The sequence below is a fragment of the Paenibacillus sp. FSL E2-8871 genome (assembly GCF_038000345.1).
In the GTDB taxonomy this organism is placed as follows: Bacteria; Bacillota; Bacilli; order Paenibacillales; family Paenibacillaceae; genus Paenibacillus_AQ.
Genome location: NZ_JBBOBV010000001.1, coordinates 6,343,438 through 6,401,108, shown reverse-complemented (window position 1 = coordinate 6,401,108; position 57,671 = coordinate 6,343,438). Strand labels below are relative to the sequence as shown.

General features: G+C 44.6%; 46 protein-coding genes (1 of these 46 running past the window's edge). 14 read left to right on the top strand and 32 right to left on the bottom strand.

Features of this window, described 5'->3' with window-relative positions:
* A protein-coding gene (locus NYE25_RS28715; RefSeq protein ID WP_076300052.1) for an MDR family MFS transporter crosses the window boundary here: on the top strand, positions 1-394 show its 3' portion. The gene continues 1,238 nt to the left of window position 1, outside the view; only the last 394 of its 1,632 coding nucleotides appear in the window; the start codon falls outside the window, past its left edge; its stop codon occupies positions 392-394.
* Between the two features lie 74 nt (positions 395-468).
* Here NYE25_RS28715 and NYE25_RS28710 read toward each other — a convergent pair whose 3' ends face one another.
* On the bottom strand, positions 469-936 hold the full coding sequence (locus tag NYE25_RS28710; protein ID WP_042186061.1) for a MarR family winged helix-turn-helix transcriptional regulator: 468 nt from the start codon (positions 934-936) through the stop codon (positions 469-471).
* Between the two features lie 216 nt (positions 937-1,152).
* Here NYE25_RS28710 and NYE25_RS28705 point away from each other — a divergent pair, with 216 nt between their 5' ends.
* Positions 1,153-2,649: an amidase gene (locus NYE25_RS28705; protein ID WP_076284279.1), complete on the top strand. Its 1,497-nt coding sequence runs from the start codon at positions 1,153-1,155 to the stop codon at positions 2,647-2,649.
* A 32-nt stretch (positions 2,650-2,681) separates the two neighbouring features.
* On the opposite strand, the gene NYE25_RS28700 is transcribed toward NYE25_RS28705, so the two are convergent.
* A complete protein-coding gene (locus tag NYE25_RS28700; RefSeq protein WP_341147471.1) occupies positions 2,682-3,281 on the bottom strand; it encodes a TetR/AcrR family transcriptional regulator in 600 nt (199 codons plus the stop codon).
* A gap of 166 nt (positions 3,282-3,447) precedes the next feature.
* Between NYE25_RS28700 and NYE25_RS28695 the strand changes: the two genes are divergently transcribed.
* A complete protein-coding gene (locus NYE25_RS28695; protein ID WP_341147801.1) occupies positions 3,448-4,335 on the top strand; it encodes an ABC transporter ATP-binding protein in 888 nt (295 codons plus the stop codon).
* Positions 4,332-5,144, top strand: coding sequence for an ABC transporter permease subunit (locus NYE25_RS28690; RefSeq protein ID WP_341147470.1), 813 nt, complete (start codon positions 4,332-4,334; stop codon positions 5,142-5,144). Before NYE25_RS28695 ends, NYE25_RS28690 begins: the two co-directional genes overlap by 4 nt.
* A gap of 95 nt (positions 5,145-5,239) precedes the next feature.
* On the opposite strand, the gene NYE25_RS28685 is transcribed toward NYE25_RS28690, so the two are convergent.
* The 4 genes from NYE25_RS28685 to NYE25_RS28670 form a co-directional block, all read right to left on the bottom strand.
* Positions 5,240-6,202: a glycoside hydrolase family 43 protein gene (locus NYE25_RS28685; protein ID WP_341147469.1), complete on the bottom strand. Its 963-nt coding sequence runs from the start codon at positions 6,200-6,202 to the stop codon at positions 5,240-5,242.
* A 103-nt stretch (positions 6,203-6,305) separates the two neighbouring features.
* Positions 6,306-7,217: a carbohydrate ABC transporter permease gene (locus NYE25_RS28680; protein WP_341147468.1), complete on the bottom strand. Its 912-nt coding sequence runs from the start codon at positions 7,215-7,217 to the stop codon at positions 6,306-6,308.
* A gap of 54 nt (positions 7,218-7,271) precedes the next feature.
* Positions 7,272-8,150, bottom strand: a complete 879-nt coding sequence (locus NYE25_RS28675; protein ID WP_341049422.1) for a carbohydrate ABC transporter permease — start codon at positions 8,148-8,150, stop codon at positions 7,272-7,274.
* Between the two features lie 79 nt (positions 8,151-8,229).
* Positions 8,230-9,474 (bottom strand): extracellular solute-binding protein, encoded by a 1,245-nt coding sequence (locus NYE25_RS28670; protein ID WP_341049423.1) that lies wholly within the window; start codon positions 9,472-9,474, stop codon positions 8,230-8,232.
* Between the two features lie 275 nt (positions 9,475-9,749).
* Here NYE25_RS28670 and NYE25_RS28665 point away from each other — a divergent pair, with 275 nt between their 5' ends.
* The 3 genes from NYE25_RS28665 to NYE25_RS28655 all read left to right on the top strand — a co-directional run bounded on the left by NYE25_RS28665 (position 9,750) and on the right by NYE25_RS28655 (position 16,953).
* Positions 9,750-10,655: an ArsR/SmtB family transcription factor gene (locus tag NYE25_RS28665; RefSeq protein ID WP_042186035.1), complete on the top strand. Its 906-nt coding sequence runs from the start codon at positions 9,750-9,752 to the stop codon at positions 10,653-10,655.
* Positions 10,656-11,117: 462 nt separating this feature from the next.
* Positions 11,118-15,866 carry a LamG-like jellyroll fold domain-containing protein gene (locus NYE25_RS28660; RefSeq protein WP_341147467.1) on the top strand — a complete coding sequence of 1,583 codons (4,749 nt, stop codon included), beginning with the start codon at positions 11,118-11,120 and terminating at the stop codon, positions 15,864-15,866.
* 172 nt (positions 15,867-16,038) lie between these two features.
* Complete coding sequence (locus NYE25_RS28655; RefSeq protein ID WP_042186033.1) at positions 16,039-16,953, top strand: ArsR/SmtB family transcription factor; 915 nt, start codon at positions 16,039-16,041, stop codon at positions 16,951-16,953.
* A 44-nt stretch (positions 16,954-16,997) separates the two neighbouring features.
* Here NYE25_RS28655 and NYE25_RS28650 read toward each other — a convergent pair whose 3' ends face one another.
* The 16 genes from NYE25_RS28650 to NYE25_RS28575 form a co-directional block, all read right to left on the bottom strand.
* Positions 16,998-17,285, bottom strand: coding sequence for a hypothetical protein (locus NYE25_RS28650; protein ID WP_341147466.1), 288 nt, complete (start codon positions 17,283-17,285; stop codon positions 16,998-17,000).
* Between the two features lie 12 nt (positions 17,286-17,297).
* Entirely contained in the window at positions 17,298-18,794 is a 1,497-nt protein-coding gene (locus NYE25_RS28645) for an alpha-N-arabinofuranosidase (protein WP_341147465.1), read from the bottom strand.
* 107 nt (positions 18,795-18,901) lie between these two features.
* Positions 18,902-19,609, bottom strand: a complete 708-nt coding sequence (locus NYE25_RS28640) for a DUF421 domain-containing protein (protein WP_341147464.1) — start codon at positions 19,607-19,609, stop codon at positions 18,902-18,904.
* Positions 19,610-20,134: 525 nt separating this feature from the next.
* Positions 20,135-21,652 carry a sensor histidine kinase gene (locus NYE25_RS28635; protein ID WP_341147463.1) on the bottom strand — a complete coding sequence of 506 codons (1,518 nt, stop codon included), beginning with the start codon at positions 21,650-21,652 and terminating at the stop codon, positions 20,135-20,137.
* Complete coding sequence (locus NYE25_RS28630) at positions 21,583-22,269, bottom strand: response regulator transcription factor (RefSeq protein WP_076284294.1); 687 nt, start codon at positions 22,267-22,269, stop codon at positions 21,583-21,585. The genes NYE25_RS28635 and NYE25_RS28630 overlap by 70 nt, the downstream gene beginning before the upstream one ends.
* A gap of 138 nt (positions 22,270-22,407) precedes the next feature.
* Complete coding sequence (locus NYE25_RS28625) at positions 22,408-23,763, bottom strand: erythromycin esterase family protein (RefSeq protein ID WP_341147462.1); 1,356 nt, start codon at positions 23,761-23,763, stop codon at positions 22,408-22,410.
* Between the two features lie 108 nt (positions 23,764-23,871).
* Positions 23,872-24,315 carry a signal peptidase II gene (lspA, locus tag NYE25_RS28620; protein ID WP_341147461.1) on the bottom strand — a complete coding sequence of 148 codons (444 nt, stop codon included), beginning with the start codon at positions 24,313-24,315 and terminating at the stop codon, positions 23,872-23,874.
* 253 nt (positions 24,316-24,568) lie between these two features.
* Positions 24,569-26,401, bottom strand: a complete 1,833-nt coding sequence (locus NYE25_RS28615) for a glycoside hydrolase family 35 protein (protein ID WP_341147460.1) — start codon at positions 26,399-26,401, stop codon at positions 24,569-24,571.
* Positions 26,402-26,426: 25 nt separating this feature from the next.
* Positions 26,427-27,701, bottom strand: coding sequence for an alpha-L-fucosidase (locus NYE25_RS28610; protein WP_341147459.1), 1,275 nt, complete (start codon positions 27,699-27,701; stop codon positions 26,427-26,429).
* Between the two features lie 116 nt (positions 27,702-27,817).
* Positions 27,818-29,215 (bottom strand): ABC transporter substrate-binding protein, encoded by a 1,398-nt coding sequence (locus NYE25_RS28605; protein ID WP_341049438.1) that lies wholly within the window; start codon positions 29,213-29,215, stop codon positions 27,818-27,820.
* A 141-nt stretch (positions 29,216-29,356) separates the two neighbouring features.
* Positions 29,357-30,193 carry a carbohydrate ABC transporter permease gene (locus tag NYE25_RS28600; protein ID WP_042186014.1) on the bottom strand — a complete coding sequence of 279 codons (837 nt, stop codon included), beginning with the start codon at positions 30,191-30,193 and terminating at the stop codon, positions 29,357-29,359.
* 15 nt (positions 30,194-30,208) lie between these two features.
* A complete protein-coding gene (locus NYE25_RS28595) occupies positions 30,209-31,138 on the bottom strand; it encodes a carbohydrate ABC transporter permease (protein WP_042125419.1) in 930 nt (309 codons plus the stop codon).
* A 170-nt stretch (positions 31,139-31,308) separates the two neighbouring features.
* A complete protein-coding gene (locus NYE25_RS28590) occupies positions 31,309-32,892 on the bottom strand; it encodes a response regulator transcription factor (RefSeq protein WP_341061505.1) in 1,584 nt (527 codons plus the stop codon).
* A complete protein-coding gene (locus NYE25_RS28585; protein ID WP_341147458.1) occupies positions 32,885-34,615 on the bottom strand; it encodes a sensor histidine kinase in 1,731 nt (576 codons plus the stop codon). Before NYE25_RS28585 ends, NYE25_RS28590 begins: the two co-directional genes overlap by 8 nt.
* 67 nt (positions 34,616-34,682) lie before the next feature.
* Positions 34,683-36,845 (bottom strand): alginate lyase family protein, encoded by a 2,163-nt coding sequence (locus NYE25_RS28580; RefSeq protein WP_341147457.1) that lies wholly within the window; start codon positions 36,843-36,845, stop codon positions 34,683-34,685.
* Complete coding sequence (locus NYE25_RS28575; protein WP_076300069.1) at positions 36,835-37,956, bottom strand: glycoside hydrolase family 88 protein; 1,122 nt, start codon at positions 37,954-37,956, stop codon at positions 36,835-36,837. The genes NYE25_RS28580 and NYE25_RS28575 overlap by 11 nt, the downstream gene beginning before the upstream one ends.
* 208 nt (positions 37,957-38,164) lie before the next feature.
* On the opposite strand from NYE25_RS28575, the gene NYE25_RS28570 reads away from it, so the two are divergent.
* Positions 38,165-39,427: a TraB/GumN family protein gene (locus NYE25_RS28570; RefSeq protein ID WP_341147456.1), complete on the top strand. Its 1,263-nt coding sequence runs from the start codon at positions 38,165-38,167 to the stop codon at positions 39,425-39,427.
* 317 nt (positions 39,428-39,744) lie between these two features.
* Here the strand turns inward: NYE25_RS28570 and NYE25_RS28565 are convergent, their stop codons facing one another.
* Positions 39,745-41,031, bottom strand: coding sequence for a Gfo/Idh/MocA family protein (locus NYE25_RS28565; RefSeq protein ID WP_341147455.1), 1,287 nt, complete (start codon positions 41,029-41,031; stop codon positions 39,745-39,747).
* A 146-nt stretch (positions 41,032-41,177) separates the two neighbouring features.
* Between NYE25_RS28565 and NYE25_RS28560 the strand changes: the two genes are divergently transcribed.
* On the top strand, positions 41,178-42,005 hold the full coding sequence (locus NYE25_RS28560; protein ID WP_341147454.1) for a helix-turn-helix transcriptional regulator: 828 nt from the start codon (positions 41,178-41,180) through the stop codon (positions 42,003-42,005).
* A gap of 3 nt (positions 42,006-42,008) precedes the next feature.
* Here NYE25_RS28560 and fucU read toward each other — a convergent pair whose 3' ends face one another.
* Genes fucU through NYE25_RS28540 form a run of 4 tightly spaced genes read right to left on the bottom strand, consistent with a single transcriptional unit; the run spans position 42,009 to position 46,361 of the window.
* Positions 42,009-42,437, bottom strand: coding sequence for an L-fucose mutarotase (gene fucU, locus NYE25_RS28555; protein ID WP_341147453.1), 429 nt, complete (start codon positions 42,435-42,437; stop codon positions 42,009-42,011).
* A gap of 12 nt (positions 42,438-42,449) precedes the next feature.
* Positions 42,450-43,100: a class II aldolase/adducin family protein gene (locus NYE25_RS28550; protein WP_076298138.1), complete on the bottom strand. Its 651-nt coding sequence runs from the start codon at positions 43,098-43,100 to the stop codon at positions 42,450-42,452.
* 18 nt (positions 43,101-43,118) lie between these two features.
* Complete coding sequence (locus tag NYE25_RS28545; RefSeq protein WP_341147452.1) at positions 43,119-44,564, bottom strand: rhamnulokinase; 1,446 nt, start codon at positions 44,562-44,564, stop codon at positions 43,119-43,121.
* A 30-nt stretch (positions 44,565-44,594) separates the two neighbouring features.
* Positions 44,595-46,361, bottom strand: coding sequence for an L-fucose isomerase (locus NYE25_RS28540; RefSeq protein ID WP_341147451.1), 1,767 nt, complete (start codon positions 46,359-46,361; stop codon positions 44,595-44,597).
* A gap of 238 nt (positions 46,362-46,599) precedes the next feature.
* Between NYE25_RS28540 and NYE25_RS28535 the strand changes: the two genes are divergently transcribed.
* A complete protein-coding gene (locus NYE25_RS28535) occupies positions 46,600-47,370 on the top strand; it encodes a DeoR/GlpR family DNA-binding transcription regulator (RefSeq protein WP_341147450.1) in 771 nt (256 codons plus the stop codon).
* Positions 47,371-47,413: 43 nt separating this feature from the next.
* Here the strand turns inward: NYE25_RS28535 and NYE25_RS28530 are convergent, their stop codons facing one another.
* A complete protein-coding gene (locus NYE25_RS28530; protein ID WP_341147449.1) occupies positions 47,414-48,082 on the bottom strand; it encodes an SGNH/GDSL hydrolase family protein in 669 nt (222 codons plus the stop codon).
* 109 nt (positions 48,083-48,191) lie between these two features.
* Here NYE25_RS28530 and NYE25_RS28525 point away from each other — a divergent pair, with 109 nt between their 5' ends.
* Positions 48,192-49,166, top strand: coding sequence for an aldo/keto reductase family protein (locus NYE25_RS28525; protein ID WP_341147448.1), 975 nt, complete (start codon positions 48,192-48,194; stop codon positions 49,164-49,166).
* 59 nt (positions 49,167-49,225) lie between these two features.
* On the opposite strand, the gene NYE25_RS28520 is transcribed toward NYE25_RS28525, so the two are convergent.
* A complete protein-coding gene (locus NYE25_RS28520) occupies positions 49,226-51,901 on the bottom strand; it encodes a YhgE/Pip domain-containing protein (protein WP_341147447.1) in 2,676 nt (891 codons plus the stop codon).
* Positions 51,902-52,136: 235 nt separating this feature from the next.
* Here NYE25_RS28520 and NYE25_RS28515 point away from each other — a divergent pair, with 235 nt between their 5' ends.
* Positions 52,137-52,664, top strand: coding sequence for a hypothetical protein (locus NYE25_RS28515; RefSeq protein WP_341147446.1), 528 nt, complete (start codon positions 52,137-52,139; stop codon positions 52,662-52,664).
* A 92-nt stretch (positions 52,665-52,756) separates the two neighbouring features.
* Here the strand turns inward: NYE25_RS28515 and NYE25_RS28510 are convergent, their stop codons facing one another.
* Together NYE25_RS28510 and NYE25_RS28505 are read right to left on the bottom strand one after the other, a co-directional pair.
* Positions 52,757-53,716 carry a glycoside hydrolase family 43 protein gene (locus NYE25_RS28510; RefSeq protein ID WP_341147445.1) on the bottom strand — a complete coding sequence of 320 codons (960 nt, stop codon included), beginning with the start codon at positions 53,714-53,716 and terminating at the stop codon, positions 52,757-52,759.
* A 12-nt stretch (positions 53,717-53,728) separates the two neighbouring features.
* Positions 53,729-54,994, bottom strand: a complete 1,266-nt coding sequence (locus tag NYE25_RS28505) for a glycoside hydrolase family 27 protein (RefSeq protein ID WP_445667161.1) — start codon at positions 54,992-54,994, stop codon at positions 53,729-53,731.
* Positions 54,995-55,320: 326 nt separating this feature from the next.
* Here NYE25_RS28505 and NYE25_RS28500 point away from each other — a divergent pair, with 326 nt between their 5' ends.
* Both NYE25_RS28500 and NYE25_RS28495 read left to right on the top strand, forming a co-directional pair.
* The gene (locus NYE25_RS28500; protein WP_042131966.1) at positions 55,321-56,277 is read left to right on the top strand and encodes an ArsR/SmtB family transcription factor; all 957 of its coding nucleotides are present in this window, start codon (positions 55,321-55,323) and stop codon (positions 56,275-56,277) included.
* Between the two features lie 130 nt (positions 56,278-56,407).
* A complete protein-coding gene (locus NYE25_RS28495; protein WP_036675694.1) occupies positions 56,408-56,566 on the top strand; it encodes a hypothetical protein in 159 nt (52 codons plus the stop codon).
* A gap of 263 nt (positions 56,567-56,829) precedes the next feature.
* On the opposite strand, the gene NYE25_RS28490 is transcribed toward NYE25_RS28495, so the two are convergent.
* Positions 56,830-57,600 (bottom strand): class I SAM-dependent DNA methyltransferase, encoded by a 771-nt coding sequence (locus tag NYE25_RS28490; RefSeq protein ID WP_042185976.1) that lies wholly within the window; start codon positions 57,598-57,600, stop codon positions 56,830-56,832.
* Between the last annotated feature and the right edge of the window lie 71 nt (positions 57,601-57,671).

Genomic DNA, 57,671 nt, shown 5'->3' with positions numbered 1-57,671 from the left:
GAACACTTCATTAACGAATAAACTAGAGGCAGCAGTGTCCTCTGGCAAGGGTCCAGATTTAACCAAACTTGACCCTGAATCCGCTAAACAGCTTTCCGCATTTATGAATCCGCAAATGCTGCTAGATCAACCTAAGCTGAAGGAACTGCACGCAACGCTGCCAGAGCAGATCCAGCCACTCTTCAATCAATTGATTGAGATGCTGCGAAACGCACTAAGCGATTCCCTGACGGTTGTATTCTTAAGCGGCACGGCACTGTTAGTCATTGCAGCATTGCTTGTCCTGTTCCTTAAAGAGATTCCGTTACGAAGTGGTGAGAAAAAAACAGAGGTAACTGCAGAGGGAAAAAGCGAAGGCAAAAACCTTGAAAAGTCAGTACCTGCCGCACATTAATCACAAATAATATACATTAGAGATGTCCGTAAACAGCTTTGGCTGTGCGGCATCTCTTTTTTATGTGAAGGAGATTAGGATTCGGTTGGTTGATCGTTCAATTCTTCGAAATAATCGTAGACTTCGTTTAACAGCTCCATTAACGAATCTGTCTTTTCTCTACCCATATAATCAATCATGCCTTTAAAGGTATTTCGGGATTTCGTCACGGCCATTTCGGCCAAATGCTCTCCTTTTTCCGTAAGCGTGATCTCACTGATTCGGCGATCCTGGGCATCGGCAGAACGCACTACATATCCCTGTGCAATCAGACTATTGACCATCTGTGTAACCGTAGGAGAAGTGACTTTAAGAAACTTGCTGATATCTGATACGGTCTGGCCCTTCTTCCCTTCCCGTTCCTTGCCGAGCTTTAAAGAAACCAACATCCGAACCTCACTTGGCTTCAATCCCCAGACTGTAGTTTTACGCCAATTCATCCTGGCAAATTGCTGGAAGGCTTCCATTAGTCCATCAACATTCTGATATTTATCTTCGTTCATCAGTACACCCCATAAGATCCATTTAACACTAAGTATAGCCTAATCGAGCTTAAAAAAGAATTGATAGATGTCAGATATCCATTTTCAAATCATTACTATCGAGATGTATAATGGGATCAGAAGAAAGGGCTTGGTCGTCCTTTACTGACGATAAATGATACATTGTTATATATAAAATACAGGCAATTCACGCCTATTCGAAAGAGGTTATCTATCATGTCCTTTTCTTATTCTACATATGATGCTCTAGGGCTTGCTTCGCTTGTCAAAGCACGTGAAGTCTCCCCTCGTGAGCTTGTCGAAGCCGCTTTCGCTCGGCTCGATGAAGTTAATCCAGTTCTTAATGCGGTTGTACGTACTCGTAGAGAAGCTGCTCTTAAGGAAGCTGACGATATGCCTGTTCATGATAGCACTCGCCCGTTTGCTGGCGTTCCTTTTCTGCTCAAGGATATCTCCCAAGCTATCGCTGGAGAACCTCTTACTTCGGGTGCTTTGCTTATGAAAGACAATATTGCCAGACGTGACTCAAACTACGTAGCACGAATCAGAAACGGCGGATTCATTCCGCTTGGACATACGAATACACCAGAATTCGGACTCAAAAACATTACCGAAAACGTCCTTCATGGCCCGGCACGTAATCCGTGGAATCCCGAATATTCCCCCGGCGGTTCAAGTGGTGGTGCAGCTGCAGCGGTAGCTTCTGGTATTGTTCCGGCAGCGGGTGCTAGTGATGGTGGCGGCTCGATCCGTATCCCTGCCTCGTTCACCGGCTTGTTCGGACTGAAGCCCACCCGTGGACGTACTCCAGTAGGACCAGGTGTCGGTCGTCAATGGCAAGGCGCTTCTATTGACTTTGCATTGACAAGGTCCGTACGCGATAGTGCTGCGATGCTGGATCTACTACAGGTTGTGCAGCCAGAGGCTGCTTTTCAAACACCTCTATATCCGGGCGTCTACTTAGACGATCTATTCAAGCCAACACAGCGAAAACTACGCATAGCGTTCACAACAGCTTCTCCAGTAGGCACTCCTGTAACGAATGAAGCAGTCATTGCTGTGCTCAAAACTGTAAAATGGCTCGAAGCTGAGGGGTATGAAGTTGAAGAAAAGCTAAGTCCAGTAAATGGTGTTAGGCTGATGGAGAATTACTATACGATGAATACTGGCGAAGTGGCAGCGATGTTCGTATCGCTGGAAAAAATGATGGGACGTTCCATTACTTCCAGTGAAGTCGATATCGTTACTTGGGTCCTTGGGGAAGCCGGAAGAAAAGTCTCTGCGGCAGAATTTGTGCATAGTCTGGATGAATGGGATATTGCAGCCGCTCAAATGGCAGGTCTGCTTAACCGCTACGATCTGTATATCACACCAACAAATGCGGATTCAGCTCCTAAGATTGGCGAGTTAACGCATAGCTCTGCTGAAATAGAAAAACTGCTGCATGTACATGAGTTGCCGAAAGAGGAACAAGAGCGAATGATTTACGCTATGTTTAAACCAAGCCTAACCTACACACCGTTCACCCAGCTCGCCAATTTGACGGGTCAGCCAGCTATGAGCGTTCCCGTCCATATGTCGCAAGAGGGTCTACCGTTGGGGGTACAGGTAATGGCTGCTAAAGGCCGGGAAGATTTACTGCTTCAGCTTGCAGCCCATCTTGAACAATCCGAGCTGTGGGTAGGGATGACAGGGAATCCGCTCTTTCCATGATGAATTAGAGGGAACAGGTTGCAAACCTCAACCTACTCCTGCTCACGCCCGCAAATGCCATAGAAGAAGAGATGGATAGCTTCCTCCAGGAAGGCATCTATATCTTCTTGTTTGCTGGCTTCATCTAGCATTTCTCCCGAACTTCGCATATACATTCCTATAAATGAAAGTATCCCTTTGGTGGACACTTTATTTGAAATTTCTCCTCGTACTTTGCCGTCCTCCACCATCTTGACCATCAATGGTAAAACGTCATTTGTATACCGTTCTTCAATATAATGAAACATTTCCTGGTCCTCAATCATAAGTTCCTTCACAGTCGTAGGAGACAATGAACTGTAGGTTTCTCTCTCCATCGTCATAATATATTCAATAATCTCTTTTAGAGAATGCTCTCCATGAATGTAATCTTCAAATTCGCGAATGGCCTTCTCTATAAAATCCTTAAAGGCCTCACCAAGCAGTGCTTCCTTGCTGCCAAAATAATTATAAATCGTCACCTGTGAGACGCCTGCCTCTTTCGCAATGTCTGCGATCCGGAGACGTTTGGGCTCACTGCTCTTGAGCATCTCCATCGTAGTCTTCATAATTTTGAGTTTTATTTGAGCGGCTCTTTTCTCAAATCCATTCATGCTATCCACCCTTAACTTCATTATATAGTGCGCTTATTTAAATTTAATGAAATATTTATTATCAATTATTTCATAATTCCATTGACTTCACTATTCACTAGGAATAATATAACATATGAAATATCCAATTAGTAATAGTTCATTATTTTGCAGCGGGGGTGGCGGCATGCTTGTAGTTGAAGGCTTAACCAAACGTTTTTCGAATGGCAAAGGAATCGAAGATGTTACGTTTACCGTTAATAAAGGTGAGGTATTTGGGTTTCTGGGGCCTAATGGCGCGGGTAAATCTACGACCATAAGACATATCATGGGATTTATGAAGCCGGACAAAGGTAATGCGAGCATCCATGGACTTGATGTATGGAAAGCACAGGGTACAGTCCAGAAGCATATCGGCTATCTACCCGGTGAAATCAACTTTTTTGACGGGATGACAGGCATTTCTTTCCTTAAATTCATGTCTGGCATGCAAGGGATGAAGAACACTACTAAACGTGACCGCCTCATTGAACGACTGCAATTTGATGCCTCAACTCCGATCCGCAAAATGTCAAAGGGAATGAAGCAAAAAGTCGGTATTGTCGCAGCTTTCATGCACAATCCTGAAGTTATTATTCTGGATGAACCAACCTCGGGACTCGACCCGCTTATGCAAAAGGTATTTATAGATCTCGTATTGGAGGAAAAAGCAGCCGGAACCACATTTCTAATGTCCTCTCACAGCTTTCAAGAAATTGAGCGCACCTGTGACCGAGCTGCGATCATTAAAGACGGACGTATCATCACTATAAAAAATATCCACGAATTACAATCGATGCAGCGGAAGCTGTTTGAGGTTGTTTTCGCGAGTCGCGAAGATGCAGAGCAATTCGCCGCCTCCGGCCTGCAAGTGGAAGCTCGTGAAGGGAATATGGTCCGCATTGCCGTTCAGGGTAATTACGATCGATTCATTCAGGAGACCGGGAAATATAATATCCGCAGTATGGATGTGTTCACGCAGAATCTAGAGGACATTTTCATGGACTATTATGACCGTGAGGGGGCCGTGCAATGAATCTTCCACTCTATAAAGAAATGATGAGGGTAAACCTCAAAGGCATTATGAATTACGCCTTCGGTTCTGCCTTCTATATTCTGTTTATGATCTGGCTATATCCGGGGATCGCCGGAAGCACAAAAGCCATTGATGACCTCATTAAAGCTATGCCGGAAGGTGTAGGTAAAGCCTTTGGATTAAACAGCGGATTTACCAGTGCTGAGGCTTTTATCTCAGGAGAATATTATGGACTTATTCTGGTACTGATTCTATCCATTGTGTGTGTACAAATGTCGACGCAGCTCATGGCTCGACTTGTGGATCGTGGCTCTATGGCTTATCTTCTGATAGCACCAACTACGCGGAGAAAAGTAGCTACCACGCAGGCGCTTGTACTCACAACAGCGTTGCTCCTGATTATGGGTGTAACCACACTCGCCGGATTATTAGGTAAAGCATGGTTCCTCGGCAGTGAATATGAATTTAATAGCGGCCGATTCACTCAGCTGAATAGCGTAGCGTTTTTATTGTTTTTTGCCGTGGGGGGACTCACTTTCCTCGTATCCTCGGTTTGTAATGATGAGAAAAAAGCGCTTGGAATTTCCGGCGCTATCACCTTCGGATTCTTCACTCTGGATCTGCTAGGCAAAATAAGCGATAAACTGGAGGGATTACGTTACATGACCTTGTTCTCCTTCTATCAGCCTGGTAAAATCGTTCAAGGAAACGTGGAGATTATTCAGGTTTCTAGTTGGTTACTGTTGATCGGTATTCTCGCTTTTACCATAGGGATCGAACTGTTCAGACGACGGGATCTTCCATTATAAGATTAAGGGACGCTCCAATAGCATGTGGCTACTGGAGCGTCCCTCTTTCATATAGAAGAATATAATAAGCTTCTTCACACTAGAGAAGCATTATTTTAAGATTTCGTATCCGGTCTAGGGACACCAAAGTTTGGCGTTCCATCCTCATTCCACTGGATCACTTGCACACGCGCGTGCCGATTAGGATCATATAACGGGTCTCCCACAATTTCCTTATAGCTTCTAGCATGGAACACTAGGATATCCTGTGTGCCATCTTCTGAGACTGTAAAGCTATTATGTCCCGGTCCATATTGACCGTTTTCTTCAGAAGTTGTAAACACAGGTTCTGGTGTTTTGACCCATGATTTCGGATCCATTAAATCACTATCCTCATCAGCGGTTAACAACCCCATACAGTAGTTATGATCTGTTGCACTTGCCGAGAAAGTCATGAAAATACGTCCATTTCGCTTAAGAACTGCCGCACCCTCATTCACCAGGAAGCCGATTTTTTCCCAATCATATTCAGGCGTGGTGATGCACACCTGCTCTCCTTTTAACGTCCAAGGGTTTTCCATTTCAGAGATATACATATTAGAATTACCAGGGATATCGGGATCCTTTTGTGCCCATACGTAGTATCTAACCCCTTTGTGTTCAAAGGTGGTTGCATCCAGGGCAAAGGATTCCCATTTCGTTTTGATTTGACCCTTTTCCACCCACTCACCTTCTAATGGATTTATGGATGAATTTTCTATGGCAAACATGCGATGATCAAATAAGCCATCTTTCGTATCGGAAGTATGTGCTGCTGCAAAATACACGTACCATTTTCCATCAATATAATGAATCTCCGGCGCCCAAATATTGGCACTCATTAAGCCTGTTTCATGCTTAACCCAAATGGTCTTACCCTCAGCCTCAGCTAATCCCTGAATGGATTCAGAACGACGAAGCTCGATTCTATCAAACTCCGGAACCGAAGCTATGAAATAATAATAACCGTCAGTATGTTTATAGATCCATGGATCTGCCCTTTGCTCAATAAGCGGATTTTTCGCATTGAATTCTCTCATGATGACAACTCCTATATCTCTCTTTATTTTTAATTTTATGGGTCACCAAAACACACCCTTCCTTATAAGAAGGCAAGGTGTATTTAAGCTATGTTCATTTGATCTACCCTTTAATACCTGAATTCAAGTTAATAGATTGAACGAAGTATTTTTGAGCAAATATAAATAACAGTAGGGTTGGTACGATCGCCAAGATTGCTGACCCCATTAATTGCCCGATCATACGATAGTTTCCGTAGATATCTTGTAGCAAGAGCAACCCAGCTGTGACTGGCATTTTGTCTACATCTGTGTACACGATAACCGGCCAGAGGAAGTCATTCCAAGATCCCGTAAAGGAGAACAATCCGCAAACAATCAGAATCGGCTTAACTAACGGCAATATAATTTGCGCGAAAATTCTAAAGTCACTAGCACCATCAACTTTTGCAGACTCATCTAATTCTTTTGGGATACCGTTCATAAACTGTCTGACCAAGAAGATATTCCCCATACCCGCAAGACCGGGAATGATCATTGCCCAAGAAGTGTTTACCCAGCCCAAGGAATCGATAATTTTATAAGAAGGAATTAAGTTAACTACACCCGGGAAAAAGGAGATCCCTAGCAAAGTAAAGAACAGTGTGTCTCTTCCTTTAAAGTTAATACGGGTATAACCAAAGCCTGTAATCGAAATCACAATAACCACCAGGATTGTGTGGGTTGTAGCAATAAACAATGAATTGCCTAGCCAACGTAGAATTGGGGCTGTAGAAGTATTGTTTAGAATCGTAACATAGTTCTCAAAGACCCATGTTTCAGGAAATAGTCTAAAGCCTGAAGAAACCACTTCCGTTTGTGATCTAAAAGACGTGGAAATCCCGAATATTACTGGAATAATCCAAATCACACAAAGGATAAGCAAAAAAGCATATGATACATATTTTGAAATGCTAACATTGGATGATCCTTTTACTTTGCCTGTTCTATTTACAACTGAACGATTATCTAGGCCATTTACCGCCTGATTTGACATTATAGTACACCTACCTTTTCCATTTCCTTGTTAATCAGTTAGTTCCCGAGAACCTTATGTAGCATTTCGGTTCATTACATAATATTGCAGCGCTGAGATTACCAAGATTACTAATCCTAATAACACTGCCATCGCCGATGCCATCCCTGCAATGGATTCACCGTTACCGAAAGCTAATTGACGAATATACATCATGAGTACGTGTGTACTTTGTCGAGGCCCGCCATCAGTCATCATTAACGGTTGGCCGAATACATTGAAGGCTCCGGCAGTTGTCATAACAAAGGTATAGATTAATGGAAAACGAATAGATGGCAAGGTGATACTTGTGAATCTTTTAATTGAACCCGCACCATCGAGCTCGGCTGATTCATATAATTCTTGCGCAACGCCACTTAAGGAAGCACGATAAATAATCATATTGCCCCCAATACCGCCCCATAGTGTGATTACAATGATGATAATCCACGCATACGGCTGATTTGCAGGCCAAGCAATTTGTGATCCGAATAGATTACCAGTAATCCCCAATTGCTTATTAAAGATCAAAAGCCAGATTAGTGCAGCCGCAGAAATCGAAATCAAGCCCGGAATATAGAGAATAGATTGAATTAAGCTCTTCATTTTAACTTTTTTATGTTCTAGTGCAACAGCAACCATTAATGGGATAACTATTAATAATGGAACAGAGAGACCCACAAAGATCAATGTATTTTTCAGACCTCTGAAAAATTGAGTATGAAACGTTGATTTGCCATCAAAAAGAATGGCCTTATAGTTATCAAAGCCTACCCATACCGGGTCACTCATTAAATTCCACTTTGTAAATGAAGCATAAATCCCATAAATCGTTGGCAATAAAATGAAGATAGCAAACAAAATGACGTGCGGACCTACAAAGAAGGCAGGTGCCCAGTTTATTTTCTTTTTCATAGGATTTCATTTCTCCTTTTGCACAAAGTAATGCACCACAGTACGGCACATTACTTCGTACAATCTATTCTATTTCGCTTTATTTCGCTGCACTGCTGCTTTCTGCGATCTTATCTTCTACAAACTTCTGCATGGTTGCCAAGGTCTCATCTAGATCAACGTTACCGCGAACGATATCTGCGCAATAAGTATCTACTGCTTCTGCAATGTATGGGTAGTACTCATATGTGTAAATGTAAAGGGATTCAATTTCCTTTTCATTAGAAGTAAAGAAGGATTGCATGTAGTTTTGGTATTCCGGGCTTTGGTTAACTACGTTACTTGCGACGTTTTGACCAGCTTTTGCCCATTCCATTGAGTTTGTACGCACATATTCTAAGAAGTTAGCAATCCCTACTTCTTTTTCATCTGTTCTCTTATCGTTCTTAAGCATAGCGAACAAGTGAGAAGAAGATCTATTCGTGAATTTATCAGCGGTTGGAGAATAAATGTTAGTCACACCAAAGTTCAAGCCTTCAACTCCAGCATGTGCGGTAGAACTCCAAGTTCCGTCTGTGGAGAAGAGTACGTTTTGGGATTGGAACATCAAGTAACCGTCTTCACCAAATGGAGTCATCAAACCAGCATCAGCAATTTTCTTAACGTCTTCAAAGGCTTGTTTAAATACTGGGGAGTTAACAGCAGGTTTGCCATCCACCTGAATATCTCCGCCCAAGTTTTGAATTTGAGCCAGGATAACCCATCCGAGCAAAGCATCATTAACTACATAGTCGCCTTCATCCAATTTACCTTGTAAGGAAAGCATTTCATCAATCGTAACAACGTTATCATCCAAGAAAGATTCAGCATTATATTTCTTGAGCAAATCTTTATTGTAATACATTACGTTACTGTGGATATCAAGAGGTACTGTGTATTGCGTTCCGTCGATGTTACCAGTGTTCCAAGCTTGTGGTAAGTAATTCTCAGCTTTTAGTTCAGGTTGTGCTGGCAATACAGTATCTTGCATGGATTCTAAGACACCTTGCTTAACAAACCCAGGTACACGGTCAGCGTGGATAATTGCTAAATCAGGGACACCTTTGCTGGAAGCCAAAACGGTAGAAATTTTTGTGTACATATCAGCTGTAATAACGTGCTTCACTTTAACTTCTGGATTCGTTGCATTGTAGTCTTTAACGATTTGATCCATATAAGCACCATCATCACCAGTCAGCGGTGTCCAGAACGTAATCGTCTTACTATCATCTTTACCACCACATCCTGCTAACACTGTCGTTAACATTAGAACCGTTGCTAATACTACTCCAAATCTCTTTTTCATTACTCTCTCCCCCTGCAGCTGTAATGTTAAGATAATCATTCACATTAACTTCGTTGGAAACGATTAACTTAAACTTAGTATACAGTTGCTTTGAAAGCGTAGTCAATAACTTTTAAATAAACTTAATAGATTTTTTTAAAACTTAGTTAACCTTTTAGTTCATTAAGACGAGGTGAAAGCGATATATTATTTACTTCAGTTACCTTTCGTGTTACTTTATATAGAGATTAATAAACTTTACAGTATATGAAATTACTTTGAAAGAAGTGGATAAAATGCAATTGGAAATAGACAAGTCCTCTCTCGTTGTTTATGAAGCCTTGGCAAGTGAAGTACGAATAAAAATCATTCAGTTACTCTCCAAAAATAAGATGAACATCAAAGATTTGGCAGAAGAACTTAAAATAAGCAGTCCCATCGTAACAAAACACATTAAAAAGTTAGAAGATGCAGGAATCATAAAAACAGAAAAAGTTCCTGGTAAATCCGGAATGCAAAAAATCTCAATTCTTAGAGTCGACCATATTGAGATTAACTTCCCTAAAAAAATCTTTCATTCCTTTGCCTCCTATGAGACATCGGTACCGATTGGTCATTATACGGATTATGATCTGAAGCCTACATGCGGACTTGCCACAGAGAAAGAGTTTATCGGCAGAGTAGACGAACCTAAGTATTTCATGGATTCTAAAAGAGTCGATGCAGAGATTCTATGGTTTACCCAAGGTTATGTTCAATACAACATTGCCAATTTTCTGAAAAAAGATGAAACCTTGCAGCAATTTGAAATTAGCCTAGAGCTTTCTTCCGAATTTCCATTTGCCAATGACGTATGGCCTTCAGACATCACCTTTTCATTGAACGGCTTGGAATTAGGTACTTGGACAAGCCCTGGGGATTTTGCTGATGCAAGAGGTAAATTCACACCTGAATGGTGGCCGCACAATATTAACCAGTATGGATTACTAAAAACGATTAGAATTACTAATCACAATGGAACATACATTGACGGTGACCCCATGTCTTCCGTTTCGATTGAGGATTTAGATACGACCTGTGACCGATGGACTTTCCGGATCGAAGTGAAGGAAGATGCAAAACACGTCGGAGGCGCGACAATTTTCGGAAAAAAATTCGGAAATCATGATCAAGATATCATGTTCAAAATGTATTACCTTTAAACTCTTCTAGTACGCACATGTATCAAGGTTGGTTCTTTCATGGGGGCGAACAACTAATTAGTATTTATTCTTCCTTAGCCCCCCCTATCTGTACTGTGATATGAACCAGCTATCACTTTCCCCTATCCATCTCTTTATCGCCCACTTCTCCCACCTTCTTTCACTTTCCACAACTCCAGTAGTAATCTGCAGTACTTTTCATACGCTATCCAAACCCAACTACCCTTTTATCAATAAAAATATAAATAGATTCATCGTTTCATAAATTTCTATTTGACTATATGCTAATATCATGCTTAAAATGAGATCAATATAAAACGTTTTCCACGATATGGTTTGTATAAACATAAAACAAATCCATTTTGATTTGTGAAAAACGTTTTTTTAGTAGTTCTATTGTAAGCGTTTTACATTTTTCGTACCGCCGCAAGCTCTAATCAATAGAATCGGAGGATCATGAATTTGAGGAAAACAACTCGTAAGCTAACCGCTTCACTTCTTGCACTCACGCTGCTAGTACCTGCACCATTCATTTCAGCAGCTTCTCCAAGCGATTCCAAAACAATCGCACCATCCACGCAACAACAGGCTGTCGATTATTCGGGCCACTGGGCACAGAAAGATTTTCAATCCTGGGTGGATAAGGGCTTGATTTCAGGCTATGGAAATGGAATTTACAAACCGAATCAAGAGATCACCCGCGCGGAATGGGTCACATTGATCAATCGGGTCTTTAATTTGCAGGAAAAATCAGAAATTGCCTTCACGGATGTACTAGTGTCAGGTGCTTATTACAGCGATATCCAGAAAGCTTCGGCTGCAGGATATGTATCAGGATATAGCGATGGCACCTTCCGACCAACACAGGTAGTAAGTCGTCAAGAAGCCGCGGTTATGCTGCACAGACTATTCCAGCTCAATTCTTCTGCAAATACCTCTGCACCAAAAGATGTTGAAGATTTACCCTCATGGAGCCAAGAAGCTGTATTATCTTTATTTGGCGAAGGTTATTTGAATGGTTATAGTGACGGCAGCTTTAAAGGCGCAAAAGCCGTAACAAGAGCGGAAGCACTGCGTATGATTGAGAAGTTGGCCGGGGAAATCACTTCTAAGAGCGGGAGTTATACGGGGATTACCACTCAGAATATGGTAATTAGTAGCCCGGGTGTTGAGTTGAACAACTCCACCATCTCCGGAAACCTGTACCTTACCGAAGGTATTGCAGAAGGCGATATCACGCTGAATAACGTCACTGTTAAAGGAACAATATTCGTATCCGGCGGCGGCGAAAATAGTATCGTACTTAGTAACTCTAATGCAGGTGACATGGTTGTAGATAAGCGTAATGGGAAACTCCGCGTCGTTACTAAAGGAACGAGTGCCGTACCAAGTGTACGTGTACATACCGGTGTAATGCTTGAGGAAGATACTACTTTGACGGGTGCAGGCTTCGGCCGGGTCGTTATAGAGAATACGCTCCCGAACGATTCAATCATCAGGCTGAGAGGAAACTTTGATTCTGCTGAGGTACAAGCGTTAGGAGTGCCTACACTACATCTAGCTGCAGGCAATATTACTGAAGTTACATTGAACCAATTAGCCAAGCTACGTGTAGATGCTGGTGCAGCAATCAAGAATCTTATCCTTGGTATAAACGATATGATTACTATCCAAGGCACCGGGAAGGTTGGCTTTGACAGTAAATACAGTAACCTAATCAAATTTGAAACACCTACTCCGACAGCTACGGCAACGTCTGGTTCTGGTAGTTCAGGTTCTGGTGGATCGGACGGCGGCGCTGTTGCTACACCTACTACTACTCCGGTTCCAACAGCTACAGTGACTCCTACTGCTACGCCGGGTCCGTCAGCAACGGCACCAGCACTCACCAATGTTTCTGTACATGATCCTTCGGTGGCTGTAGACAAAGGAACGTATTATGTGTTCGGGTCTCATATCGATGCGGCCAAATCGGATGATCTGCTGAACTGGACTCGTTTCACAAATGGTTATACAACACCAGGCAACGTACTCTTTGGTGATCTTTCCGCGAATCTGGCAGAATCCTTTAAATGGGCTGGAGAGAACGATTCTGACAGTAAAGGCGGATTCTCCATATGGGCTCCAGACGTTTTCTGGAATGAGAATTATAAGAATGCGGACGGGACCACTGGCGCTTATATGATGTATTATAGTGCTTCTTCCACTTACATCCGCTCAGCGATTGGCTTTGCCACTTCGCAAAATATTGAAGGTCCTTATACCTATGGAAATACCGTAATTTATTCCGGCTTCACCAAGGAAGAAGATTACGATACTAACAGCAAAATTAATAAAAAATGGACAAACACAAATATTCAAAAGCTTATTGATAACGGAACACTAGAAGATGCCAACCCAGATTGGTTTGACGCAGGCGGTTCATATAAGAACAAAACGTATACAAACGCAATTGACCCGACGTTATTCTACGATAAAGACGGCAAGCTGTGGATGACTTATGGATCATGGTCAGGCGGTATATTTATTCTAGAAATCGATCCAGCTACCGGCGAGCCTAAATATCCGGGTAAAGACGGAACGACCGCTGATGGACGTCTAATCGATCGGTATTTCGGTACCCATATTTCTGGCGGTATGACCAAATCGGGCGAAGGTCCGTATATCGTTTACGACAAGAATACAGATTACTACTTCTTATATGTAACTTATGGAGGACTAGCGTCCGACGGTGGTTACAATATGCGTCAGTTCCGTTCAACGAATCCGGATGGTCCTTATGTGGATGCTGCCGGACAAAGTGCAGTGCTGGCAACGAGCAATGACCATTCGGCCATTGGCAACAAAGTTCTTGGTAACTTCATGTTCACGAACGTGAATAGTGAACCAGACTTCCAAACTTACGGCTATGTTGCATCAGGCCATAATTCAGTCAATTATGATGAAGAGACGGGTAAAATATTCAACTTCTTCCACACTCGCTTCCCGCAGCGTGGTGAAACACATGAGCTTCGTGTGCATCAAATGTTCACCAACGAAGATGGATGGCCGCTCACTTCTCCTCATCGTTACACTGGTGAAACTATCGCAGCTGTTATGCAGGAAGATGTTATTGGAGCTTACCAGTTCGTGAATCACGGGAAAGATACTTCTGCTAAAATTAAATCCACAACAGCTATCGAACTGCGAGGTGATGGAACCATTACAGGGTCCGTAACCGGTTCTTGGGAGCTAAAAGGAGAGTATTACGCCGACCTTCTCATCAATGAAATAGAAAACGGAGCTACTGTACAAAATCTCTACAAAGGTGTATTCGTAAAACAATGGGATTCCACTCGTCAGAGCAATGTTATGACTTTCACAGCCATGTCCAATAAGGGTGTTACCGTCTGGGGCAGTCAAATTGAACTGCTGAGTACAGATCAAATTGTATCCAATGTTAAAGATAGTTTAAGCTTGGGCAACACAAGTAAAGTATACAAAGATCTTACGCTCCCAACTGAGGCCGTAAGAGGAACAGTCATTACGTGGTCGTCTTCCAATGAAGCCGTAGTAGGAAACGATGGTTCAGTTGTTCGTCCTGAAAAAGGACTCGGAAACGCAACGATTGAACTTACTGCTACGATTGCGCTGGGTGAGTCTACTGCAACTAAGACCTTTACTATCATTGTAATGGAACTGACTGGAAATATACTGGAAGACGGTTTGGTGGCAGCGTATGATTTTGAAGGAGATCTTTCAGAGAACGGAGATCGTACTGATAAGGGTACAATTACCGGCAATCGGATTAACAATACTGGTGGGAACATCACTTATGAGACAGGTGAAGTTGGTCTTGCAGCTAAATTCGACGGTAGCTCCGGTATTCGCCTACCAAATGGTTTGATTAAAGGCAACACCTACACAATAGGCATGTGGCTTAACCCACAAGAACTGACTCAATTCACTACAGCCTTCTTTGGTGCTACAACAGATATGAATTGGATTAGTCTCTTGCCTTATGGAAACGGTGGAGCTACTACCCGGATGTGGTTTGGTAGCCAAACCTTCCACGATGCAGAAGCAGGCATGCAGATTCCAGTTAACCAATGGTCGCATATAGCTTTCACTTACGATACCGGGACTGTGAAGCTGTATGTGAACGGAGTATTGAAGTACACTGGAAAAGGATTTACGGATGTATTTAACAGTGCAGATGCAGTATTCGCCCTGGGTGTAAACTACTGGGATATCCCATACAAAGGTTTGATTGATAACCTGCGTATCTACGAAAGTGCACTTTCCGCTGAAGCTGTAGACTTGCTGGTAAACGGTGAGCCTGACAGTAATGTAAAAGTAAGTACGATAACCATCCATGATGCTGAAATGGATGTGGCTGTGGGTAATACCTTTACCCCTCAAGTAAAAGTACTGCCTACCAATGCAGGAAATAAGAAACTTACTTGGAGTTCTAGTGATCCTAGCGCCATTTCAGTTGATGCTACAACCGGAACTGTAACAGCGCTAACGGTAGGTGGCGAAGCAGTGATTACAGCCACTGCGGCTGATGGTAGTGGTGTCTCAGCAGACTATAAGGTAAACGTTACGGATGGAAAAGTAGCCTATTATGCTTTTGATGGAAACCTTGATGACTCCCTCCAATTGGTCGGTACTGGACAGGTTACGGGAATAAAAATCGAGGCTCCAACTGTAGGTAACATCACTTACGGTAACGGTATCACTAATCAAGCAGCAGTATTTGACGGTGTTTCCGGGATCCGTTTACCTAATGGATTAATTGACAGCAATACCTATACCGTATCTATGTGGTTAAACCCTGAGCAGCTTACTGATGCAACAACAACCTTCTTCGGTGCTGCTTCGATAAACAGCTGGATTAGCTTCGTTCCACAGAACGGCGCAGGTAAAACACTGCTATGGTCTGGCGAGGCATGGTATGATGCTGTTTCCGCTATGAAGATTCCAGAGAATAAATGGACGCATGTAGCATTTGCGGTCAACAACGGTACCGTGAAGGTATACCTCGACGGAGTTGAGCAATTCTCCGGTGAGGGCTTCCCGAATGTGTTTAAGAACAAGAATGGTGTGTTCGCTCTTGGCGTAAACTATTGGGACGTACCTTATAAGGGAATGATTGATGAACTGAAGATCTACAGCAGAGCACTCAAATCAGACGAAATACTGACCGAATATAACTCAAATGTAAATTAAGAGAATCATCATTTGGAAAGAGAGCGGAGCCTCAGGCTCCGTTCTTTTTATCTTAAATCACGCGATCAAAGTGAATGAGCGTCCAGAAATTTTCTCACCTTCGTATTGTAAAACAAGCATTTAAATAATATAATCATTAACTATACGTCTTGAACTAAATTGGAGGCCATCTATGAAACTTGACCTGTCGGAAGAATCTCTTCCCGTCTACGAAGCTTTAGCCAGTTCAGTTCGTCTGCACCTGCTGCGCTTGCTTGCCGAGAACCCAATGAATGTCAAGGAATTGGCCGCAGCGGTAAATTTGAGCAGCGCTATTATGACAATGCATGTGCGTAAGCTAGAAGCTGCAGGACTTATCCAGACACATATGGCACCTGGACGAAGTGGTCTGCAAAAGATCTGTACGCTGGCTGCTGAAAGTGCCGAGATCACCTTTCCAGGCAGACAAATTAATGAGCGCAAAAGCTACCGCAAGGAGATTCCTGTTGGGCATTATTCCGACTTCATGATCGAGCCTACCTGCGGTCTTGCCACTACAGAGCAAGTGATTGGCAGCTTTGATGATCCCCGTTATTTCTGGGATCTCGAGCGTATGAATGCTGGTATTCTCTGGTTCGGCAAAGGATATATCGAATATAAAATTCCTAACTTCCTTCTCTCCAGTCAACAGCCCGAGGAGCTAATCATTACGATGGAGATTGCCTCCGAAGCGCCTTCCATTAATAATAATTGGCCCTCCGACATCACTTTCACACTGAACGGAGTACAGCTTGGATTCTGGACAAGTCCTGGTGACTACGGAGATAGACGTGGTAAATACACGCCAGCTTGGTGGCCAGCACTCACGAATCAATACGGCCTTCTTAAGCAGCTGCGCATTACATCTAAAGGCACGTTTATGGACGGCCTGAAACTGTCCGACGTTACGCTGGATCAAGTGAACATTCGCAACAAGCAATGGACTTTCAAGCTTTCCGTCGATGAAGAGGCCGAGCATATTGGCGGCATTACCCTTTTTGGCAAAGGCTTTGGCAACTATAATGATGATCTAATCGTTGAGCTGTTCTACACAGATACCCATGAATAAAGCCGCATTCATCTCCCGTTGGAGAGTCGAATGCGGCTCTTATTTTACCTTATTTCATGTTCAATGAAGGGTCCCCATAATCCGCCACCAGGCAGTGGACAGCCACGTTCCTTAAGTTTAGCTACAACAGGAATAATGCATCCACAAGCTACGCAAGTCACACTCTGATGCAGCTTAGGACAAGTCCCGCAAAGAGAAATCCGTTCAGCATAAACCTCATCTGGAACACAAAGCTCTGTCTTAAACATGGATGATGACAAGATTCGCTCTATCTGTGCATCGGTAACCTTATAATCGTCGCGACACCCCTTGCATGCAGATGTTGTTGACATGATAACACCACCTTATGCCTTCGGCGTAATCTCCAGCACAGTTACTGACATTGGAGCCAGCTCTACATTAAGAAGATCACCTTCAAGTGTAAAGGCTGTAAAAGCTTTCGGTACGACAGCATCTGGCTGAATAAATGTATTATGAGCATCTATCTTGTTACCTGTGAGCGTAGTGCCTGTCACATCAACCTTCTGCCCGGAAAGGCCACGCAGCTCGAGGGGTACAGTAGCTGATGCAGCGTGATTCAAGTTGCAAAGACTGACATGAATGATCCCAGCGTCTGTTACGGAAGCTGAAGCAGATACTTCAGGAATCTCGCTGCCCTCAAAGCTGTAAGTCCCACTATCGATTGTTAAATCCAACAACTCAGCATCCTGATGGACTTTAAACATATTGAATACATGATAGGTAGGCGTTAGCAGCATTTTTTCTCCTTCGGTTAAAATCACTGCTTGAAGCACGTTAATGGTCTGCGCAATATTTGCCATCCGTACCCGGTCACTGTGTTTATGGAAAATATTCAGGGTTACGCCAGCTACAAGGGCATCCCGAATTGTATTTTGTTGATATAGGAATCCTGGATTCGTACCCGGCTCAACATCATACCAAGTTCCCCATTCGTCAACGATAAGGCCTACTCTTTTATCCGGGTCATATTTGTCCATAATAACGCCATGTTTAGTAATCAGCTCATCCATGCGAAGGGCCTTCTCTAAAGTACTAAACCATTCACTAGTTTCAAAGCCTGTTGCTGCCCCTTTATTCTCCCATGCTGGACCAGGAATCGTATAATAATGAAGGGTAATCGAGTCCATAAAGCGTGTAGCTTCACGCATTAAAACTTCCATCCAGTGATAATCATCCACGTTAGGACCACAAGCGATCCGGTGAATACGATTGTCCCCGTAATTACGTACATACGTCTGATATTGGCGATAAAGATCTGCATAATATTCTGGACGCATATTCCCGCCGCAGCCCCAATTCTCATTACCAACGCCAAAATAAGTGACAGCCCAAGGCTCTTGATGACCGTTCTGCTGGCGAAGCTCAGACATCGGTGAGACACCGCCAAAGGTTAAATACTCTACCCATTCGGACATCTCTTGAACCGTACCACTTCCCACATTACCATTGATATAAGGTTCACATTCCAGCATCTCACATAATTCCATAAATTCATGTGTACCAAAATGGTTGTTCTCAACCGTGCCGCCCCAATGCGTATTGATCATACGTTTACGAGCTTCGCGATCACCAATACCATCTTTCCAATGATATTCATCTGCAAAACATCCACCCGGCCAGCGAAGTACTGGAATTTGTATTTCTTTAAGCGCTTTCACAACATCATTACGAATACCGTTAGTGTTAGGAATCGGTGAATCTTCTCCGACCCAAATGCCTTCATAAATACAACGTCCCAGATGCTCAGAGAAGTGTCCATAAATATTTTTGTTTATCATACCTTTGCGAATGTCTGTGTTAAGGATTGCGCGATCTGCCATGAATAAACTCCGCCTTTCAACATTTATATTTTTATTAACTAATTAATAATTATACAAACATTATAGAGCGGTCCTCAGCGATCCGTCAATCTCCAATATGAATGAATCTATTCTTTATCAATCGGTTTGTTTATCCCGTCTTCATAGTAATCAAAAACAAGCTGCTGTTGCGTTCCTCTTACCCCGTAAAATACGTCGGAGATCCGTTTCCCCTTCCGTCTTAATTCGTTCTCCAGCCATTCTTTGGTCAGTCCATTATTCTCAAGATTCTCTTCAATAAGGACGCCATCCATAATTAACTCAACGGGAAAGCTCTGAGGAACCGAAAGAAGCTTCAAATCTTTTCGAGTAACATATTGATACTCTTGTTTCTTTAAGACGGATACCATTCCGTTATCTTCTAATACGGCATACTCTACTACCTCTAGATTAAAAATTTCTTTTTCCCTCAGTGCCTGATCCAAGGAGTCTAGCGAATACCTTACCTTTTTCATATTCCCTTCAAGAATTTTCCCGTTTTCGATAAGTACCGTAGGTGATCCTGAGATCCAGCTTCTCATTTTACGACTCTTTATAGCTATGATAGATAGTAGAAAAGACGTAGCAGTTATAACAATGAGCGCCACGATCATATATGACGACTTCAGGTCTTTATTAAAAGCCAAATTTGCCGCAAGCGATCCCAATATAATACCTGTCACAAAATCATGAAACGTCAAATTAGAAATCGTTTGTTTCCCCAATATCTTAGCTATCACTAGCAGCATGATCATAGCGACCACAGTACGAAGAACAATATCCATATGCGCCTGCATCTCTAATGCTCCTTTCTATTCAATCCCCTATTATTCACAAACCAAGGTGAAATGAAACGTCATTACAATCGGTTTAATTTTAAGAGGTCATCCGGAGACTTCTGTAAACGTCAAAAGGGCTCTGGAATGGTTCTACTGAACCGTCCCAAAGCCCTAGCTACGAATGCTTATTTTTCAGTCTTGATTGCAAGCAGATTGTGCAGAATCATTGCGCTTTCAGCTCGAGTTGCTGAGCCTCCCGGATCGAATTGCCGCTCACTTCGACCCTCGATAAGTCCAAGGGCTTAGGATTGACCGAACTATAATTGACTGCAGCTTTCGATTCTCCATCGACATACGCATCTTCAGAAACATACAGCTTCGTCTGGTTCCGAATCGGAAGGCTCGGTGCAGTACCATCCCGATCATTACCGCCATGTGACCGTACAGTTCATCTATCGACGGGATCATTTCAAGACAAGCGCGTTCCATAAATTTATCGAATTATTGCAGCAAAAAGCCTGAAGACTCGTATGATGAGTTTCTTCAGGCTTTTTTACATGGCACCGTTATGATCACCTGTGCGCCGCCTTCGACACGGTTTCCTGCTTCGATATGCCCTCCGTGCTTTGTAATGAGCAACTGTGCTGTATACAATCCAAGCCCGGAATGACCTTTGTCTAGAGATCTAGACGGATCCCCCATGTAGAATTTATCGAATATCCGCCGCAAATCAAGAGCGCTGAACCCCTTCCCCGTATCCTTCATGTCAAAGGTAATCTGCGTCTCCTCTACGATGACCGTCCACTCGATCCTTCCCTCCACTGGCGTAAATCGCAAGCTATTGGTAATCACGTTATCGAATACTTGCTCCAACCGTGATGTATCCACAAGAAACTGCTGTTCTTGGTCGCATCGCCTATTCACATAAGAGAAGTCAAAAGCAATCCACTTCTCACGGCATAACAATGCGTATTCATCTTTTTTCCGCTCACAGAAGGCGAGTAAATCCGCTCTCGTATACTGGAGGACAAAATCAGGCGTGTCGATTTTATTCATGAACAGCAATTCCGTCAGCATTTTGTCCGCACGCTGCGTACTGTTCTGAATGGTTAACAAGTACTTCTCCAGCCGTTCGGGACGGCGTGCACCGCTCTCGATTAAATTGTCTACATGACCTTGAATGATCGTCAGCGGCGTCCGCAAATCATGGGCAATCGCAGAGATCATGTCGCGTCTCTCCTGCTCCAGCTTCCACTCCCACTTCAAGGATTGCTCCAGCGCGATCCGCATCTCTTCGAAGGCATCGGAGAGCTCGATCAGCTCCTTCGACCCACCTGCTCCTGCGACGGAGAAATTCAGGTCATTCTGCTGGATTCGTCTAGCTCCCCCGATGATCCGTGCGATCGACGGTTCGAGCCGTTTACCCAATTTTCTCGCGAAAATAAAAGAGAACAAGACGATGAAGAAGAACGGTGCGATCAAACTGCACAAAATAAGCATAACGAGCAGCCCGTTTCCAGGGTTGTTGGAGGATACACTTAAACTGTATCGTAGCACCAGCATCCCCTTTAATTTTTTCTGCGAATCAAGGATCGGGTGGTAATTGATATATTTCCCGCCCTGTTTCTCGCTACGGTTCAGCTTGCTTAGCACATCCTCCGGGCCGTTGACGAAAGTCTGCCCCTTCCAGCCGTAGACGATTTGCCCCTTCAGATTCACGATTTGATACTGCATGCCTTTCGTCAGAATAACATGTTCCAACGCATTCTGCTTTGAAGGAGATAATAAGGCGTCTTTTTGCTGATCTACATAACCTAGAATCTGGGGAATTTGCTGCTCATAATAATTGGCTGGTAGAATGCTCTTGTCCGTTTGATTAATCAAAACATAAAGAGTACTGCCCCAAACCAGCATCGAGCCGATGAAGCTATAGAAAAGAACGAGTGTAAATGCGCCCATAAACTGTCTGCGCAGCGGTTTTCGACTTGCCTTTACTTCCTTTCGAATCTGTATCCTACCCCCCATACCGTTGTAACAAAGGTCTTCTCCGGTGCTGCGCACGCCAGCTTCGCCCGGATATTTTTGATATGTTCGGTAATTGTGGCTGCTTCTCCCTCCGCATCGAATCCCCAGATCTTCTCATAGATTTGTTCCCGCGAGAATACTTGATTCGGATGCATGAAGAGAAGCCGGAACAATTCGAACTCCCGGCTGGTCAGCGGAATCGGAAGGTTCTGGTAGAATACCTGATGGCTGTCCAGATCCATCGTGAGATCGCCATGGTGCAGCAGCTTCGGTTGATGATCAAGATGGCTCCGCTGCTCCCGACGAAGATGCGCTCTTATTCTCGCCTTCAATTCTTGCATGCTAAAAGGCTTCACGATATAGTCATCGCCACCGACGGCGAGTCCTTGGATCCGATCCGCTTCATTGGAGCGCGCGCTTAAGAACAGAATCGGACACGAGACCCGGTCACGTATCGCTTGGCATACTTCGAGCCCATCGAGATGCGGCATCATAATATCCAGGATGATTAAGTCAGGCGTCTCTCCCAGTCGATCGAACACTTCCTTGCCGTCATAAGCCACTGATACCTCATACCCATCATCCTGAAGCGCATCGCGCATAAATCCGACGATTTCTCGCTCATCATCGGCGATTAATATCTTTTCTCTCATCTCTTGAATTTCCTTTCGCGTCTATCAATCTAGCAGCTTTATCCCCTCATTGTACCTTCTTGTGCGCCAAAAATCCCCTGCAGCGGCACACACGGTGTTCACGACAGGGGAACAATTAAATTTTCAGGTATAACCGAGTTAGAGCTTCGTTGTCGGTTCTTTGACTTTATCGAAGACGATGATCCCGTCATATTGCTCTTTTGGAATGAATCGCATCGACATCGGCATAATGATCTCGGACGTCATGCCATCCTCGGCTGCATAGATCGGTTTGAACATCCAAGCATTATTTTTGTTCGGAGACTTGTGCTTGGATAGATCCGCAAACGCAATCTTATAACCGCTCTGCATCATCAGTTGTTCCAGACTCCCCTTCGGCATCGGCTGAATATCGAAGATCTTCTGTGTCGTAATCGTGCTCGCCTTACCGCTGTTCATGTACAGACCCAACACGTAGACCTTATCCTTTAGCTTCTTATGTAGCAATTCTCCCATACTTGTAAAGCTGTTAATCCATTTCCCTTGTTCTTTCGTTTCGATTTTGGACGTATTCTTCGCCAGATGATCGTTATGCGCCCATAAAATTACTTTTTTGCCGGGATACATCACCTTCATTAACCACTCCACGTTGTCAGCCATGATTCGATCACGGAATTCATAGCTTTCCTTCGTATCGTACATCCCCATCTCGATGAATTTGACCCGATCCTCCAACGTCTTGACAGCGATATCCACCATCCGCGGGTTCGCAGGGTAGGCGGCTGCAAGTTGTTCTTTGTTCTCTTGGATGAATTGGATCAACGCCTTGTATTTCGGTTCGTACGTATTCTTCACCTTCTTGATTTCTGCTTTCGCCTCCGGATGACTATCGTCCATGCCATATTGGTTGAGCACCTTATAGAAATCCGTCATCGCTTGCATTTCGAAGTTGAAATAATTCTCGCCGTGATCCTTGTCTACCTTGGCAATCCAACCGGCAATAAATTGCGTTAAGTACCCTGATGTGAACTGCATGTCATAACCTGCTAGATATAAGGGATCGTTCGTCCCTTGCTTCTTCTTGATGTAATCGAATAAATTCAGAGTCTCCTTGGAATGCCAGATGGGAAAAATTGAACGTTCCATCATTTGTTGCGATGTCCATGTTCCTGCATGATCATACGTCATGAAGGAATCCCCAAGGCCCGACTCAAATGCAATCACGTCAAAATCCAGCTCTTCGTGTAAATATTTGATCAACCTTGTCTTCATGCTGCTGTATTCTGCGACACGGTGAAAGTTCTCGCCAAGGCTAATGACCGTCTTATCTTTCAAGATCGGCTTCAGAAACGCTAAATCTTTATAGTCCGATGACGTCAAAGATTTAATCTCTTGAATATTCTCCTTCGACCCCGTAATTTTCTGCGCGGTCGCCGAGGCGCTCACTGGCGATAGTAATAATGAAAATGCTAGGCCCAGGGAAATGATACCTGTTAATCGTTTCGTTGCTTGCATGTTGAATGTTCTCCTCCTTCGAAATCTGTTATTACGTCGTTCTCTTACCATGCAGAGACATCGTAACAGGAACTTCTAAGGAATCTATAAAGATAAAAGAATAAATCCTCAATGCGCGTGCCAGACCCGCTTCTTCACGAATCTCACTGCCATATTTAAGACGAGCATGATCATCCCGATGTTGATCGCATAATCCGCTAAATTGAGAATGCCTCTCCCCGATCGAGACATGATAAAATCCGTGACCTGCCCGAACACCAGTCGATCAATCCCGTTGCCAACCGCACCGCCGACCAAGAAACCAGCGATCATATCCGCCAATCGGCCTTTCCAGGCACCCATGCTGCGATAATAAAACACACCGATGACGAACAAGATGGCGATCACCCTGAATAACCACGCATAACCTTGGAATAAACTGAAAGCCATCCCGCTATTCTCATAATGTGTAATCTCCCATCGTCCGAAGAACAAGCTATCTCCGATATCCAGGTTCATCCGAATCCAAATTTTCGAGACCTGATCGATCAAGATCACGACCATCGCGATCATACAAAACCACATAGCGACACCCACTTTCTTCTCAGCCTATGAACAACCATGTAGCTGCCTTGTGCTCATCATACTACAAAACCATGTGGCATCGAAAAATAAAGGCACGCCCGAAGGAGTGCCTTTCAGGTATTCTTATATTGACTGCTCTTCTTCATTTTTTTGTAAAATAATGAAAGAAAACGCAGGTTTCTTGTGTCTAATGGCTGAGAGGATAGGGGAATGATTTCTATGACGGCAACGCTAATAATGTCTACAAGCTATCTTCCTGCACAAAATTCAGCACGGCATCGTCGACGGCCGAAGTTCTTCCCAGATCAGGGCAATTCACAAGCTCAATTTCGCAAGTCTCCGCACAGCCGTGCAGTTCAAAAAGAACCAGTTCATTACGACCTTTGCGCAGCAATGGACCGGGGATATATAGGGCCCTTTGCGGTCCTGCATTCCAGTAGCGGCCCAGATTAAATCCGTTGATCCAGGCAACCCCTTTATTCCATCCATCGAACCGTAGAAAAGTATCGCCAATTTCCTCCGCCTCAAAGCAGCCCCGGTAGAATCCGGGCAAACCCGAAAGTGCCGCAGCTTCTTGCTTCTCCACCGTCTGCTCCTTGTACTCAAGTGAAGCCATCGTTCCCGGTTCTAACGGAAGTGTACGGATCGTCCAGTTATATTGCAGCTGGTTATCGATTCGAACCCCGTCCAGAATTCCTTTCGGATCACGAATGAGCGGTCCATAATTAATCCGACCCATATTCTCGACGAGAATATCCAGCTGCGCTCCACCGGCAGGAATGGAAAGTTCAAGTGGCTGCAGATTCCAGCGTTCAATGACCCCAAGTACCTGTCCATCCAGGAAAACCTGCGCCCGATCACGCACACCCTCGATGTAAAGCTTCTGCCTGGACCGTGGTCCCTGCACATAAGTGCTGTACATTATAAAACCATAGGATTGTCCGAGCTTTTCCATCGGCTGCACACACACAATGTTCACCGGCTCGGATAACTTCTCCAAATTGGAAGCTGTGAATAGTTCCGCTCTTTCCATTAAGGCAACTTTCCCGTAGGAGATCTTCGGAATCGGCTCAGGGAGCGGACAAGTCGGTGCAAATCCATGTTTGCCCAGTACCGACCGAACAGCTTCAAATTTCGCCGTCGTATCTCCCCATTCCGTGAGCGGGGCATCATAATCATAGCTTGTAGTCGTCGGCTCGTAGGCGACGATATGATTCGCCCCATTATAGAAGCCAAAATTGGTCCCGCCGTGGAACATGTACATATTGAGTGAGGAGCCGTGCGTCAGGATATCATCCAGAACGCCAGCTACATCTTCGGCATCGCGCACATGATGATCCTCCATCCAATGATCGAACCAGCCGTTCCAATATTCCATCACCATCAGCGGCTCTTCAGATCGGTACTCCCGGTATTTGCGGAAGGATTCCTCTGCACAGGAGCCAAAATTAACTGTAGCATGCACATCTTCCAGTGTTCCGCCGAGCAACATTTCATCGGTTGGTCCGTCGGAGGTAAAGAGCAATACATCGACCCCTCTGCTGAGAAGTCCATTACGCATATATCTCAGGTAACTACTGTCATTGCCATAGCTGCCATATTCGTTCTCTACCTGGACGGCCAGAATCGGCCCGCCATGTGTGGACAGTAGCGGAACCAGCCGAGGAATCAGCTCATCGTAATACCGGTCCACCTTGCTTAAATAAAGAGGATCACAGCAGCGAAGCTGAAGTTCACTGTAAGCCAGCAGCCAGGCCGGCAGACCACCGAATTCCCATTCGGCACAAATGAATGGACTCGGTCTGACAATAACATGAAGCCCAAGCTCTCCGGCCAGTTCAATAAAAGAGACCACATCGGCCATGCCATCAAATACGAACTCCCCTTCCTTGGGTTCATGCATATTCCAGGCGATATAGGTCTCCACGGTATTGAATCCGCAGGCTTTCAATTTCAGTAGCCGGTCTTTCCAGTATTCAGGCACAACCCGAAAATAATGAATAGCTCCCGATACGATCCGGTAAGGCTGTCCGTCCAGCAAATATTGTCCGTCGTTCCAAGTGAGTAGGCTCATACTCTACAACCTCCTTTTTTAACATCTATTCTAACGATTCCCCGCAGTGAAAGACGGCAAGCCGTCTGATCTTGGGGCTTGCAGTAGTTAAGAGCACCCGCAGTCGTATTTTCTCTGTGCAAATCGGAGGGAAGGCGTCGATTTTCTTATGGCCAATCGCGCTGCCACGTTTCAACTCCAGCCACGCTCCGTCAATGAATGCTTCCAGCACATATTCGCTCACTCTCTCGCCATAAGCGATGTCCTCCATAATCTCGGCGTGGTCAATCACAGTAGCTACAGGCAATTCCAGCTCAATAAGATCTCCAGTGCCCGCTGTTACGGCTAGTGCCTTTCCGAATCTACGTTGAATCTCCTTACCGAATTCCAGCAGACGCTGCACATCGGCCTCCGGAAGCAGCCCGTAGTTGTCAGGCGCCACATTGAGCAGCAAAGTCGCCCCATGCCCAACCGAACGATAATATATGTCCATTAGCTGCTCTAGGGACAGCAGCAAGTGCTCTTCCTCAGGATGCCAGAACCAGCGGTCTTTACGGATGGGCACATCGCATTCCGCAGGCACCCAGCTCGGTGTTCCGGGAAGCCAGTTCAATGAAGCTTCACTGAACATGCTACCCCGCGCGGAATCCGCAGTGTTCCAGCATGGATAAGGAGCAAGGCCATCCTCATTGCCAACCCAGCGAATCGTTGGTGCCCCCATATTAAACACCATAGCACTTGGCTGATATTGTTTGATCAGATTCATAATTCGCCGCCAATCGTAATTACGGCCCTCAGATCCTGCACCGTCGAACCAAATCTCCGTAAGTGGGCCATAGCCCGTAAGTAGCTCCTGCAATTGCAGACAATAGAAATCATCATACGCTTGCGGATCCGCATAACATGGCTCATGTCTATCCCATGGAGACAAATAAATGCCGAAGCCTAGCCCAAGTTCACGGCAAGCCTCCGCGCACTCCCTGACAACATCGCCTCGCCCTTCTTTCCATGGGCTGTAGGCAACAGAATAAGTGCTTGTTGCAGTCGGCCACAGGCAGAAGCCGTCATGATGCTTAGCGGTCAGTATAAAATAACGGAATCCAGCTTCTTTAGCTGCACTAACCCATTGGCGGGCATCCAGATGAAGCGGGTTGAAAAGCGTAGGTGAATCGCTGCCTTCTCCCCACTCCTGATCGCAAAACGTGTTCATTCCAAAATGGCAGAACATCCCCAGCTCCAGATCCTGCCACTCCATCTGTTCCCTAGAAGGCAACGCTGTTTGCTCTTCGGACTTGTTCTTTGAAGAAATGCTTTCCATCATTTGTATACTCTCCCGTATATTTGTGTAAGCCCAATGCATAAATAAGGCTTTGGAAAGCCGGTTGATGACCTTCCAAAGCCCCGTCCCCAACTTGGGATACCTCGCTTATTGCCTATTTACTTGATGACACCTTTTTCGTTGATAATTTTCGTTGCTTCACCAACCATCCATTGCTGCACCTTATCAATCGATTCATTTCCAAGCATGAATCTGCTGAAGCCGTCATCGATAATTTTGGTCAATTCGGACGTTGCCGTCGTCATCACCTGCGCACCGTCAAGGAATTGAATTTCGTTATCGAAAAGTGTGTATTTGAGTGAATCCATATCATACATATCTTCTTTGCCAGCGACCAATTTAGTCAGCAAGGTCTCATTGTCAGCTTTTTTATATCCGGAGAATTCCAGTCTGTTATCACTAACAGCCGTAGACATAAATCTCATCAATTTGAAGGAAGCCTCTTTGTTCTTTGAAGTTGCGCCCATCGCCAGCATGTTGCCGCTGGTGAAGTATTTGCCTTCATAGTCTTTCGGTTCCGATCCTGCAGGAGGCACCGGTACCGGAGCAAAGGCTGTCTTGAATTCATGCGGATACTGCTCGGTGTTACCTGGATCAGCAATCGTCCAGTTGCCAGCCAAGATCATAGCAGCTTCTTCATTGAAGAATTCGGTACGATAGTTAAGCTTAGCGGCAAGAGCGTCTGCATAAGATTTCGCAGATTTATCAGCAGACTCCATATCTTTACGCAGCTGGAAGAAATACTTATATGTCGGATCCGCGAAGATCGTCGTCCCGTCATCATATACGAACGGGTCTTTCATCATCGTTTGAGCTGGAGCGTTCATGTACAATTCCCAGGTGTGGAAATATGTGCCGTAACGTTTGTCCACGCCTTCGCCTTTGGTCAGTTTTTTGGCATAGTCGCGGTAGTCATCCCATGTCCAGCCAAAAGTAGGTACAGGCAGACCCGCTTCATCCAGTGCATCTTTGTTCAGCATCACGTAGTTGCTGCTCTTCGTATATTGCAACCCATAATAGTTGTTGTCGACCTTAGCATTCACATAATATTCATCCTCAGGAACGAGGTTATCTTTCTCATAGAATTCATTCAGCGGGGCAAGTGCTCCCCGAGTCGCCCGTTCAAGCACACCTCCCAAGCTTGGCACCTGAACAACATCAATCGCTTCGCCGGAAGATATCAGGAAGTCGAGTTTCTTCAGCATCTCCACAGAATCACCGGGAACGAGTGTCACATGCTCTACCTTGATGCCTGGGTTCTGATCCATAAATTCCTGCAGCATAGCATCGGTACCAGCCGACTGGGCTTCATTATCCCAGTTGTAATACTTGATGGCGACTTGCTTGTCCACCTTGGTGTTCCCGGCATTCGTACCAGCTTCAGCATTCCCATTCTTTTCCGAGTTTCCGGAATTTCCACAGGCGCTTAGCGTTAAGGAAACCGCCAGCATGGAGCCCAGTACAACGGATAATCTTTTTTTGCTCTTTGTTTTCATTTTACTTCCCCCCGCACTGAATTTTAAGTATAGTGCCTTGTTCATTTCTTATTATAGGCATCCGCTTTACTGGCCAAGTGCACAATTTTGCTGTTGTAGGATCACATTTTTGACTTTTACTAGCTATCGTACACCCGCAGGTCAGCCCTTTACGCCGCCAAGGGAGATTCCGTTAATGACTTGCTTTTGCAGGGCGATGAACACGATGACGAGCGGGATGATCGCCGAAACAGCTGCCGTCATCATAATCGCATAGTTGTTCGAATAATCGTCCCGGAACAGTGTCATACCGAGTGGAATAGTGTACAAATTCTTATTTAGTAAGAAGATCAGCGGATTCTGGTAATCATTCCAGGTCCAGATAAATTTGATGATCGCCACCGTAGCGAGCACCGGCTTGCAGAGCGGAATAATGATAGACCAGAATATCCGTAAATGGCCTGCACCGTCAATTCGCGCCGCTTCAATATATTCGTCGCTGACACCAATCATAAATTGCCGCAGCAGGAACGTGAAGTAGATGGAGAACATACTCATTAATATGATTGCAGCATGAGTATCATAAAGACCGAACCAGCGAATCAGCAGAAAGCGCGGAATCAGTGTGGCCTGGTCAGGTATAATCATGAACGATAGCAGCGCCAGAAACACCATATTTCGTCCTTTGAACTTGATTTTGGTCAAGGCGTACGCCGACATAGATGAAATGATAAGTGTAATTAAGGTTGTAATAATCGCAACTTTAAAGGAATTTAAATAGAAATGAGAAAAAGGTACTCGTCCCATCCAAACCATCTTGAAATTATACGCTACATTGATCTTCTCGGGAATCCATTGGATCGGGAAGCGCATAACATCTTTCTCATATTTAAAGGCTGCGGAAATCATCCAGATCAGAGGAATAAGAAATACAATGGACAAAGCCCCCATGATGCAGGTAGTGATCACTCTGGACATATTTTTTCTAATCAGTTGCATGTTAATCTCCCCCCTTTATTCTTCATTTCTCATTTTCCAAGTAGCTGCGGTGATCAAGCCTATGACGGCGAATAGCAGCCAGGAAATCGCAGAAGCATAGCCCATGTTGTAGTATTTGAACCCTTCCTCATAGATCCTGAACACAAGCACGGTAGAAGAATTGTTCGGGCCACCTTCGGTCAAAAACGCGATGATGTCGAACACCTTAAATGAGCCAATCAGCATGGTTATAAGCAAGAAGAACGTAGTTGGACGCAGCATCGGAACCGTGATGGCAAAGAATTTCTTCAGTGCGCTGGCTCCATCTATTTCGGCGGCTTCGTAGATTTCATCGGAAATATTCGTCAAGCCGGCCATATAGATAATAATGGTGTAACCCAGACTCGCCCAAGAACTGATAATGGCAATCGATAACAGCGAGGTCTTTGGATCCACCAGCCATTTTGGAGGGCTGGAAATTCCAAGCTCCATCAAGAACTGATTGATCGGTCCAAGGGATGGATGGAACAATGCACTCCATACAGCGGCAATTGCAATAATCGAAGAAATATAAGGGATAAAGAAGGCAACTTTGAAATAATTTTTAAGAAATACACTATTTTGAATCAATGCCGCCAGCACCAAAGCAATCGCAATCGGTATCGGCACGGTCATAATCATATAAATAGCATTGTTCTTCAAAGCTTGAATGATGCTCGGATCATGGAACATTTTGATATAGTTATCCAATCCGATAAACTCGATCCCTTGAACCCCCGACAATAGATCCCATTTCGAGAAGCTTAAATAAAGTGAGAATCCAAGTGCAAATACATTAAGAAAAAGCATTCCGACAATTTCCGGAGCTAGAAACAGCCACCCGGTCAAAGCCTCTTTCCGCTGCGGAGTCCAGAACTTCCGCTTCTCCTGCAGAATTTTTGGCACAGGTTGTTTTGCAGCCTCCACGTTGTATCACCTCGACAATTTGATTTGTCATTATAGTAATATATCCGCCTCCCGCATGAAGGAGTGATTATGACCCGAGATGTGCAAGATTTTGACCTTTGTCTTTCGACAACAAAAAAACCGCCCAAGATGGGCGGCGGGTCTATTCGGTAGGTTGAGAATTGCGCTTCTCAGCGTACCGAGTGTTTGGATTTATATTCGCTCGGTGTTGTTCCCACGTATTTTTTAAACACTTTTGAAAAATAGGTTCTGTCCGAATATCCCAGACCAACGGCCAGCGATTCCAGGTTTTGGCTGGAGATTTTCAGCATTTTGGTCGCAACCTTCATCTTGTGCTGATGTACATAGTCCGTAAAAGTCAGACCTGTCATGCGTTTGAAATAACGCGAGAAATAGCTCGGGTCCAGAAAGAGATAACGTGCCATATCAATTGAAGTGATGTTATCGCCAAGATGCTGATCAATAAATTGCTGGATAAGCTGCAGCTTGGGCTCCTGCGGGGGAGTTCCCGCCACCTGCTGTTTGTTGCCTGTAATCTGCACAAGCTTTCTTTCCACCAGTTCCATCGTATCCTCCAGTGTGCGGGTTTGCACGAGATAGACGAACAGATCCTCATCGAATGTTAGGCTAGTGAACATCAGCTCGATACCGCGGAGCATAAAGGATAAATCCCGAACGAAATCGCCCGGATGGATAGCCATAACTTTTGCAGTCCTAGCGATTTCCTGAAGAGTGCCACGGATGGCTTCAAGATCATTTTTAATCACGGCCCGTTCCATCTGCGGGATATAACTATCCAGAAATCCTTGAGGAGCAGGCTGGAAGCGAGGGGTAGCGATTTGCAGAGTATCCAGAACTGTGTATTCCGCACTCGCATAAAACTCGCACTTGTCCTGGACAATTTGCCGATGAATCTGTCCAATCGCCTGCAGCTCTATTTTCTCAGTGACTGCGATGATGCCCGGTTGAATCTTAAGGAGATGGGAGCACTCGGAACACAATCGCTGTAAATAATCATGAAAATAAAGACTGGCATTCTGCGCCAGATTCACACGGTAATTATACAGAATTACAATATTCTTCTGCTCCAAAAAAGGCGTAATCCCCTCACACGCTTCAGACAGCTCTAGGGCTATATTGTAGATGGCATATAAAATAAGTGGATACTCGCTCTGCTTGTACCTCTTCTCGAAACTGGAAAAGTGAATGCTGACCGTGCCCAGCATGAACCACGGGTACGTCCAGGATATGCCGATTTGCGCCGCATAGGCTAGCGTGGTTTCGGGCGGGGCGCCGCCAATCACTCTTTGCAGCAGATTCTGCCGGAATAACTGGCTGTTGTAACCCGTCTCCCCATGCTTGATTAACCCGATCTTCGATTTAAGCAAGCGTACAGACTTGGCAAGGCTTTTCTCCAGTTGCTCGTCCGTAAGCTGGTCCTTGATTAAATAGTCATCCACCTTCAGCTTTACCGCTTGCTGAGCATAATGGAAATCCTCATGACAGGTCAGGAAAATAATTCTGACCTCCGGCTTCATCCGGGTAAAGTAATCGGCCAGCTCAATCCCGTTCTTTTGCGGCAAGCCAATATCCGTAATCACGATGTCGGGCTGTACTTCCTCAAACATTAATAACGCCTTGGCACTGGAATAGGTGCTGCCGACAATCTGCAAGCTATGTGCTTCCCAGTCAATCATCTGCTGTAGCACCTTGAGCATAGGAACATCATCATCTATGAGCATCACTTTATACATCAATATCCCTCTCTCTCTCGGGCAGATTAACCTGATGATTGCCTTGCGGCAAATACAGAGAAACGGACACCCCACCTTGCGGCAAATTATGCAGCGACAAGCGGGTATCCTGACCATAGGTCAGCCTCAGCCTTTGAACCACGTTAATTAAACCGACCCTTTGATAAGTTCCATCCTGTTCATCGTCCTTGTAGAGCAATCTGCGGTTCAGTCCTGCCAGAATTTCCGCCCCTGCTCCGCAGCCATTGTCTTCGACTTCAATCATAATCCCATCAGGGATCGTTCGCGCACGGACGACAATACGCGGTGCCGGGTGGTCTACTAGACCGTGAACGATAGCATTCTCTACGAGAGGCTGCAGAATAAGTTTAGGAACGATGAGCTTCTCTGTATCCGCTTCCAGATCGACCTCGAGTTCAAGAGGGATTTCGTTGCGGATCTTCATGATGTCGATATAATGACCAAGCAGTCTGCATTCTTCCCGTAAGGTAGCCGGTTCATTGACCTTCAGATAGGCACGGAGAAGACTCATTAGCGAATCAATGATCCCGCTGTGCAGCTTATCTTTAGCCAAAATAAGGCTACATTTGATCGAATTCAACGTGTTGATCAAAAAGTGGGGACGAATCTGCATAAACAGCGCCTCAAGTTCCATCACTCGCTTCTGTTCTTGCTCCAGCTCAATGTCGTGAATCAATCCTTGCAGTTGATCCAGCATAGTATTCAATGTCTGCCCCAGCTCAGCGATTTCATCCTTGCCCTTGACCTCCAGCCTGACATCAAGATTCCCCATCCCGAACTGGCGCACAACGCGCTGCAGCTTCATGATCGGACTATGCAATCTTTTGGCAATCAGCATGGAAGTAGCCGAAAAGACAATAAACAAGAGAAGCACTAAACCAATACCACTATAAAAAGTTCGCGAAATCTGGCCCGACCATTCTTTCTCTGAAGCTTCATAGACCAGCTCCCAATTGGATTTGTCGATGGCTCTGGCCGTACGCACGCTCCCCCTAGCTTCCTTGCCTTCTGGGGCTAGCTCTGAGTTCCCGGCGATCAGACCTCCTCTGGAATCAAACAACGCCAGCTTGCCAAACTCGACCGGACCGAGCAATTTGTTGAAATAGGCATCGGGAATTGAGATGAGAAGCACGGACACCTGCTGTTTCTCCCGGCTATCATAGATTACTCTGGCAATATAGTAGCTACTGCTTTTACCGGAACCGCTGTCAGCCATCCCAAGCCATTGCAAGGTCTCCGGTTCGTGAATATTGACACGTCCCATCAGCTTGTCCATGTTGGCATTAATCACGGATAAATTCTCAGTCCCAGAGGAGATCACAAAGTGTTTCCGGTTAACCAAATACATGCGAATGTTATTATTTAGCGGCTTAGAGTTGATGAGCGAAAACACATCCTGAATTTGCGTAAAATGTACGTAATCCTGATAGGTGTTCAATCGCTCGGTATCTGCAAAGACCTTCAGATTGGCGCGAAAATTGGTATCGTTTACAATAAAATGCGATGCAAATGTCACATCATCAATGGTCCTGTTTAGTTCGTCAATCATAACGTTCAGAAAGTTATCGTTGCTGAGCTGCAGCTTTTCTACCATCGTATCCCGAATAAGCACAAAGGAGATGATCGATACTGCAATCAGCGGAATAAAAATCAGCAAAAGAAATGAAACCTGGATACGTCTATAGTAAGTGAATTTGAACATGTTTTCTCCGCGCCTCTCTCATGCTCTTTTCTTTTATTCTATCAGCCCGTTATCCAGTATACATGCATTATTTGATTACCGTGACTTTCTTTTGACCGTTTGCGAAAACAATAAGCACTACTTCACCAAATATTTGTATACCTTCCACTACATAGGAATTCAAGTGACTGGATGGAACCTCGTGGCTGATCACGATAATATGCTCCTCATTCCTTTCAGGGAAGCTGATCCGGCATGCCTCCGCCTGCACGGCATCCACAGGTTCACCCGTATGGCGGTAAATCGGCACCTGTTCAACCAGTGGACAGAACGGCTCACCGGAAGGCTGCGGGTACAGCATCTGCATCATCGATACCGTTCCTTTTCCCGTTCGGGAGTAAACGGCATGTTGATTGGGTTCCAGCAGATTGTATTCGCGGGAGATTACCCCGTCATCAATCTTGCCCTGAAGTCCTTTAACATTAACGGGAATGATGCAAAGATTGGCTTCTCGCTCATTGTTTGTACGGCAAATGAATGTCTCGTCTTCCATCTGAACCGCTCCGGGTGCAAAATGAAAATGCTGGGAAAACTTATGCTCCTGACGGCAGCTAAAGCTGTCGACCAGAAGCCAGTAATAAGGCTTGATGAATATGATCCTCCTTAGCAGGTGTACCGGATCATCCAAATGACGGTAGCCATCATGGCTGCCCTCAACATAATCAAAGTCCGGATTGCTGATCCATTTGCTGCCTGCCGGCTTCGCAATTTGGGAGAAGGACCATGTATCCGTGATTTCAGTGAATCCAATTCCGTCAACAGTAGTCGTATTATGGGCAGCGCTTTCTTTTAACGCTTTTCTAAGTGGTGTGTGATCACTATAGTTGTATCTGCCCAGATCGGTAAGCATATCCCGCCCAAAGGCATGCAGATCGAAATGTAGCAAATCCGCGTGACCATGTCCACCACCAAGCGGTCCGCAGTGGAAATATAGGTACAAGTCCTGCTCGTCCCAACCCGTTCGCATCACATAATGACCGGAATGTGTGAAAGAGCGCGACAAGTAAGGCGGTTCCTCCGCAATCAGCTGCTCGTAGCCTTCAACTCCACTCGTTCCGAACAACCAGGCATTGTCATAATCCATATGATCGTATCCGCCAAAGCGGAGCACAGAATCCTGGAACAACCAACCTGCATAAGTCAAAATCGAACGGACATCGCTGTCATCACTATCCCCGAGCATCGGCTGCCGATGATTCGGTTTGGCCCAATACAAGGAAGCGACGGCCATTTGATGAACTTTTTGCTGAAGTTCATCCTGTAGCTCCAGTCCATTCATGCGAGCCAAGCGGATGCAGTCGAGAAAACATACCAGAACCTCATGGTGATAGGTGGGCGATTGCTCCCAATGGATACCATCCGCCATAACCTGGATTCTAGCTGTCTCCCCCAATCTCTCCTCACCGAGCTGTCGCCAAATCTTAGCTTTAGAAAACTCAGGGAAGTAGAGCGCGGTTTGGAATAAGCCACAAGTCTCCAGAACGCCCCAATTGCTGATATTCTTCCAGCCCGTAAACGATAAAGCTAAATATTCGCTGTGTTCATGAAGGGATATCATCACTTTCGCCAGAAGCGTCGGTGTGAGCAGCGGACTATCCTGTATATAGGACAGCGCTTTGATCCAGTTCGCACAGCGAAGACCCGCTTCAATGGTGCGCCAAGTCAACGTATCATTCGTAGGCATGTCTGGAACAGGATTACGGTCCATCCAATCTTCAAGCTGACAGCAAAATGTTCTCGCATACTCCTCATTACCTGTTATCGCATACGCTTGTCCTAATGCCGCCCAGTAGCGGTGGCGATTCAGCATATAAGCCCATTCTACATCCTTATCCGGAATATAACGCCAGTCAATTTCTTCCTCAAAGGAAACCGGAATGCGGCTACGCTCCATATCCCAGGGAAACCGAAAAAGAAACGTCTGCTCCATAACTTCATCCGCCGTCTTCATTACGACTTCCAGCTCATCTGCGCAATATTGCTGTATATAATCGATATACTGCTGTTTCCGACTGTCCTCTGCCCGCCAGCCCGGCGTGCTCCGACTAGTCAAATACCGATGCAATTCAGTCAGCGCATCGTCCTGCCGTGCTTGGCTGAGCGCATCCTTCACGGGCGCTAGAGCAGGTAACTCAAGGTCGAGTAGCGTAAAGACAGCATAGGGAGAGGTTGATCGGACATCAGCATTCATACCAGTACCCCCTGGTGCCTTTTTGCAGCCGCAGCAACGCTTCGAGGTAGAAATAATCGCCCCAGATCATGAAATCATCCGGAGACAGACCGCCGCGTACATGGTAAGAGCCGTGCTTCAGCAGCCCCTCCGCATCTTCACCGATCGTGGAATAGTTCTGCACAAGTGAAGTCATCGACTGTATTAATCCCTGCTGAAAATAAGCCCGTTCGGGATCTCCCTCTTCCATTAGCTCCAACAGTTCCTGTAGTCCAGCCGCAACAATTGCAGAGGCCGAGCTATCCCGGTACGTATCCGCAGACACTGGAGCATTAAAGTCCCAGTAAGCGACATGATCCTGTGGCAAATGGTCCAGAAAATAGCGGGCCATCCGCTTGGACGTTTCCAAATACAACGGATCCTTAGTATAGCGGTAAGATAATGCAAAACCGTAGACGCCCCAGGCCTGCCCGCGCGTCCAAGTCGATCCGTTAGTATAACCCTGGTGTGTAGCGCCGCCAATCGGCTCTCCTGTCTTCTGGTCGAAGAAAAACGTATGGTAGGAGCTGTCATCTCCCCGCACCAGATAACGTTTCGTTTTATCCGCCTGCATGACCGCCACCTGCCGATATAGGGAATCACCGGTCTGTTGTTCCGCCCAATACAGAAGAGGGAGATTCAACAGACAATCAATAATGATGCGCCCACCTTCCTGGGCATCTCCCACAGGTCCCCAAGCCTGAATATAACCGCCGCCTGTGCGCCAACGCTTCAGTAATAAGTCTGCCGCCTGCAGTGTCAACTGACGCGCGGATTCGTCTTTATCTATAATCCACTGGGCCTTGGAGGATAACGAATACAAAAATCCGATGTCGTGATGATCAAGCACCGTCTTTGCCGCGAAACGGCGGCGGAAATCCTCTACGGTATGAGATGCCGCGATACGAAAGCTGTCATCCTGCGTATATTCATAGCACAACCACAACATGCCGCTCCAGAATCCATTGGTCCAGTCGTCATTGTTATTGAGCTGGTAAGTTCCATTCATGCTGACATGAGGGAATCTACCCCCGAATCGGTCTATATTTTTACGTACCTTCTCTATCGCATCTTCAATCGCATTGCTCCACATAAGTTCCTTGCTCCCTTCGGGCTCTTCGTTTCTTATGTTTCATGATAAGGAGAGTGAACAGGATCTAATAGGGGCGATTTTTGCTTTGATGTGCATTATTTTGACTTTTGTACGAAGTAACAAAACGTATAACTATTTATGGAAAAATACGTTAAAATCAGAAAGTGACTTACAACTTTCATTTTTTTAGAAACGGAGTGTCCTATTAATGAAAAAGCTAGGTGCATTATTTTTATCCATTTTCATGGTTATGTCTGTCTTTACCACTGCCCATGCGGCTGAAAAGCCTGTCGGTGTGTGGATTGATGGAACAGAAGTAAAGTTAGGCAATTCTAACCCTGTTGTAGAAAAAGGAACTACCTTGGTTCCTATGCGTCCACTCCTAGAGAAGCTTAATGTAAATATGAATTGGAATAAAAAGACCCAAACCGTAACGGGGACCAAAAATGGACTAGCCCTCTCTCTGACTATCGGCAGCACCACAGCAACGGTAAACGGGGAGAAGAAAAAACTAGAGGTGGCTCCTAAAACCATCAACAATGTCACCTATGTTCCTGTCCGCTTTATCGGTGAAACGATCGGCTATAAAGTAGAATGGAACGCGGCGCAGCGCACCATCACCTTTGTAGCTAATAACGAGGCTGCAGGGAGCACCGGATTCTTATGGAAAGTGGAGAACAACGGTAATACCGTCTATCTACTTGGCTCTATCCATGTGGCTAACGACAAAATGTACCCGCTACGCACGGAAATTGAAGCTGCTTTTGAAGCGTCTCAATATCTCGGGGTCGAAGTTGACTTAACAAAGGTTGATCAAACGGAGATGCAAAAGTTCCTTACGGAGAAAGGTTCTTATACAGATGGGACCAAGCTCAAGGATCACGTATCCGCTGATACCTATAACAAAGTTGTTGCGCTTCTGAAAGCGAATGGTCTTGCAGGAAATGCATTCGATTCCTATAAGCCATGGGTCGTTACTCAAGGTATCTCAAGCCTACAAATGCAAACAACAGATTATACACCGGATACGGGTATCGACCTATATTTCACACAGAAGGCAGGCAAACTGAATAAACCTATCATTGAATTGGAAAATATGCAATTGCAGCTGAACATGTTCAATCAATTCTCAGATGGATTGCAAGAAAAGCTTCTCCTTGATACACTCGATAGCCTCAAGCAAACGGACAAAGCTGCAGCAACGGCTTCGCTGGATGCATTATCCCAAATGTGGATGCTGGGGGATGAACAATCACTCGTAGCTATGACACAAGCGGTCGCTAAGGAGCCAGAATACTATAAGGGTCTCGTTTCGGATCGGAATGCCAACATGGCGAAGCATATAAAAGAGTATTTGAATAGTGATAAAAAAGCGACTTATCTTGTCGTTGTTGGTGCACTACACATGCTGGGTGATGATGGCATTGTGACTCAATTGCAAAAAGACGGCTTTAACGTCGTCAAACAATAAATACTAGTGTCAAAATAAATACTAGTGTCAAAATAAATAAGGCTGTCTCTTAGTCATCTACAATGACTTTGAGGCAGCCTTTTATTTTTACTTTTTTAGCTCAATCTAAAAATAGTAGTAAATTGACGTGAAGACAGAGCGGAGGGGTGGAGGGATTCTGGAGAAACGCCAGTGTTCGCCTTTAAAGACCCATTTCAACTGCTAATCTTTCTACTATTCAGAAATTGGGCTTTAACAGCGATCGTAAGAACCCTCCACTCCGCAGCGGTTTATTCACAAACAGGCTACTACTATTTTTGGTTTTGAGCTTTTTCCTTCTACCATTTGATTAACTGATCCACCTTCACCGGAAGTCCAGTAGCGATCGAACGATTAGCTGCAATCCCGGTCATAATAGACAACGCCCCATCCACATGGGAAGCTGCACGATTAAACCGATCCTCCGCAGGTCGTTCAAAAATATCACGGAGCATGACCGGATCTCCGCCCCCATGTCCCCCAACGCCTTCTTCAATTTCAACTTCATAAGGCGGCGCAAAATGAGGGAATACAGTGATTTGCTTGTCCTTTAGTGCCCCTTCATCTTCTTTCTTCCCCCCAGCGTTTACATAGGACTGTTCAACAACCTTAACTTCCATCCGCCCCTTCGTCCCATTAAATACTACAATGAAGCCTTCCCAAGGCAAATAAGCATTAAGTGAATAGTTCATAATCGTCTTGTTTTTGTATTTGACCATGACTGCCATCGTATCCTCAATGCTGATATTATCACCGAATACACTTTGATCTCGCAGGTACCCATCTTCATGCTCGGCATCCAGATACATTTGCTTAAGCTGCTCGTTGTCTTTTAGATGAAGCGCAAAGGGATCATTTTCCGCTGCACTACTACCATGGGCACGCTGATAAAACTCTGTCACCCCGCGCTTCTCCGCATTCTCTCTGCCATAGAACCTTAAATCTCCCATGGCATAGATCGTATCCGGACGAGAGCCCAACCAGAAATTCATCAAATCGAAATGATGTGTTGATTTATGAACCAACAGCCCTCCGCTGTTCCGTTTATCCCGATGCCATCTGCGGAAGTAATCCGCCCCATGCTGCGTATTTAGCAGCCACTCAAAATTGACGGATAACACTTCTCCAATCGCCCCATCCATGATCAATTCACGGATTTTGGTATTGTGCGGGGCATAGCGGTAATTGAACGTAACACGCAGTTTTTTCCCCGTCCGCTCAATCGCTTCAAGAATTTCCTGACATTTCTCTTCATCCACCGTCATTGGTTTCTCCGAAATCACATCACAGCCAAGCTCCATCGCCCGGATAATATAATGGTGATGTGTGCGGTCAATACTCGTAACGATAACTACATCCGGCTTAGTCTCTTCAATCATACGATCAAACTCATGAGCTTTATAAGTAGGAACCGCATGATACTGATATTTCCCTTTCAGTAATCGATTCGCATAATCCATTCTTGCCCCATTCACATCGCAAAAGCCTACAATTTCTGAAGTTTCACGATAATTCGTAGTTATCTCACCATAGAAGAACTCCGCTCGGCCACCGGTACCTACGAATACATATTTCTTCTTCGACACAAGGATCACTCCATCGCTATTGATTTTGATGCCGTTTCTTCTTATAGTTTATAGTATAAAATACATTCAAATCTAAGCGATTATTAGCAAAAATAGCGAAAACTTTGCATATATTAGCTTCATTATCTGAAAGGGGCAAATCTACAATGGAACAGGAGCTAGAACCTCCATTTATCATTGAACAAATCAAAAGAGCCGGCCCATTCAGCATGGATTCCGACCATTATCACGATACATATGAAATTTATTATTTACTCGCAGGTGAGCGCAGCTATTATATCAACAATCTGATTTATACCTTACGCAAAGGAGATTTGATATTTATTAACAAAAATGAACTCCATCGCACCACTTCTAAGGGCTCAGCACGCCATGAGCGAATATTGATTAACTTTGAGGAGGACTTTCTGCAAAAAACATTGGCGAACTACGACCTAAGTATTCCTTTTTTAACTACACAAAGCTTACTTCTGCGTCCAGGAGTACATGAACAAGGAGCCATCGAATCTATCCTTTTCTCTATGCTAAAAGAACAAGAAGAACATCGATCACAGCAAATCCCCTATCTTCAGACACTGCTCATCCAGTTATTTATTGAAATGAACAGAGTACAAGAAATAAGCCGCGAGCCCATCGCTCCTGAGAGCAGTGAGAAGCAGCTTAAAGTCTACGAAATGATCGATTATTTACAGGCACATTATGTTGAAAAGCTTACATTAGAGCAGCTATCCGAAACTTTTTTCATCAGCAGTACCTATATTTGCCGTTTATTCAAACAGACCACTGGCTTCACCATTGTTGAATATCTAAACTACATTCGGATCAAGGAAGCCCAACGACTCTTGCAGAGCACTAACACTAAAGTCACTACCATTGCAGAGAATACAGGCTTTGACAGCATCGCCCACTTTGGGCGGGTGTTTAAGCAAATCGCGAAATGCTCACCTCTGCAATACCGCAAGCAGAATCGCTAATCATCAGGCCTTGATTACACCTTTTTTGATAATAATATTTCCATAAAGTGCTTCTTCACCTGTGACTACAACAGCATAACTTTGTTTAGAACGATTGTAGAAATCAAACCGCTCCTCATATTCAATCGTCGCTTCAGCGTCATGTTTGGCGATTATCGACTCGTACGTGGACCAGATCACCGGTACCGTAGGATCTCCCTCAACCACAGCCATAAACGCCACCTGATGTTCCACATAATGATCAAGGGGCAGCAGTTCCAATATTGCATCCAAAAGATCAGGTATCCCAATACCATCATATCTTAGTACTTTTGAGTTTAAGGAGTGTCCTGGATAATTAGCATCTGCCAGTACAAGCTCATCACCATGACCCATTTCCATCATCACACGTACCAGTTCCGGAGATAGTAGCTTAGGAATTTTTTTCAACATCCAAGCACCTCATTACTTCCCATAAAAAGATCTCAAAGCAACCAGCTCATCAATCCGATGCTGTGGCAGCTCTCTCTCCCCGTCAATCATACGTGTAATAAAGGTAATCTTGGCTGTATATTCGAGTCTCTCCATATTCAGATAAGCCTCCATAACATCCGTTCCCCAAGTAAGTGCTCCGTGATTTTCGAGCAGGACTGCTGTTTTTTTGCCAAGGAAAGGCATCAGTGAGTCCGGGATTTCTTCTGTTGAAGGTGTTCCGTATTCCGCCAAAGGAATATCCCCGATCATGATAACCGACTCTGGCATCATCATTTTATCGAGCGCCTCACCTTTAATGGCAAAAGCGGTAGCATACGGGGGATGTGCATGAACCACACCATTCATCTCAGGTAGCTCATTATAAATTCTCAAATGCATTTTGGTTTCCGTTGATGGTCTGTATCCTTCCGCCGCTTCAAGTACTTCACCTTGCAAGTTTACTTTTACAATCATATGTGGCTCTAAATATCCCTTGCTTACCGCTCTGGGGGTAGTGAGAATTTCATTCTCTGATAACCGTGCTGAAATATTCCCATCATTGGCGGCAATGAAATCTTTATTAAACAAATTTCTGCCAATATCACAAATCTGCGAACGTAGTTTTTGTTCCAAGTTATCCATAAGTTCTCTCCTCGTATCCTATTTTTTAGAGTTTTTCACCAAAGAAGGCTGGTATGTCTTAAAGGTAAAAGATCGTGCCACGAACTCTTTCGCCTTAGAAACTTCCAATTTCCCCAGGGCAGCCAGCTGGACAATGATATTGCCAATTCCACTGGCCTCCACTGGCCCTGCAACGACTTCTCTACCCGTAGCATCAGCGGTGAGCTGGCATAATAGCTCATTTTGAATCCCACCGCCAACCATATGAATGATAGTGATTGTCTTGCCGGTGATCTCTTCCATTTCTTCAATCGTTCTACAGTATGATTGCGCAAGGCTCTCAAGGATAACGCGTATAAACTCAGCTTTCGTATTAGGCGGCTGTTGCCCCGTTCGCTCACAATATTCCCTAATCCGCTGCATCATCACACCAGGCGTGCTGAAAAGCTGGTCATTTGGGTCAATGATCGCTGGCGCCCCATTAATCGTTTGGGCTAATTCAACCATTTCACTTTGACTAAAATTCTCTCCTGCTTTCGCCCAATTCCTCTGGAGCTCCTGTAGAATCCATAGTCCCGTTGTGTTTTTTAGCAAACGATTAGAATTACCGTAGCAACGTTCATTTGTGAAACCATATTCATAGCTTTTCTCTGAAATGACCGGCTCAGGCGTCTCCATACCAACCAACGACCACGTACCACAGCTTAAAAATGCTGCTTCATCCTTACGAGTATAAGGGATCGAAGCTACCGCTGAAGCCGTGTCATGTGAAGCGCCGGCTATCACTTTCATCGGGCCTATATTAAGCTCCTCTTGAATAATCGGCAGGATAGATCCAATAACCGTTCCCGCATGAACCTGTTGTGGAACTAGACTACTCGGAATCCCAAGTCTGTTAAATAATTCAGAGGAGAGCTCTCCCGTGGCAGCATCCACTAAGCCGCTTGTACTCCAGATCGTGCTTTCTGCTGCTTTTATACCAGAAAACAGGTAATGAAAAAGATCTGGCATCATTAAAATCGTATCCGCGGTCTCCTTAAGAGAATCATTATCCTGAAAATCAGAGAACAGCTGATAAAGCGTATTAATGACACTTGGCTGAAGACCGGTCATACGGAATTGCTCTGCCGGTGACAGTAGCGCTTCCAATTTGAGACGGTGAACCTCCATCCTCCGATCCCTGTAATGATGGGGGGAATAGAGCATCATTCCTTTTTTATCAATAAACCCGTAGTCGACTCCCCATGTATCCACACTTAAGGACGTCAGTTCTCCATGTTGCCTAAAGGCTTTTTGAACCCCTTGCTTCATTTCATGGAAGAGCCTTAGAGTATCCCAATATAAATGCCCGTTGACCTGTACCGGCGTATTCTCAAACCGATGAATTTCTTCCATTTGCAGCTTATCGCCATCATATATCCCCAGCATAACTCTTCCGGAACTGGCGCCGAGATCTATGGCTAGAAGCTTAATCGTATCATCCATTGTTCACCACACCTGCTTCACAGGAAGATTTTAATAGAGGGGTCCAAAATTCTGACATGCTCTGTAATCTGCTCCCTCCAGATCTTCGGTACCGAATAACGACCATACCCGAGGTCTAAAAATACGTGATTCCTCAACGTTATGCATGCTGACCGGAATGCGCAGAATAGACGCCAGCGTAATCAAATCCGCTCCAATATGCCCATAACTGATCGCTCCATGATTTGCGCCCCAATTATTCATGACATCATACACTGATTGGAAAGAACCACTATTGGTTAACTTAGGCGCAAACCAGGTAGTTGGCCAAGTCGGATCTGTTCTTTGATCCAGTGTATGATGAACATCTTCAGGCAGCTCAACCGTGTGACCCTCTACAAGCTGAAGAACAGGTCCAAGCCCTTTAACCAAGTTCATCCGTGCCATAGTAACTGGCATCCCGCCTTTAGTTAAATAATCCGTAGAGAAACCGCCCCCACGGAAATATTCTTGAGAAGCCGGGCGGAATTGGGTATGGCTCAAACATGCTTCTACCTCATCCTCCGAAATTTCCCAAAAAGGTTTAATCGCAGGTTTACCGTCTATCGTCTGCTCACCCGTGCCATCAAGAGCAGCCGAACCCGAGTTGATCAAGTGAAGTATTCCGTGTGCTGCCTCACCTTCCAATTGATGACCCGTTACTCGCTTAACTGCATCTGGACTCCAAAAGGTTCGGACATCCGCAAAAATTTGTGCAGTATTCGTAAGCAAATAATTGAACAGCATCGTTACTCCGTTCAGGCTATCATTCTCTGTCGCTACGATATAAGGTGTACGTTTGCCGTTCCAGTCAAAAGAGGAGTTCATTATCGTCTCCATGAAATCTCCGTTAGGAAAATGATCCGTCCATTGGCGCTGCCCTTGGAAGCCACCCACAATCGCATTATGACCGTTGGCCTCTTCCTCAAAGCCCAGCTCAGCGAGAACAGGATTGCCGATCATCAGATCACGGGCGATCAATGTCATTTTCACACAAGTCTCCCACTGCTTCTCTTTCTCATCATCACTTATTTGCAGATGCTTCGGATTATTATCGGCACCAACTTGGCAGTTTTCTTTGGTCCACGCGAGTGCTCGCTTATATTCCTCTTTATCATAAATCTCCTCTTCAAAGCGGCGTACATATTCTGACATATCTATATATTCATTACGCATTCCCAGATACTCTTGGAAGAACTGTTCATTCACAATCGATCCAGCAATCCCCATCGAAACAGAACCCATTGATAAGTAGGATTTCCCTCTCATTTGAGCGACAACCAACCCAGCTTTGGCGAACTGCAGCAATTTAGTCTGCACATCCGCTGGAATCTCCTCACTGCTAGACTCCTGAACATCCTCACCATAGATACCAAACGCCGGAATTCCTTTTTGTGCATAAGCAGAGAGAACAGCAGCTAGATATACCGCACCTGGGCGTTCCGTTCCGTTAAATCCCCAAACCGCATGTGGGATTGAGGCATCCATATCCATCGTTTCAGAACCATAACACCAGCAAGGGGTCACAGTAATCGATACGCCAACATTAGCCCCAGCAAATTTCTGAGCCGCAGCAGCAGCTTCTTTAACACCACCAATCGTAGAATCGGCAATGATGCACTCTACGGGGCGGCCATCCGGATAAAATAAGTTCTCTTCAATAAACTTAGCTACCCGCTGAGCCATACCCATGGTTTGAGCTTCTAACGATTCGCGAACCCCTCTTCTTCTGCCATCAATGGTCGGGCGGATGCCAATTTTCGGATAGTTTTCTATCACTGCTGTTCCTCCTCAAGATCATCTTAGTATCATCGGTAATGGACCTATTTCTCCTTCATCATAAAATATGGAAACGCTTTAGTCAACATAAAACAACATATTTATAGATAAATCATGTTGTTTTATGTGGTATTAATATTATTATACTGTGGTATTATGTGAATATGAGGTTATTTCTTTGATTTATTGGGCAATGTAGTAAACTAGGAAGTAGATGATGATAGAGGTGAGTGAACGGATGAAAGCATTTGAACGGCGGGATCTAATCATTAATGAGCTGTATAGACAAAAGAAAGTCCATGTCGCTCAGCTGGCGCAAAAATTCAATGTCTCGGAAGAGACCATTCGGCGGGATCTGGATAAACTGGACAAGGAAGGACTTGCCAAGAAAAATTATGGCGGTGCAATCCTTAATGCCCACACGAATGAGGACCCTCCCTATGTGAGTAGACATCAGGTAAATATAGAGGCCAAACGTACGATAGCTGATCATGTTCTCCAATTAATTAATGATGGGGACAGTTTGGTGACGGATACGAGTTCAACAGTTTTTGAGGCTTTACGGAGAATTATAGAGGAGAAAAACAATCTTACGATTATTACGAATTCTTTGGTTGTATTATCCGAATTTCAACATTCTGGGCAAAAGCTAATTTCCACTGGTGGAATACTAGGCCCCGAGACTAGCTCCTTCGTTGGACATACCGCCTCGCAGACCATTCAAAAATATAATGTGGATGTAGCCATATTCAGCTGTAAAGCATTGTCTATGACTGGCGGGCTCAGCGATTCGAATGAAGAAGAAAGTGAATTGAAGATTCTTATGCAACAGCAGGCGAATAAAGTAGTTCTGCTCGCAGATCACTCTAAGTTCGACAGGACTGCGTTCATTAAATTATTTAGTTTCGATAAAGTGGATTATATCGTTACAGACGAGAAGCCTTCTGAGGAATGGATCGAGTTTCTGAATAACTATCATATATCTCTTATCTATGCACCCGCTGAGTAATCAGTAGGTGCATAAATAAAAATAGGGGGAAATCTTTATTTCACTAGTCGTTTAAAAGGCCGCTTTTCTCTACGATCTTCAGCCACTCCCCAGCAATCAGATCATGCCCAGCCGCTGTCGGGTGAACGCCGTCCCACAGCCAGTAGGCTGCATCGGTTCTACGAGTAGCTGTATCGAATGCTTCCTGTAAAGGAACAAACACAGCATTAAATTCCTCTGCAAGCTGCTTAACAACACCCTGATAATGAGTAATCCGCTCTTTCCATTCATCCCAGTGTTCTGCCGGTGCTCCGGTATTTAGAATAAAAGGCTCACACAAGACCAGCTTCGTTTGCGGAAGTACTTCCCCAGTTTCTTCAAGCACGTGACGGTACGCACGTTCAAAACGGTCCGTTACACCACTTGGTTCCCCTTTCATTGTTCTCCAAAGATCATTAACACCAATCAAAATACTGATAATATTCGGCTGAAGGTAAATCGTATCCTCATTCCAGCGTGCATATAAATCGGAGATCCGATCCCCACTAATTCCACGGTTATAGAACACGAGATTCTGCTCAGCCCGTTCGTTGCCTAGCTTACCGCCAATGATATATGCATAGCTATGTCCTAGAATATGATTGGGATCTTCATCACGACCACGGTTTCCATCCGTAATAGAATCACCCTGAAACAAAATCACTTTTTTAGCTTTAGAAGTTGGAATAGTCATTACTACGATTCATCTCCTTGATCTCGTCTTTTACATGAAACATTCAAGTTGAATGTTCCATAGGATACAAGTAAAGTTAACATATACAACTCAAGGAGGGAAGAAAATAATGAAATACAGAAGACTAGGCAATTCAGGACTAAAAATCAGTGAAATCGGCTTAGGTAGCTGGCTTACATATGGAACAGCAGCAGAGCAAAAGGCAGCAGACGCCTGTATCAGCAAAGCTTTTGAATGCGGTATCAATTTCTTTGATACAGCTAATGCCTATAACCGCGGTGAAGGTGAAAAAGCAATGGGCGCTGCTCTTCGCGCCTATGAAAGATCATCTTATGTGCTGAGTACAAAGGTATTCTTCCCCATGGGGGATGATGTGAATAATCGCGGTTTGTCACGCAAGCACATCATGGAGCAATGCGAAGCTAGCCTTCGCCGTTTAGGAACCGATTATATTGATGTTTATTTTTGTCATCGCTTTGACAGAGAGACGCCTGTGGAGGAAACTTTACGCGCGCTGGACGACCTAACTGCACAAGGTAAAATTCTGTATTCGGCAGTGAGCGAATGGAGCGCAGCTCAAATTTCTGACGCCACCGGCATTTCACGCAGACTAAATCTGCGTCCGCTTATTTCCAATCAGCCTATCTATAACATGTTCGAACGTTACATTGAAGATGAGGTACTTGAGGTATCTCAGCGTGAGGGTCTCGGACAAGTGGTCTTTTCCCCACTCGCCCAAGGTATTCTGACAGGTAAATACAAACCTGGACAACAGCCTCCGGCAGGAACACGCGCAGCTAATGATTCGGTAAATGGCGTCATTTGTAGCTACTTCCGCGATGATGTACTGACTGTTGTCGGACAGCTGGATGAACTAGCTAGCAGTCTTGATTTGAAGCTGTCGCAACTAGCGTTAGCTTGGACCCTACGGCAACCTGGTGTAAGTTCTGCAATTATTGGGGCCAGTAAGCCAGCGCAGGTGGAAGAGAACGCCCAAGCTGTTGATGCCGTTCTATCTCTAGATACTTTGGAGAGAATTGAAGAGATTCTAAAGCCAGTAGCCGATTTCGCTCCAGCGAGATAATCTAAAAGAGGTTGTACCAAAAGCCACAGCAATTGGCTTAGGTACAACCTCTTTTTTTCTTAAGAGATCAATTTGGATTCTTCGGCTTGTTCAGCCGCCTTTTCGATATAACGCTCCAGCGGCTTTTTGAGCGTTAGCGCCAGTAAGAGTGCTATTACACCGAATAGGATCAAATAAAGACAATCGCGAATCGCCACTTCCGGCAGAATCCCCCCTACCGCCTCCCGCATCAAACTAATCGCATAAGTAAATGGCATAAACGGATTCAACATTTGAAAGAAATGGCCTGTTGTACTGATTGGAAACGTACCGCCAGAGCTTGAGAATTGAAGCACCATGAATACGATTGCTATCCCCTTCCCAACATTGCCGAATACCGAGACAAGCGTAAATACAATCGTCACGAATACGATACTAATTAATACTGCAAAAAGGACAAACCACACCTTGTCCACCACATAACATTTCAGTATAAAGATATTACCAAGTACAGCCACCAACGCTTGCAGAATCCCAACCGTAAGAAACGTCAGCAAACGTCCAAAATACAATTGATACCGCTTGTACACAATTCCCTCAGTATCCACTCCCGTACGGAGAAGTGAGATTAGGAGTGTGCCACCTACCCATAAGGAAAGTACAACATAAAAAGGAGTCATAGCCGAACCATAATTCGGAATAGGATATAACTTATTCTCTTTTAATACTACCGGATTGGCCAAAAATTCACTTTTGCTCTTAATATCCCCTCCGAGCAGCTCAGCAATCTCTCCCAGATCCACCTCATCTTTGATCTGACGGATGGTGGCTGCCGCTTTACGAATCGAATCTTCCAGTATCGGAAGATCATTTCGCACCATATCCGCTGCGACCGCCACTCCCTTATCCGCACGGGGGAGACCTGTACGTATCAGATCAGAAATCTGGTGTACCCGTTCCTCTACAGCCGGCAGATCCTGACGGACGAAATTTGCAGCTTGTTGTATTTTTTCTCCTGCAACAGGCAAGCTGCTCTGAATTAGTGGAAGTGTATCGCGAACAAAAGTACCAAAGCTCTGTGTCTTATCTGCGACACCGCTAGCTGCTGTATGTACCGCTTCACGAATAGCTGGTAAGTCCTGCTGTAGACTAGCCAAGCTTGATTGTCCGAACTCAATCGCTGCCATAGTCTCCTCAAGAAGGGTACCCAGCGCCGATAGACGATCCGGAACTTGATCCAGGACAGTGGCTGTAGTCTCAGCAGCAGTGGATATTTGCTCTAATGTATTTTTTATAGCAGGGATAGTTGCCGCTTCATATTCGGAAATAAGCTTCGAAATGGCTACGTTCCCTTCGCCAGATTTAAGACCCAATTGCTTAACATTACTCGGATCAGGCTGACCCTCATTTTGTAGATCCGTCGCCAGTGAGTTTACCAAAGAAGTCTGTCTGCTCAAGGCATTGTTTACAGCCTTCAAGGTGCCAATCTCAGCATTAGTTACTGTTCCTGGTGAGAATGTATTCAGTGCCGATAACAAAGAAAGCGTATGATCCATCACGTTACTTCCCGACACCAGCTGAGCGGAAACTGACTCAAGTTGCTCGCGTACCGCTTGCGGGTCAATATCTTCTCCCTGCAGCAGTTCAGCAAGCTGAACTACTGCGTTCTCCGTATTTTGCAGCAGGTATATATTTTGTTTGAGGGCGGCAGGTACCGCTTCAAATGCAGCATTACTCTTCTCTAAGAACTGTTGAAGCTCTAGAACAAAATCATTTCCAGCAGTTACAATTTTGTCGGCCTTAGGTAGCGCAGTTAGAGCAGTGTTAACAACTTTATTTGCTTCCGCAAGACCTTCCGACGCCTTGTCCATGATTTGTTCAACTTCACCAAAATGATTATCAAGTTGAACGATTAGCTGTGCTGCTTGTTCAATTTTGGGTAGCTTATCCTGCAGCTCCCCTAAATGATCTGCAACATTGGCAATTTGAGGCCAATGTTCAGCTATTTTTTCTAAAGCCAATCCCGCCTTTTCAACCTCAGGCAGCTTATTCTCCAGTTTAGAGATACGCGTTGCCGATGCATGAATTTGCGGCCATTGCTCCTCAATTTTCAATACATGTTGCCCTGCCGTTTCAATCTCGGGGAGACTTGCCTCTAACTTAAACAACCCTTTTTCAACCTTGCGTATAATAGGCAATTCAGATTGGAATTTTGAATCAATTTGCTTTAAAGCCGTAAATACGGTTTCGCTAATGGTTTCCGTAAAATTCTCACTGATCTGTGTTGTAATTGAAGAGGCACCTTTATCTGTGATTTTAGGGGCAATCGCATTTATCTTCTCATTGACGGTATATTCAATCTCTGGTTTCACGATCCTGCCTTCGAGGATTCCTGTCATTCTTTTGGAGAAATCAGCAGGGATAACAATACTAGCATAATAATCTCCACGCTTCACACCGTTGTGCGCAGCTTCTGCATCTACGAAGGTCCAGCCTAAGCTTTTATTATTCCGAAGACTTTCCATGACATCATTGCCGATATTGAAGCTCTTATCCTTCACAGTGGTCCCTTCATCCAAACTGGTTACAGCAATCTTAATGCCAGAGGTATTACTGTAGGGATCCCACACCGCCGCAACGTTAAACCAATCATACACAGAAGGTAACACCACCAAAGCAGCGATCAGAAACACGGCCACAGGAACCTTAAATACGTTGCGCCAGTCGTTCCTATAAATCCGTAGTATTCCACCCATTCGTTGCTCCCCCTAATCTGTATGTTTTGACATTTTAATATGCCCGAGGAGACAAACTTTTACTATCATTTTTAGTGGATTCATGACCGGCATCGTTTTTCAGAAATATTTTTAAAAAATTGCAACAAAACCTGCTCGTTTAACGTAATAGAAGTATATAGCCCGTTTAGGAAAAAACGTAGCGGGTAATAAGATATATACAACCTTTTTACATATCTCAAGGGGGAGATTTCTAATGTTTAAGAAAAAGTCAGCGTATGTGTTACCGGTTGTTGTTCTATTGTTTCTTTCCCTAATTACTACTGCTAGTACCGTTGGAACACGAGTAGATGCGCAAGATAGTGGCAAGACTCAGCAACAGACGGTATATATCCATACTATTCAATCCGAGAATGGCAAGCTTTCCATTACAGCCGATGAAATAAACTGGTATCAGGGTGCTGATGCTGACCGAATCTTTGCTGAGAGAGACCCAGAAGGTGCAGCAGAAATTGGCGGAGCTCCAGACGGATATTATGTTGTTAATGATGTTGATACACTGACAACCTATCCGATTGCGGATAACGCAAAAGTCACCATGCAGATCTTTGATCACACTGGTAACAGTGAGGACTTAGACATTCAGTGGAACGAAGCCATAACCTTACAGCAATTTATCGATCAATTTAATAAAACGGATATTTTCGATCTAAGCCAGTTCCCTTATCACCTTACGATTCAGGACGGCGTAATCACCTCCATCGTGCAACAATATATACCTTAAGCAGCAACACGTAACATATGAAAAAGAGGGTTACCCAGCGGCCATTTACGTGGCTAATGGGTAACCCTCTTTTTTTGCAAAACGGATTATTTTTATTGCGCATCCTTAACAGGAACTCCAAAATTCGGCGTGCCATCTTCATTCCAATGGAAGACCTGAGCGCGAGTATGACGGTTTGGATCATAAAGAGGATCGCCAGTAATTTCTTTATAATTGCGGCAGTGGTAGATGAGCACATCTTCCCCATCTTCATTGACTGTAAAGCTATTATGGCCTGGACCGAATTGTCCATTTTCTTCATTCGTTTGGAATACTGGATTTGGTAGTTTAGTCCATGAAGCTGCCTCCAGAAGTTCGCTGTCTTCATCCGCTACTAATAGTCCCATGCAATAATTGAAGTCTGTAGCACTCGCCGAGAAGCTGATAAAGATATGACCATTTCGTTTCAGTACTGCTGCGCCTTCGTTTACTTTGTACCCTATAATTTCCCAGTCATACTCTGGAGTAGCAATCATAGTCTGAGGACCTGTAAGTGTCCACGGATTGCTCATTTCAGAAATATACAGATTAGAATTACCCTCAATATTCAGGTCCTTCTGAGCCCATACATAGTACAGTTTTCCTTTATGCTGAAACGTTGTCGCATCCAAAGCGAACGATTCCCAAGCGGTCTTCATTTGACCTTTTTCTACCCATGTTCCTTCTAAGGGATTAGCAGATGCATTCTCGAGCGCAAACATACGGTGATCGAACAAACCATCCGTCGTCTCCGTAGTCCGTGCTGCGGCAAAGTAAATGTACCATTTTCCGTCTATATAATGAATTTCCGGCGCCCAAATGTTAGCACTAAGCGGCCCCGTCTCATACTTGCGCCATGCTACAACTGGTTCTGCAGTAGTTAATCCTTCGATGGTTGTCGATCTTCTTACTTCGATCCGGTCGTATTCTGGAACAGAAGCTGTGAAATAGTAATATCCATCCGTATGTTTATATACCCATGGATCAGCACGTTGCTCCACCAATGGGTTGTTGTACGCTCTACTCGTATCCATATTCTCTCTCCTCTATAAAAGCTTTAACAATGCAGAACCATGCGGTGGAAGAAACTGCGTAACCCCTTCATTAGTAACTTCCAGGTCATGGCTTTGCCACAGATTACGTATCGTTTTTGGAACTGAAACATTTAGCTTTTGGTAAGATACCTGAAGTGTCGACTCTTTGTCACTGAGATTAAACAACGCTACATAGTGGTTACCTTGTTCATCCTCAGAAGTCCAGATTGCATACTCTTCGTTCCGCTCTACTTGTCTACCACCCTTACCAAAATGATGCAGATGAAGCACTTCCTTATTAGTTAACAAAGATAATGTCCACTCATCATTGTCTCTAAGCTCTCCCCCGAACATTAAAGGCGAACGAAAAATAGTCCAAAGCGTCATCATGGTAACCTGTTCGTCAGGAGTAAACCTTGTAAATCGGTCTCCCCCGCCATCAACGGAACGAATCCCAAGATGACCTAGCGGCAGCATATCACAGTCTGGCCAATGGCCTGGCTGAACGTAAGGAGCCCATTTTTCGCAGCGCTCGAACATTCCACGCAGCAAATGCCAATGATCCCAATAATCGTCGGTCATTCTCCACAGGTTAGCATGTTCAGCTAAGTGTTCAGCTTCTTCTACCGGAGCAGGTCCAGGTGAAAGACTAAGCACCATTTCACGACCACAGCGATCGATAGCCTTACGGATCATGGCAACTTCGTCTTTGTGGTATCCATAAATACGTGAAGCGGCAATATCATCCACCTTCACATAATCTACACCCCAACTGGCATACAGCTGGAAGAGAGAATCATAGTAAGCCTGACTGCCTTCTTTAGAAGCATCTACTCCATACATATCTGTATTCCACGGACATATAGAATTGGGATGTGCGATATCACGTGCGGTTTGCTCAGATCCTAGAATGGAACTTGCCGCATGAACGGCCTGTCGAGGGATTCCACGCATAATATGGATGCCGAATTTCAACCCTAATCCATGCACATATTCAGCGAGTGGGGCAAAACCTTTGCCTCCCTTTGCGGAAGGAAAACGATTTTCTGCCGGTTGAAGTCTGGAATACTCGTCCATGACCAGCGGTACAAAGTTACGATATTGCGAAGAGTTCGCTCCAAGCTCATACCACTGAATATCCACAACAACATGTTCCCAGCCAAATTCCTTCAAATGAGCAGCCATATATTCGGCGTTGCCTCTTACCTCTTCTTCATTAACACTAGCTCCGTAACAGTCCCAGCTATTCCAGCCCATTGGGGGCGTTGCAGCTAACATAATGATTTTCACGTCCTTTTCTAAGACTTTCAGTTTAAAAATAGCATAGAGAAAAAGACTTGTAAATATATTTATTTAAACCTTTTAATACTTTTATAAAATAAATAGTAAAAATAACATGATTTCGTTGTAAAACCATCTTATCTTGTGAATTAGTTTCATTAATTTTTAAATTAAATTAGATTAAATGCAAAAACAGGAAAAAAACTCCCTTATTTTTATTATTCTACAAAATAAGGAAGGATACTTTATTTATATGCTATATTAGTTTATAATTTTATAAAACAGTATTCATTTATGACCATTTGGAAGAAGGTATTGATAAAATGATCTATATTAAAGATTTAATGAGTGGTCTTGAAATATTCAAGGCGCTTAGTTCTGAAATCAGAATCCTCATACTCGAACTTTTAGCTACCAATCAAGCACTGAATCTGAATGAAATTGCCAAGAAGCTGAACCTCAGCAATGGAGCAATCACGATGCATATTAAAAAGTTAGAAGAAAGCGGTCTCATCGAGATAAACACATCCGTGGGTAAACACGGTATTCAGAAGGTCTGCTATTTAAATAAGGATAAGCTTATTGTTGATCTTCGCAGCAAGGATGTTGATAATCTCTACGAAGTAGAAATTCAAGTAGGACATTATAGCAACTATCAGGCTGTTCCGACCTGCGGACTTGCTACCAAAGACAGCATTATCGGCGACTTCGACGAACCCCGTTATTTCGCTGATCCTCAGCGGATTGAATCCGAGATCATTTGGATGGCTGAAGGCTTTCTCGAATATAGAATTCCGAACTATCTTAAAGCAAATCAAACGTTCCGCGAAATCCAATTCTCGATGGAGATTGGCTCTGAGGCCCCTGGATCTAACGATAACTATCCCTCCGATCTTTATTTCTACTTAAATGGAATTGAAATCGGCTACTGGACTAGTCCTGGAGATTTCGGAGACACGCGTGGAACGTTTAATCCAGACTGGTGGCCTCCACATTTAAACCAATATGGTATGCTCAAACTGATCCGTATTAATAATGAAGGTAGCTTTATTGACGGTTGCCGGATTTCTGACGTGACCCTGGATGATATTCAGCTTGATTACAAGAGCGAGCTTACTTTCCGGATAGCCGTAACGGACAAGCCTGTAAACAAACGCGGGCTCACCATTTACGGCAAACATTTCGGCAACTATAGCCAGGACTTACTGGCGCGTGTACTATATGATGTTCATGAAGTTGAAATTGGCGCTTCTCGTACTGCCGTTACCTTATCAGAATAAAACATTCCCTAAACAAAAACACCTTAGAACCAGCAATAACTGGTCTAAGGTCTTCTTTTTCTTTGTATATTTTTTTGAGTTTGACTCATAATAACCTTGTCTCCCAAACCACCGAGAAGGAGTGTTTCGAATGCGTGAAGGTCTAATTCCCGCTGTTCTTGGAACCGTCGTAACCGCTTCTAGCGCCGCTTTTCTTGGAAGCAAGTATAAGATGGCAGCAACAGGCGTACTTGGATTTGGTCTGGCTCATGTCGTATTGGGTGCCATTGATCTGTTTGAGCATCGGTAAGGATTGGAAGATGCCGGGTGGCATAAACACTACCCGGTTTTTTTGATATACATATTGGCGCAATTACAGCTACTTCTTCATACACGAATCATGAATCATGAATCCAACATTCCATGAAGCATACGGACTCAGATGACGTTATTTGCTTATTTTTAGCCTCTCGTTTTCAATAGCAGGGACCACACTAAACTCATAAAAAGAAGGGCTGTCTCACCAGCTATTTTCATAGCTTTTGGGACAGCCCCTCTTAGTATGTTGAATATTTATTTTATAGCAATATAAAATAAACGTTCCGCATCATCATCCGCCTCTATCCACTCGAAATCAGCGTAAGTCTTCACATCACTAAATCCAGCCTTAAGCAGTTCATCCTTCATCCACTGGGGATCGTAGGCACGCTGAATATGTGTCTCTTCGAAACGGCGATATACATCACTCCGTCCCTCTTCGCGAGCGAAAATGGACAGATGATGTTCTATTTCGCGGCGAGGAACATCCATCTCACAAGTCCAAATATAAGACACCGATGGTTCGTCCAGAATAAAGGGCTGCTCTTCTTCATAACGGATCAGTGTGTTTGGGTGATGCACATCGAACAGAAAGGTGCCGCCTTGCTTTAGTCCTGCAAAGGTACTAGCAAAGACAGCTCTGATATCGTCTTCTTCCAGCACATAATTCAGACAATCACAGAAAGAAATCACAGAATCCACAAGCTCTGGAAGCTCCCATTCCTTCATGTTTTGTCTAATCCAACGAACACTACCTTCGCGCAAGAAACGCCGTCCCTGGGGATGCTCTTCCATTTTGCGCTGTGCCACTGAGAGCATATCTGAAGATAGATCGATTCCGGTCATATGATACCCTGAACCCGCCAAAGGAATAGTGATACTCCCGGTGCCGCAGCCAAGCTCAGCCACGGTTACAGGCTTACCGTATTTGCTCCATGCGGTTTCAGCAAAGGAGATCCAATCAGGATACGGCATATCTGCCATGAGCTCATCGTATACATAAGCAAATTTCCCATAGGAAGACACTAGTACACCGCTTTCTATTACAACATTTAATATGATTCTATTATTGACCCATCAAGCATAAACGCTCTAGG

Excerpts from the sequence above, each read along its gene's own strand:
- NYE25_RS28710 (WP_042186061.1), bottom strand. The coding sequence starts at position 936 with ATGAACGAAGATAAATATCAGAATGTTGATGGACTAATGGAAGCCTTC.
- NYE25_RS28705 (WP_076284279.1), top strand. The coding sequence starts at position 1,153 with ATGTCCTTTTCTTATTCTACATATGATGCTCTAGGGCTTGCTTCGCTT.
- NYE25_RS28700 (WP_341147471.1), bottom strand. The coding sequence starts at position 3,281 with ATGAATGGATTTGAGAAAAGAGCCGCTCAAATAAAACTCAAAATTATG.
- NYE25_RS28695 (WP_341147801.1), top strand. The coding sequence starts at position 3,448 with ATGCTTGTAGTTGAAGGCTTAACCAAACGTTTTTCGAATGGCAAAGGA.
- NYE25_RS28690 (WP_341147470.1), top strand. The coding sequence starts at position 4,332 with ATGAATCTTCCACTCTATAAAGAAATGATGAGGGTAAACCTCAAAGGC.
- NYE25_RS28685 (WP_341147469.1), bottom strand. The coding sequence starts at position 6,202 with ATGAGAGAATTCAATGCGAAAAATCCGCTTATTGAGCAAAGGGCAGAT.
- NYE25_RS28680 (WP_341147468.1), bottom strand. The coding sequence starts at position 7,217 with ATGTCAAATCAGGCGGTAAATGGCCTAGATAATCGTTCAGTTGTAAAT.
- NYE25_RS28675 (WP_341049422.1), bottom strand. The coding sequence starts at position 8,150 with ATGAAAAAGAAAATAAACTGGGCACCTGCCTTCTTTGTAGGTCCGCAC.
- NYE25_RS28670 (WP_341049423.1), bottom strand. The coding sequence starts at position 9,474 with ATGAAAAAGAGATTTGGAGTAGTATTAGCAACGGTTCTAATGTTAACG.
- NYE25_RS28665 (WP_042186035.1), top strand. The coding sequence starts at position 9,750 with ATGCAATTGGAAATAGACAAGTCCTCTCTCGTTGTTTATGAAGCCTTG.
- NYE25_RS28655 (WP_042186033.1), top strand. The coding sequence starts at position 16,039 with ATGAAACTTGACCTGTCGGAAGAATCTCTTCCCGTCTACGAAGCTTTA.
- NYE25_RS28650 (WP_341147466.1), bottom strand. The coding sequence starts at position 17,285 with ATGTCAACAACATCTGCATGCAAGGGGTGTCGCGACGATTATAAGGTT.
- NYE25_RS28645 (WP_341147465.1), bottom strand. The coding sequence starts at position 18,794 with ATGGCAGATCGCGCAATCCTTAACACAGACATTCGCAAAGGTATGATA.
- NYE25_RS28640 (WP_341147464.1), bottom strand. The coding sequence starts at position 19,609 with ATGCAGGCGCATATGGATATTGTTCTTCGTACTGTGGTCGCTATGATC.
- NYE25_RS28630 (WP_076284294.1), bottom strand. The coding sequence starts at position 22,269 with ATGAGAGAAAAGATATTAATCGCCGATGATGAGCGAGAAATCGTCGGA.
- NYE25_RS28625 (WP_341147462.1), bottom strand. The coding sequence starts at position 23,763 with ATGCAAGCAACGAAACGATTAACAGGTATCATTTCCCTGGGCCTAGCA.
- lspA (WP_341147461.1), bottom strand. The coding sequence starts at position 24,315 with ATGATCGCGATGGTCGTGATCTTGATCGATCAGGTCTCGAAAATTTGG.
- NYE25_RS28615 (WP_341147460.1), bottom strand. The coding sequence starts at position 26,401 with ATGAGCCTACTCACTTGGAACGACGGACAATATTTGCTGGACGGACAG.
- NYE25_RS28610 (WP_341147459.1), bottom strand. The coding sequence starts at position 27,701 with ATGATGGAAAGCATTTCTTCAAAGAACAAGTCCGAAGAGCAAACAGCG.
- NYE25_RS28605 (WP_341049438.1), bottom strand. The coding sequence starts at position 29,215 with ATGAAAACAAAGAGCAAAAAAAGATTATCCGTTGTACTGGGCTCCATG.
- NYE25_RS28600 (WP_042186014.1), bottom strand. The coding sequence starts at position 30,193 with ATGCAACTGATTAGAAAAAATATGTCCAGAGTGATCACTACCTGCATC.
- NYE25_RS28590 (WP_341061505.1), bottom strand. The coding sequence starts at position 32,892 with ATGTATAAAGTGATGCTCATAGATGATGATGTTCCTATGCTCAAGGTG.
- NYE25_RS28585 (WP_341147458.1), bottom strand. The coding sequence starts at position 34,615 with ATGTTCAAATTCACTTACTATAGACGTATCCAGGTTTCATTTCTTTTG.
- NYE25_RS28580 (WP_341147457.1), bottom strand. The coding sequence starts at position 36,845 with ATGAATGCTGATGTCCGATCAACCTCTCCCTATGCTGTCTTTACGCTA.
- NYE25_RS28575 (WP_076300069.1), bottom strand. The coding sequence starts at position 37,956 with ATGTGGAGCAATGCGATTGAAGATGCGATAGAGAAGGTACGTAAAAAT.
- NYE25_RS28570 (WP_341147456.1), top strand. The coding sequence starts at position 38,165 with ATGAAAAAGCTAGGTGCATTATTTTTATCCATTTTCATGGTTATGTCT.
- NYE25_RS28560 (WP_341147454.1), top strand. The coding sequence starts at position 41,178 with ATGGAACAGGAGCTAGAACCTCCATTTATCATTGAACAAATCAAAAGA.
- fucU (WP_341147453.1), bottom strand. The coding sequence starts at position 42,437 with ATGTTGAAAAAAATTCCTAAGCTACTATCTCCGGAACTGGTACGTGTG.
- NYE25_RS28550 (WP_076298138.1), bottom strand. The coding sequence starts at position 43,100 with ATGGATAACTTGGAACAAAAACTACGTTCGCAGATTTGTGATATTGGC.
- NYE25_RS28545 (WP_341147452.1), bottom strand. The coding sequence starts at position 44,564 with ATGGATGATACGATTAAGCTTCTAGCCATAGATCTCGGCGCCAGTTCC.
- NYE25_RS28535 (WP_341147450.1), top strand. The coding sequence starts at position 46,600 with ATGAAAGCATTTGAACGGCGGGATCTAATCATTAATGAGCTGTATAGA.
- NYE25_RS28530 (WP_341147449.1), bottom strand. The coding sequence starts at position 48,082 with ATGACTATTCCAACTTCTAAAGCTAAAAAAGTGATTTTGTTTCAGGGT.
- NYE25_RS28525 (WP_341147448.1), top strand. The coding sequence starts at position 48,192 with ATGAAATACAGAAGACTAGGCAATTCAGGACTAAAAATCAGTGAAATC.
- NYE25_RS28520 (WP_341147447.1), bottom strand. The coding sequence starts at position 51,901 with ATGGGTGGAATACTACGGATTTATAGGAACGACTGGCGCAACGTATTT.
- NYE25_RS28515 (WP_341147446.1), top strand. The coding sequence starts at position 52,137 with ATGTTTAAGAAAAAGTCAGCGTATGTGTTACCGGTTGTTGTTCTATTG.
- NYE25_RS28510 (WP_341147445.1), bottom strand. The coding sequence starts at position 53,716 with ATGGATACGAGTAGAGCGTACAACAACCCATTGGTGGAGCAACGTGCT.
- NYE25_RS28505 (WP_445667161.1), bottom strand. The coding sequence starts at position 54,994 with ATGTTAGCTGCAACGCCCCCAATGGGCTGGAATAGCTGGGACTGTTAC.
- NYE25_RS28500 (WP_042131966.1), top strand. The coding sequence starts at position 55,321 with ATGATCTATATTAAAGATTTAATGAGTGGTCTTGAAATATTCAAGGCG.
- NYE25_RS28495 (WP_036675694.1), top strand. The coding sequence starts at position 56,408 with ATGCGTGAAGGTCTAATTCCCGCTGTTCTTGGAACCGTCGTAACCGCT.